Source organism: Saccharopolyspora sp. MMCC62, from assembly GCF_057736575.1.
In genome coordinates, this window is sequence record NZ_JBYKCM010000002.1 from 684894 (window position 1) to 735694 (window position 50801).

The 50801-nt window shown below is 72.4% G+C and carries 49 protein-coding genes (1 of these 49 only partly in view); 28 read left to right on the forward strand and 21 right to left on the reverse strand.

Features of this window, described 5'->3' with window-relative positions; translation table 11 throughout:
* The 4 genes from AC29IT_RS07350 to AC29IT_RS07365 all read left to right on the forward strand — a co-directional run.
* On the forward strand, positions 1 to 152 hold the 3' end of the coding sequence (locus AC29IT_RS07350; RefSeq protein WP_488218214.1) for a glycerophosphodiester phosphodiesterase family protein. Its footprint begins 667 nt before the window's first position; the window shows 152 of its 819 coding nt (coding positions 668-819); the start codon falls outside the window, past its left edge; the stop codon is at positions 150 to 152.
* Positions 153 to 223: 71 nt separating this feature from the next.
* On the forward strand, positions 224 to 1174 hold the full coding sequence (locus tag AC29IT_RS07355) for a DUF5926 family protein (protein WP_358445300.1): 951 nt from the start codon (positions 224 to 226) through the stop codon (positions 1172 to 1174).
* A gap of 116 nt (positions 1175 to 1290) precedes the next feature.
* Entirely contained in the window at positions 1291 to 1869 is a 579-nt protein-coding gene (locus AC29IT_RS07360; RefSeq protein ID WP_488218215.1) for a SigE family RNA polymerase sigma factor, read from the forward strand.
* Complete coding sequence (locus tag AC29IT_RS07365; RefSeq protein WP_358445305.1) at positions 1869 to 2387, forward strand: hypothetical protein; 519 nt, start codon at positions 1869 to 1871, stop codon at positions 2385 to 2387. The genes AC29IT_RS07360 and AC29IT_RS07365 overlap by 1 nt, the downstream gene beginning before the upstream one ends.
* 71 nt (positions 2388 to 2458) lie before the next feature.
* Here the strand turns inward: AC29IT_RS07365 and AC29IT_RS07370 are convergent, their stop codons facing one another.
* The 4 genes from AC29IT_RS07370 to AC29IT_RS07385 all read right to left on the reverse strand — a co-directional run bounded on the left by AC29IT_RS07370 (position 2459) and on the right by AC29IT_RS07385 (position 4976).
* Entirely contained in the window at positions 2459 to 3019 is a 561-nt protein-coding gene (locus tag AC29IT_RS07370) for a ferritin (protein ID WP_358445308.1), read from the reverse strand.
* A gap of 119 nt (positions 3020 to 3138) precedes the next feature.
* Positions 3139 to 3843 (reverse strand): hypothetical protein, encoded by a 705-nt coding sequence (locus AC29IT_RS07375; protein WP_488218216.1) that lies wholly within the window; start codon positions 3841 to 3843, stop codon positions 3139 to 3141.
* A gap of 56 nt (positions 3844 to 3899) precedes the next feature.
* Complete coding sequence (locus AC29IT_RS07380) at positions 3900 to 4094, reverse strand: DUF397 domain-containing protein (RefSeq protein WP_358445313.1); 195 nt, start codon at positions 4092 to 4094, stop codon at positions 3900 to 3902.
* A 21-nt stretch (positions 4095 to 4115) separates the two neighbouring features.
* On the reverse strand, positions 4116 to 4976 hold the full coding sequence (locus AC29IT_RS07385) for a helix-turn-helix domain-containing protein (protein WP_358445316.1): 861 nt from the start codon (positions 4974 to 4976) through the stop codon (positions 4116 to 4118).
* A gap of 215 nt (positions 4977 to 5191) precedes the next feature.
* Here AC29IT_RS07385 and AC29IT_RS07390 point away from each other — a divergent pair, with 215 nt between their 5' ends.
* Positions 5192 to 5422, forward strand: coding sequence for an HC3 family zinc finger protein (locus AC29IT_RS07390; protein ID WP_488218217.1), 231 nt, complete (start codon positions 5192 to 5194; stop codon positions 5420 to 5422).
* A gap of 7 nt (positions 5423 to 5429) precedes the next feature.
* Here AC29IT_RS07390 and AC29IT_RS07395 read toward each other — a convergent pair whose 3' ends face one another.
* The 3 genes from AC29IT_RS07395 to AC29IT_RS07405 form a co-directional block, all read right to left on the reverse strand.
* Positions 5430 to 6611, reverse strand: a complete 1182-nt coding sequence (locus AC29IT_RS07395) for an arginine deiminase (protein WP_358445322.1) — start codon at positions 6609 to 6611, stop codon at positions 5430 to 5432.
* Positions 6612 to 6798: 187 nt separating this feature from the next.
* Positions 6799 to 7608: a CPBP family intramembrane glutamic endopeptidase gene (locus AC29IT_RS07400; protein WP_488218218.1), complete on the reverse strand. Its 810-nt coding sequence runs from the start codon at positions 7606 to 7608 to the stop codon at positions 6799 to 6801.
* A gap of 52 nt (positions 7609 to 7660) precedes the next feature.
* Positions 7661 to 8440, reverse strand: coding sequence for a DUF2470 domain-containing protein (locus AC29IT_RS07405; RefSeq protein WP_488218219.1), 780 nt, complete (start codon positions 8438 to 8440; stop codon positions 7661 to 7663).
* Positions 8441 to 8855: 415 nt separating this feature from the next.
* On the opposite strand from AC29IT_RS07405, the gene AC29IT_RS07410 reads away from it, so the two are divergent.
* The 7 genes from AC29IT_RS07410 to AC29IT_RS07440 all read left to right on the forward strand — a co-directional run bounded on the left by AC29IT_RS07410 (position 8856) and on the right by AC29IT_RS07440 (position 19222).
* Positions 8856 to 9722, forward strand: a complete 867-nt coding sequence (locus tag AC29IT_RS07410; RefSeq protein WP_488218220.1) for a hypothetical protein — start codon at positions 8856 to 8858, stop codon at positions 9720 to 9722.
* Positions 9719 to 10924, forward strand: a complete 1206-nt coding sequence (locus tag AC29IT_RS07415) for a fumarylacetoacetate hydrolase family protein (protein WP_358445333.1) — start codon at positions 9719 to 9721, stop codon at positions 10922 to 10924. Before AC29IT_RS07410 ends, AC29IT_RS07415 begins: the two co-directional genes overlap by 4 nt.
* Positions 10925 to 10927: 3 nt before the next feature.
* The gene (locus AC29IT_RS07420) at positions 10928 to 11641 is read left to right on the forward strand and encodes a helix-turn-helix domain-containing protein (RefSeq protein ID WP_488218221.1); all 714 of its coding nucleotides are present in this window, start codon (positions 10928 to 10930) and stop codon (positions 11639 to 11641) included.
* A gap of 206 nt (positions 11642 to 11847) precedes the next feature.
* Positions 11848 to 13350 (forward strand): cytochrome ubiquinol oxidase subunit I, encoded by a 1503-nt coding sequence (locus AC29IT_RS07425; RefSeq protein WP_488218222.1) that lies wholly within the window; start codon positions 11848 to 11850, stop codon positions 13348 to 13350.
* 135 nt (positions 13351 to 13485) lie between these two features.
* On the forward strand, positions 13486 to 14493 hold the full coding sequence (gene cydB / locus AC29IT_RS07430) for a cytochrome d ubiquinol oxidase subunit II (protein ID WP_488218223.1): 1008 nt from the start codon (positions 13486 to 13488) through the stop codon (positions 14491 to 14493).
* Complete coding sequence (gene cydD, locus AC29IT_RS07435) at positions 14490 to 17987, forward strand: thiol reductant ABC exporter subunit CydD (RefSeq protein ID WP_488218224.1); 3498 nt, start codon at positions 14490 to 14492, stop codon at positions 17985 to 17987. The genes cydB and cydD overlap by 4 nt, the downstream gene beginning before the upstream one ends.
* 95 nt (positions 17988 to 18082) lie before the next feature.
* Complete coding sequence (locus tag AC29IT_RS07440; RefSeq protein WP_488218225.1) at positions 18083 to 19222, forward strand: GAF domain-containing sensor histidine kinase; 1140 nt, start codon at positions 18083 to 18085, stop codon at positions 19220 to 19222.
* Positions 19223 to 19497: 275 nt separating this feature from the next.
* Here the strand turns inward: AC29IT_RS07440 and AC29IT_RS07445 are convergent, their stop codons facing one another.
* Together AC29IT_RS07445 and AC29IT_RS07450 are read right to left on the reverse strand one after the other, a co-directional pair.
* Entirely contained in the window at positions 19498 to 20133 is a 636-nt protein-coding gene (locus AC29IT_RS07445) for a response regulator (protein ID WP_488218226.1), read from the reverse strand.
* 60 nt (positions 20134 to 20193) lie between these two features.
* Positions 20194 to 20721, reverse strand: coding sequence for a DoxX family protein (locus tag AC29IT_RS07450; RefSeq protein WP_488218227.1), 528 nt, complete (start codon positions 20719 to 20721; stop codon positions 20194 to 20196).
* Between the two features lie 225 nt (positions 20722 to 20946).
* Between AC29IT_RS07450 and AC29IT_RS07455 the strand changes: the two genes are divergently transcribed.
* On the forward strand, positions 20947 to 21420 hold the full coding sequence (locus AC29IT_RS07455) for an Hsp20/alpha crystallin family protein (protein WP_358443723.1): 474 nt from the start codon (positions 20947 to 20949) through the stop codon (positions 21418 to 21420).
* Positions 21421 to 21811: 391 nt separating this feature from the next.
* Here AC29IT_RS07455 and AC29IT_RS07460 read toward each other — a convergent pair whose 3' ends face one another.
* Positions 21812 to 22411, reverse strand: coding sequence for a macro domain-containing protein (locus AC29IT_RS07460; RefSeq protein ID WP_358443726.1), 600 nt, complete (start codon positions 22409 to 22411; stop codon positions 21812 to 21814).
* Between the two features lie 120 nt (positions 22412 to 22531).
* Between AC29IT_RS07460 and pheA the strand changes: the two genes are divergently transcribed.
* The gene (pheA, locus tag AC29IT_RS07465) at positions 22532 to 23455 is read left to right on the forward strand and encodes a prephenate dehydratase (RefSeq protein ID WP_488218228.1); all 924 of its coding nucleotides are present in this window, start codon (positions 22532 to 22534) and stop codon (positions 23453 to 23455) included.
* Positions 23452 to 24093 carry a histidine phosphatase family protein gene (locus AC29IT_RS07470; protein WP_488218229.1) on the forward strand — a complete coding sequence of 214 codons (642 nt, stop codon included), beginning with the start codon at positions 23452 to 23454 and terminating at the stop codon, positions 24091 to 24093. Before pheA ends, AC29IT_RS07470 begins: the two co-directional genes overlap by 4 nt.
* Before the next feature lie 2 nt (positions 24094 to 24095).
* On the opposite strand, the gene AC29IT_RS07475 is transcribed toward AC29IT_RS07470, so the two are convergent.
* Entirely contained in the window at positions 24096 to 24446 is a 351-nt protein-coding gene (locus AC29IT_RS07475) for a metallopeptidase family protein (protein WP_488218230.1), read from the reverse strand.
* Between the two features lie 4 nt (positions 24447 to 24450).
* Positions 24451 to 25452 (reverse strand): septum formation family protein, encoded by a 1002-nt coding sequence (locus AC29IT_RS07480; RefSeq protein WP_488218231.1) that lies wholly within the window; start codon positions 25450 to 25452, stop codon positions 24451 to 24453.
* Between the two features lie 204 nt (positions 25453 to 25656).
* Between AC29IT_RS07480 and AC29IT_RS07485 the strand changes: the two genes are divergently transcribed.
* The 3 genes from AC29IT_RS07485 to serS are packed head-to-tail and all read left to right on the forward strand — an operon-like array spanning position 25657 to position 28784.
* The gene (locus tag AC29IT_RS07485) at positions 25657 to 26295 is read left to right on the forward strand and encodes a hypothetical protein (protein WP_488218232.1); all 639 of its coding nucleotides are present in this window, start codon (positions 25657 to 25659) and stop codon (positions 26293 to 26295) included.
* 4 nt (positions 26296 to 26299) lie between these two features.
* Complete coding sequence (locus tag AC29IT_RS07490; RefSeq protein ID WP_488218233.1) at positions 26300 to 27466, forward strand: glutathionylspermidine synthase family protein; 1167 nt, start codon at positions 26300 to 26302, stop codon at positions 27464 to 27466.
* 52 nt (positions 27467 to 27518) lie between these two features.
* Positions 27519 to 28784, forward strand: coding sequence for a serine--tRNA ligase (serS, locus tag AC29IT_RS07495; RefSeq protein WP_358443745.1), 1266 nt, complete (start codon positions 27519 to 27521; stop codon positions 28782 to 28784).
* Here the strand turns inward: serS and AC29IT_RS07500 are convergent, their stop codons facing one another.
* Entirely contained in the window at positions 28785 to 29420 is a 636-nt protein-coding gene (locus AC29IT_RS07500) for an endonuclease (RefSeq protein ID WP_488218234.1), read from the reverse strand.
* A 106-nt stretch (positions 29421 to 29526) separates the two neighbouring features.
* On the opposite strand from AC29IT_RS07500, the gene AC29IT_RS07505 reads away from it, so the two are divergent.
* Positions 29527 to 30144 (forward strand): helix-turn-helix domain-containing protein, encoded by a 618-nt coding sequence (locus AC29IT_RS07505; protein ID WP_488218235.1) that lies wholly within the window; start codon positions 29527 to 29529, stop codon positions 30142 to 30144.
* A gap of 50 nt (positions 30145 to 30194) precedes the next feature.
* Here AC29IT_RS07505 and AC29IT_RS07510 read toward each other — a convergent pair whose 3' ends face one another.
* The gene (locus AC29IT_RS07510; protein WP_358443754.1) at positions 30195 to 31067 is read right to left on the reverse strand and encodes an LLM class flavin-dependent oxidoreductase; all 873 of its coding nucleotides are present in this window, start codon (positions 31065 to 31067) and stop codon (positions 30195 to 30197) included.
* Between the two features lie 176 nt (positions 31068 to 31243).
* Here AC29IT_RS07510 and AC29IT_RS07515 point away from each other — a divergent pair, with 176 nt between their 5' ends.
* Positions 31244 to 32053, forward strand: a complete 810-nt coding sequence (locus AC29IT_RS07515) for an HAD family hydrolase (RefSeq protein ID WP_488218236.1) — start codon at positions 31244 to 31246, stop codon at positions 32051 to 32053.
* Positions 32054 to 32148: 95 nt separating this feature from the next.
* Here AC29IT_RS07515 and AC29IT_RS07520 read toward each other — a convergent pair whose 3' ends face one another.
* The gene (locus tag AC29IT_RS07520; RefSeq protein ID WP_488218237.1) at positions 32149 to 33375 is read right to left on the reverse strand and encodes a glycosyltransferase 87 family protein; all 1227 of its coding nucleotides are present in this window, start codon (positions 33373 to 33375) and stop codon (positions 32149 to 32151) included.
* A gap of 266 nt (positions 33376 to 33641) precedes the next feature.
* Between AC29IT_RS07520 and glf the strand changes: the two genes are divergently transcribed.
* The 5 genes from glf (at position 33642) to AC29IT_RS07545 (ending at position 39690) form a co-directional block, all read left to right on the forward strand.
* Complete coding sequence (gene glf, locus AC29IT_RS07525) at positions 33642 to 34835, forward strand: UDP-galactopyranose mutase (protein ID WP_358443762.1); 1194 nt, start codon at positions 33642 to 33644, stop codon at positions 34833 to 34835.
* Between the two features lies 1 nt (position 34836).
* Positions 34837 to 36810, forward strand: coding sequence for a glycosyltransferase (locus tag AC29IT_RS07530; RefSeq protein WP_358443765.1), 1974 nt, complete (start codon positions 34837 to 34839; stop codon positions 36808 to 36810).
* Between the two features lie 120 nt (positions 36811 to 36930).
* A complete protein-coding gene (locus tag AC29IT_RS07535) occupies positions 36931 to 37449 on the forward strand; it encodes a phosphatase PAP2 family protein (RefSeq protein WP_358443797.1) in 519 nt (172 codons plus the stop codon).
* Between the two features lie 205 nt (positions 37450 to 37654).
* Positions 37655 to 38611 (forward strand): decaprenyl-phosphate phosphoribosyltransferase, encoded by a 957-nt coding sequence (locus AC29IT_RS07540; protein ID WP_488218261.1) that lies wholly within the window; start codon positions 37655 to 37657, stop codon positions 38609 to 38611.
* A 137-nt stretch (positions 38612 to 38748) separates the two neighbouring features.
* Positions 38749 to 39690 (forward strand): hypothetical protein, encoded by a 942-nt coding sequence (locus AC29IT_RS07545; protein ID WP_488218238.1) that lies wholly within the window; start codon positions 38749 to 38751, stop codon positions 39688 to 39690.
* 17 nt (positions 39691 to 39707) lie between these two features.
* On the opposite strand, the gene AC29IT_RS07550 is transcribed toward AC29IT_RS07545, so the two are convergent.
* From AC29IT_RS07550 to AC29IT_RS07570, 5 genes are all read right to left on the reverse strand, one after another.
* Complete coding sequence (locus tag AC29IT_RS07550; protein WP_358443770.1) at positions 39708 to 40985, reverse strand: NAD(P)/FAD-dependent oxidoreductase; 1278 nt, start codon at positions 40983 to 40985, stop codon at positions 39708 to 39710.
* Positions 40982 to 41383 (reverse strand): GtrA family protein, encoded by a 402-nt coding sequence (locus AC29IT_RS07555; protein WP_358443773.1) that lies wholly within the window; start codon positions 41381 to 41383, stop codon positions 40982 to 40984. Before AC29IT_RS07555 ends, AC29IT_RS07550 begins: the two co-directional genes overlap by 4 nt.
* A complete protein-coding gene (locus tag AC29IT_RS07560) occupies positions 41370 to 42347 on the reverse strand; it encodes a glycosyltransferase family 2 protein (RefSeq protein ID WP_358443775.1) in 978 nt (325 codons plus the stop codon). Before AC29IT_RS07560 ends, AC29IT_RS07555 begins: the two co-directional genes overlap by 14 nt.
* Positions 42348 to 42580: 233 nt before the next feature.
* Positions 42581 to 45907 carry an arabinosyltransferase domain-containing protein gene (locus tag AC29IT_RS07565; protein WP_488218239.1) on the reverse strand — a complete coding sequence of 1109 codons (3327 nt, stop codon included), beginning with the start codon at positions 45905 to 45907 and terminating at the stop codon, positions 42581 to 42583.
* Between the two features lie 97 nt (positions 45908 to 46004).
* Complete coding sequence (locus AC29IT_RS07570) at positions 46005 to 47099, reverse strand: helix-turn-helix domain-containing protein (protein ID WP_358443782.1); 1095 nt, start codon at positions 47097 to 47099, stop codon at positions 46005 to 46007.
* Between AC29IT_RS07570 and AC29IT_RS07575 the strand changes: the two genes are divergently transcribed.
* The 3 genes from AC29IT_RS07575 to AC29IT_RS07585 all read left to right on the forward strand — a co-directional run bounded on the left by AC29IT_RS07575 (position 47092) and on the right by AC29IT_RS07585 (position 49430).
* Complete coding sequence (locus AC29IT_RS07575; RefSeq protein WP_224958415.1) at positions 47092 to 47316, forward strand: HC3 family zinc finger protein; 225 nt, start codon at positions 47092 to 47094, stop codon at positions 47314 to 47316. The two genes, AC29IT_RS07570 and AC29IT_RS07575, sit on opposite strands and share 8 nt — an antisense overlap.
* Before the next feature lie 905 nt (positions 47317 to 48221).
* Positions 48222 to 48443, forward strand: coding sequence for a hypothetical protein (locus AC29IT_RS07580; RefSeq protein WP_358443785.1), 222 nt, complete (start codon positions 48222 to 48224; stop codon positions 48441 to 48443).
* A 120-nt stretch (positions 48444 to 48563) separates the two neighbouring features.
* Positions 48564 to 49430, forward strand: a complete 867-nt coding sequence (locus AC29IT_RS07585) for an alpha/beta fold hydrolase (RefSeq protein ID WP_488218240.1) — start codon at positions 48564 to 48566, stop codon at positions 49428 to 49430.
* Between the two features lie 88 nt (positions 49431 to 49518).
* On the opposite strand, the gene AC29IT_RS07590 is transcribed toward AC29IT_RS07585, so the two are convergent.
* Positions 49519 to 50490 (reverse strand): LGFP repeat-containing protein, encoded by a 972-nt coding sequence (locus AC29IT_RS07590; protein ID WP_488218241.1) that lies wholly within the window; start codon positions 50488 to 50490, stop codon positions 49519 to 49521.
* Positions 50491 to 50801 lie beyond the last annotated feature (311 nt).

Consider the following 50801-nt stretch of genomic DNA (forward strand, 5'->3'; position numbering starts at 1 on the left):
AGCTGGCGGGCCGGTGGGCGGATCGCGGCCGGGCCACCTACTGCTGGACGGTGGACGATCCGGCGGACGTGGAGCTGTGCCGCCGCGCGGGGGTGCGGTTCGTGGCGACGAACCGGCCGGGTGCGACCCGGCTTCGGTTGTCGGGCGGCTGACCCGGGACGCCGGTCGCGGCGGGGGCTCGATAGCGTCGGTGGGTCTTGTCACAGCTGCGAGGAGGCTTCGAGTGTCGAAGCGTACGGCCACCCCGTCCCAGCGAGCTGAGGGCGCCGTCGGCCCGAGGCAGCCGTGCCCGTGCGGGTCGGGGAAGCGCTACAAGGCGTGCCACGGCAAGGCGGGCGGCGCCACCGATGTGATCGTGACCAGGCCTTTCGAGGGTCTCGCGGCGGAGGGCGATCTGGTCGCGCTGCGCGAGTTCGTGCCTTCGGCGACGGCGAAGCTGCCGCTGCGCTCCGGCGAGGAGGTGACGGTCGCGTCGGTGCTGCCGATGGCGGCCGCCGCGGTCCGGCGCACGGACGGGCGGGCGTTCATCGGCCTCCAGGTGCAGACCCGTTCGGGTGATCTGAGCCGGGACGTGGCTCGCGCGATCGAGTGGGTCTTGCAGGCGGAGCCGGGTCAGTCGCTGCCGGTGGTGGGTCCGGAGCCTGCGCAGGCGGAGGTGCCGACGCGGCTGCAGGACCTGCTCGACCCGGCCGCGGAGCTGGACGTGCAGCTGCACGAGGACTTCTCGTGGTGGCTGCCGGAGGGCACCGAGGCGACCGGCGAGGTCGCGCTGTCCCTGGAGCGGGCGAACGCGGCGATCATGCCGACGGAGCGGTTGACCGCGGAGGGCGCCCGCTCGGCGTACTGGGTGGATCCGGGCGAGAAGGCGCACCTGCGCTGGGTGCGCCCGGAGCCGGAGGAGCAGCTGCTGGCCGCGCTGGCCCGCCTGTCCGCGCGCGGTGAGCTGGCGCTGGACGAGGACAGCCGGTTCGCGGGTTCGTTCCGCGCGCACGGCGTGCTGGTGCCGGTGTGGGACCTGGACCGGGACAAGCACCCGCGGGAGTGGAACGAGCCGGCCGCGGCGCTGGGCCGCCGGTTGGCGGAGGCCTTGGAGTCGCTGGCGGACACGCCGCTGGACGCGACCGAGCGCCGGTCCCGCGACGGCCTGCGCGGCCGCCAGGTCACCTTGCGCTGACGCGATCCGGCCGGGCGCGCGCTAGCCCGTTCGAGTGAAGACGGGCGGTTCCGGCAACCGCGCGCCCCGGCCTCGCGTGTCCTCTCCGCAGCGAAAGCCCGGGGAGGGGAGGCGGCGTGACCGCTCACATGCCTGCCGTGCGCGCCTCGTCGGAGGCGGCGGTGGGTTGGTCGCGCCCGGCAGCACTGCAAGGGGATATGGCGACGGAGGACGATTTCGCGGAGTTCGTGCGCGTCGCCCTGCCGGGGTTGATGCGCTACGGCCACGCGCTGACGGGAAACCCGCACGATGCGGCCGACCTGGTGCAGACGGTGCTGGAGAAGGTCGGCGCCCGCTGGGCGAAGATCCGGCAGCAGTGCGAGGAGCCGCGCGCGTACGTGCGCAAGGCGATGGCGAACGCGCACGTGAGCCGGTGGCGGCGGACTCGCCGGGAGACGTTGCTGGCGGAGTTCCCGGACGTGCCCGCGGTGGAGTCGCCGGACCGGTTGGAGAACGAGCCGCTGTGGCAGGCGCTGCGCGGGTTGCCGCCGCGGCAGCGCGCCGTGGTGGTGCTGCGCTACTACGAGGGCCTGTCGGAGGCGGAGATCGCCGAGACCCTCGGCGTCAGCGCGGGCACGGTGAAGAGTCAGGCGAGCAAGGCGCTGACCTCGTTGCGCCGCAGGCTGGGCCCGGTGTTCGAGGGCGGTGGGGTGTGATGGGCGACCTCGACGACGAGCTGCGCCGGATGTTCGCGGACGACCGGCTGGAGGTGCCGGTCCGCACCGGCGCCGAGTGGTCCCTGGTGGCGGGCGCGCGGCGGCGGCGCAAGCGGCAGACGACGATGGCCGCGGTGGGCGGCGTGCTGGCGATGACGGTGCTGGTCGGCGGTGGCGCGGTGCTGGTGGCGCGGCCCGATCCGGCGCAGCTGCCGCCCGCGGTCCCGCCGGTGGTGGGGTCGTCGGTGCCGTCGCCGGTGGAGACGCCGCTGCCGTTGCCGACGTCGCCGCCGGTGCCCGCGGATCCGGCGCCGGGCGGGGGCTGGGTGCCGCGCTGGTCGCCGCCCGAGCGGGGCGATCCGGCGGAGGACGCCGAGGAGGAGCGGTTGTCGATCCTGCGGGAGGCCACCTCCGAACCGGAGCCCACGTCGTCGGAGCCGTCCGAACCGTCGGAGCCGGACCCGACGTCGTCGGAGCCGACGGAGCCGTCGACCGAACCGTCGTCCGACCCGGGCTGACCGGAACGCGCGACGGCCCCGGGGCTCGGGTGAGCTCCGGGGCCGTCGGCCGCGTGGTGGGTGCGGTCAGCTCAGAGCGCTCCGCCCGCGGCGGGCGGCGCGGTGGGGTCGGAGCCCTCGTCGCCGACGCTTTCGCGGGCGAGGAAGTTCTCCACGTCGAACAGGTTGCCGCCGGAGCGGTCGACGACGGCCAGCAGCGTGGACATCTGCGAGACCTCTTCGACCTGTTCCTTGAGGAACCACTGGAGGAACTGCTCGCCGAGGTAGTCGTCCTCCTCGCGGGCGGCCTTGGCCAGCGTCACGATCTCCTGGGTGACCTCCCGCTCCTGCTCCAGGGCGAGGGCGACGAGTTCGCGGGTCTCGGTGAAGTCGTTGCGGACCTCTTCGATGGACGGGATGGCGACCTTGATGTCGTTGTCCATCAGGTACTGCACGATCATCATGGCGTGGTTGCGCTCTTCGATCGACTGGCGGTAGAAGTGCGCGGCCAGCCGGGGCAGGTCTTCGTTGTCGAACCACACCGCGACCGCGAGGTACTGCTGCGAGGCGGTGAGCTCGTTGCGCACCTGGTCCTGCAGCAGCTGGTGGAATCGGGATTCGCGGGGACGGATCTTCTTTGCGGTGGTGGGCATGGCATGAAGAATACGCTCCAATTGACACCTCGCAATTCGTCAGGTAACCCTTGGAAATGTTCGCCGAACCTTGGTTAAGTTCACTTTGCCTTATTTCGGCAAGGCAATCCTAAGTGGATTCAGCCGGGTCTGGGATAGGTGAACTCGGCGCTCTCGCGCGGGTCGGTGGCGCGCAGTCGGGAGATGATCTCCGCCGTGCCCGCGGCGCCGTCGTGGCTCGTCGAGTACTCGGCTGAACCGTCCGTGACCAGCACGTAGACCTGGCCGGCGCGTTCGTGCGGCTTGGCCCACCGCAGGCCGCAGTCCCACTGCCCGAGGATTCCGGGTTCGGCGTCGAGCGCCGCGGCCACTTCGCGCGCGGTGCGCCGCAGATCGGTCTCCCACGTGCGGTCGGCATGGCATCGCACGATTTCCGCGACGTACTGCCTGGTGCGGAACCGCAGTTCTCGCGGAGGTTCGACGTCCCCGAGGCAGTGCACCGTGAAATCGGTCCACACGATGTGGTCGTAGTCGTTGTTGAACCGGTCGTTCTCGATCCGCGCACTGGCGAATCCGCACCCTTCGACGCCGCAGTCGCAGCGCCACAGCAGCGTCGTCGGCGGTTGGTGCGGCGACTCGGGCGGCAGCAGCGGACTCGTCCTGCCCAGCAGGTCGTCCGGGTCCCGGCCGACGCCCTTCAGCCCCAGCGTCCGCCCGAACAGGTCCTCCCCGTCGACGAGGAACACCAACGCGGGTCCGCTCGCGATCCCCATCTCGGCCTGCTCCACCCGCAGCTCGAACTCGCTGTACGCCGGTTCCTCCAGATGCGCGATGCCGAATCCCATGCCTCCACTCTGGCAGCGGGGGACGGCGCGCACGCCGAATCGCTCGATCCGGTCGCTCACAGGGAGGCGAGGAACGCCGTCCACTGGGATCGGGTGAAGCCGAGCGTGCCGCCGGTGCGGTCCTTGGTGTCGCGCACCGCGACCGCCTGCTCGGCCACGGCGACCTCGACGCAGTGTGAGTTGTTGGCGCTACGGCTGGATTTCCGCCAGCAGAGCGCGTCTTGCGACGTTGTGGCTTCGATCCTGTCCATGGACCTCACTATAGGAGTGGGCTAAAGCTCGTCCGCAGTCTTCTTGATCAGCTTGAGCGACTCTTCCCTGTTCAGCGAGTGTTCCGCCGCAGAGGAAACGGCGATGCTGTACTCGCGCACCGCCAGTTGACTGGAGGTCAAGCGGGTCGAGGTCACGGTCTCTTGCCAGAGCATCGTCGGGAGTTGCCCGCTCGGGAAGTCCAGCAGCAGGAAGGACGAACCGCCGAGGGCGTCACCTCCGGTCGCCTCGAACGGAACGATCCACACTTCGATGTGGTCCTCGTGGTTCTCGATGAGATTCGCCAAGTGGTTCAGCTGGTTCCGCAAAGTGAGTCGACCGCCGATCTGCTGTCGTAGCGACGCTTCGGTCATGATCGTGCGCAGCCGCAGCGGATCGTCGCCGGTGAGTCGCCGTTGGCGCCTCATCCGGCACTCGACCCTGCGATCGGCTTCTGCCAGCCGGACGTTGGGCGTTCCGGACTCGATGATCGCGCGGGCGTAGTCCTCGGTCTGAAGAAGTCCGTTCACCAGGCCGTTGTCGTAGGTGCAGACGCTCTCCGCCCCGTGCTCCAGTCCGAACAGGCGGAGTAATTCGCTGCTGAACAGCGCGCTGTAGCTCGTCCACCAGCCGCGTCGACTGCCTTCGTCGCGGAGATCGCGCAGCTCGTCCTGCTCTTCGGCGGTGAACTCGTAGGCGCCGAGCAGTGCTTCCATCTTGTCGGGGGAGAGGTTCTTCTTGCCCTTCTCCACTTCGGAGAGGAACGCGGGCGTGATGCCGACCCGCTTCGCGCCGTCCGCGCCGGGCAGCCCTTCGGCTTCGCGCTTCTCCCGGACCCGGCGGCCCAGCTCCCAGTTGGCGACGGTCGGTGAGTTCGGTGCCATGCGGAACCACCTCGTAGTCGATCACTCGATCAGGTTCAGGTCGAACAGGTCGCTAGCTAATTCGCTCGCGGATCACTAGCTTCGTGTCAGACGGTGACGATAGACCACTCCGAGTCACCGTCGGCGGCGGCCTCGGCACCGGTACCTCCCCGACCCCGGAGCCGGGGCCGCCGCTCTTCCCGGGTGGGTTCCCGCAGCGATGAGAGGTGATCGGCGTGCTCGGTGGTGCTTCAGGACTCGTCGTCTACTGGCGGCCGATGGGCGGCGCTCGGCACGCGTTCAGCCCGGACCGGCCGCCGCGCGAAGGGGAGTGGCGCGGCGCGCTGTGCGGCGCCGCGGGCGAGCTCACCGAACCGTCCGATGTGGACTGGCTCGACCCGACCTGCCCCGACTGCGGCCACCGGGCCCGAGCCCTGCTCGACCTGCGCCGGAACTCGCGGCCCTAGCGGCGGTTCACAGCTCGCCGCGGGTGATGGGGCAGGACATGCAGCGGGGGCCGCCGCGGCCGGAGCCGAGTTCGGAGCCGCTGATCGGGAGGACTTCGACGCCGGCGTCCTCCAGGCGCGCGTTCGTCTCGGCGTTGCGCTCGTAGGCGACGACGACGCCGGGGGCCAGGGCGAGCGTGTTGTTGCCGTCCTCCCACTGCTCGCGCTCCGCGGTCACCGGGTCCAGGCCGGTGTCGATGACGCGCAGCCGGTCGATGCCCATCGCGTGCGCCGCCGACTCCAGGAACGGTTCCGGTCCGGACACGGACACGCCGTCCTCGTGCGGGCGCAAGGCGTACGCGGTCAGCGAGTCCTGGATCGCCGGGTACATCACCACCGCGTCGGCGGCGACCATCGTGCACACCGTGTCCAGGTGCATCGAGGCGCGCTGCTGGGTGATCGGCACCGCCAGCACGGTGTGCGCCAGGTCGTCGGCGAACATCGAGCGGGCGAACGATTCCGCGCCGGCCGGGGTGGTGCGCTCGCCGACGCCGATCGCGACCACACCCGGCGCCAGCAGCAGCACGTCCCCGCCCTCCACCGGTGCGGAGTGCGCGCCGTACGCGCGGCCGGAGCGGGAGAACCGCGGGTGGTAGGCGTAGATCAGGTCGGTGATCGCCGACTCGCGGCGCCGCGCGGGCATCGCCAGCGCCGCCACCGCCACCCGGTCTCCCACCCACACCGAGGAATCCCGGGTGAACAGCAGGTTCGGCAGCGGGGCCAGCGCGAAGTCGTGCGGCAGGTGCATCCGGCGCACCAGCGAATCGCCTTCCGCGGCGGGGAGTTCCTCGAAGGTCATGCCCGCGATCAGCGCGCCCGCCAGCGCCTTCTCGTCCACTGTGGACAGGTGGGAGCGGAGCACGTCGGCGATGTCGGTGCCGAGCTCCCGCTCGTCCACCGCGCTGTGCACCGCGGCGGCCCGCGCCCGCGGATCCGCGAGGGTCTCCACCAGCAGTTCGTGCAGCAGCACCACCTCGATGCCGCGGGAGCGCAGCACCTCGGCGAACGCGTCGTGCTCGGCCTGCGCGCGGTCCACCCACGGGATCGCGTCGAACAGCAGCTGATCGCTGTTGCGCGGGGTGAGCCGCTTGAGCTCGTCGCCGGGGCGGTGCAGCAGGACGGTGTGCAGCGGGCCTACCTCGCTGCGCACGTGCGGTTCCCTCGCGCGTGGGTTCACGCCGCCGAGCCTAGCCGTCACGTTCGAAAAGAACCCTGTTCCGCCGCCAAAAACATCGGACGTTGCGCGAAATCCACCCCGGAACGCCGGTTCGTTGCACGCCGCCCGCGAAACGGATCACGCGATCGGGAACGGCTCGGCCCGCGGGTCCCGCACCGGGTCAGGGCAGCCAGCCGACCTTCCCGCGCAGGGCCGCGTAGCCGACGAAGGCGACCACGTCGATCAGCGCGTGGCCGAGCACCAGCGGCCACAACCGGTTCGTCCGCTGCCACACCCGGCCGAACACCAGGCCCATCACCACGTTGCCGACGAACCCGCCGAAGCCCTGGTACAGGTGGTAGCTGCCGCGCAGCACCGCCGACGCCCACAGCGAGCGGTTCTCCGACCAGCCCAGCTGCCGCAGCCGGGTCAGCAGGTACGCCACCACCAGCGCCTCTTCGGCGAACGAGTTGCCGAACGCCGACAGCACCAGCACCGGCGCCCGCCACCACGCGTCGTCCAAAGTGGACGGCTGCACGGTGAGGCTCAGTCCCAGCGCGTGCGCCGTCAGGTACAACCCCAGCCCCGGCACCCCGATCAGCGCCGACAGACCCGCGCCGCCCAGCGCGTCCCGCCACGGCCGCGACCGGTCGAGGCCGATCCGCGCCAGCGCGATCCCGCCGCGCCACAGCAGGAAGATCCCCAGCGCGCCCCACGCGAACAACCGCAGCACGTTCAGCAGCTGCTGCGCCAGGTCCAGCAGCCCGGCCTCCGCCTGCGGCGCGTTGATCGCCACCGATTGATCCGCCAGCGACTGCGGCTGGGACAGCGCGTCCAGCAGCGACAGCAGGCTCTGCAGGCCGGACATGCCCAGCGTCACCGCGAACACCACGACCAGCTCCACGCCGATCGCGCGCCGCTGCGCCGGATCGGTGAGCCGGGCCGGTTCCTCGGGGCGGGCCGGGCTCAGCCACTCGCGCAAGGTGCTCACCCGCGGAACCGTACCCGCGCGGCGCGGCGGAACCCGCGCCGCCGCAACGGGATCAGGCCGAGCGCTGCCCCGCCAGGAACGGGCAGCCGACCAGCCGCCGCAGCTCCAGGCCCAGCGACTCCGCGGTCTCCACCGGTTCGGAGAACGCCAGCCGCACGTCGTGGTCCCCGTCCGCCGACTCCACCCGCAGCCGCAGCCCGAACCGGTCCAGGCCCAGCGGGCGGATGTGCCCGCCGCGCAGGTCGTCCGGCAGGTGCCGCGCGAGCATCCCCACCACGTCCCGGTGCGCGCTCTCCAGGTGCCGCAGCCAGCCGTCCTCCAACATGCAGAACGGATCGGGCCGGGCGGCGGTGAACTCGGCGGCGGGCACCGAGCAGGTGCCCTCCGCGTCGGCCAGCACCAGCGACGCCGGTTCCAGCTTGAGCACCGAAGCGCCGTGGCCCGCGTCCAGCAACCTGCTGTCCGGGCGCTGCTCGGCGACCGCCAGCACGTCCTCCCGGGCATCGGTTCCGGTCAGCACGCGCAGCTGGCCGGTCAGCCACAGCAGCCCGCGCACCGATTCGCGCAGCTGCACCGGCGTCGGGTCGGCCACCTCCAGCACCGCCGCGATCTCGGTGCGCGGCGCCTGCCACGCGGTCGCGACCAGCGGGTGGTCGTCGCCGAGCAGCACCGTGGCGGTGCCGTCCGGATGCACGTGGTGCAGCAGCGGTGCGATCCGGGCGGAACTCTCCCCGGAAGGCATCAACGCAGCCCTGCCACCTCGTCTAGCGATCGTCCGGGCCCGCTCCGCCGGGGTCGGCTTGGCCGGGCGACGTGTCGTCCTCTCGCGCACCGCTCACCTCCAACTTAGGTAAGCCTAACCCAGCAGGTCCGCAGGGGAAAGCCGCTGTCCGTCTTACCAGCTGATCGGCGCACCGCGGGGCTGTGCGCGGGAAGTTTCCACCACCGCCCGGGTGTTCTCCCGCGGTCCGGGACGGGTGGCGCCCGCGAAATCGGCGGGGGAGATCGGGTGCGCGGTTCCAGCGGACCGGTGTCGGGACGGTGGCGGGCCGGATCGATCCGCTCACCGGAACGGCCGCAGCGCCACCCCGATCGATACCCCCAAGATCACCCGAGTGGATCAACGAGCCCCGCGAAGGCCGCCACCAGCAGTGATGATCCGCCGGATGCAGGCGGGAAACCGCCGCCGTACGCCCGTACCTCGGCCACCTTTGTTCACCGAACGGCGCGGCATTAGCGTGTCTGCCGTGTCAAGCGCTGTTGAGCTTCGCGCGCCCGGTCCGCGCGGCATCCCGCCACTGTTCGCCCGACTGGTCGACGACGCAGCGCTGTTCCCACCGGGCAGCGCGCAAGTCGACCACGCGGTCAACGCCCACCTCGCCGCCCGGACCGGTGAGTACTCGGGCGTGCTGGGCCCGATGCTGTGCCAGGCCTCCCGGCTGGCCGAGCTCATCACCGAGCTCGCCAAGGCCAAGCCCGCCGAACCCGTCCCGCTGTCGCTGGTCTGCGACACCGGGCTCGGCGGCGTGCCCAAGGCGCTGTCCATCATCGAAGGCCGCCAGGAACTCCTGGCGCTGCGCATGGTCGAGATGCCCGCGCCCTCCGACGTCGACGACGTCTGGCTGGAACGCGTCTCCGAGTTCGTGCCCGAGGACGTCGTCCGCGTCGTCGAACCCCGCCGCAGCCCCGAAGGCTGGCTGGACGGGATCAAGCGCGTCGCCGAGCACGGGTGCTGGCCGAAGCTGCGCACCGGTGGCCCCACCTCCGAATCGGTGCCGCCCGTCGACGTCGTCGCCGACTTCCTCGCCACCGTCAGCACGTTGAGCGTGCCGTTCAAGACCACCGCGGGCATGCAGACCGCCGTCCGCGGCGCCGACCCGGAAACCGGGTTCATGCAGCACGGCTTCCTCAACCTGCTCGTCGCCACCGCCCGCTGCCTGTCCGGCAAGGACGTGCGCGACGCGCTTGAGAGCGCCGACGGCGAGGCCCTGGCCGCCGAGGCCGGTTCGCTGTCCGACGCCGCCGCGACCGCCGTGCGCGACGTGTTCGCCTCCTACGGCGCCTGCTCGCTGACCGACCCGGTGACCGACCTGGAAGGACTGGGGCTGTTGTGACCTGGATCGAGGACCCCGAGTTCGCCGCCGACCGGCCGTTCGGACCGCAGACGCTGCCCTACGGGGTGCTGGTCACCTCGACCGGACCGGTGGTGGCCGTGCGGGTCGGCAAGCACGCCTTGCCGCTGCGCGGCATCGCGGACTCGCTGGGCCCTCGGCTGGCGGACCTGGCCGGTGCGCGCTCGCTCGACCCGCTGCTGGCGGCCGGGCGGGCTCGCTGGCGGGAACTGCGGGAACGGCTCACCGAACTGGTCACCGCCCGCACCGCGCCCGCCGGGGCCGAACTGGTGCGCACCGACTGGCACACGATGGTGCTGCCGTTCACCGTCGCCGACTACGTCGACTTCTACTCCTCGCCGCACCACGCGCGGAACGTGAGCCGCATCCTGCGGCACGGCGCGAGCGAACTGCCGGAGAACTGGACGCACCTGCCCGTCGCCTACCACGGCCGCGCCGGGACCGTCCGCGTCTCCGGCACCGATGTGCCGCGGCCCAGCGGGCAGCGGCGCACCACCGGCGACCGCAACCCGGCGTTCGGGCCCACCCGCAGGCTCGACTTCGAGGCCGAGGTCGGCTTCGTCTGCGGCGGTGAGACCGCGTCCCGGGTGCCGACCGAGGACTTCGCCGAGCACTGCTTCGGCGTGGCGCTGGTCAACGACTGGTCCGCGCGGGACGTGCAGCTGTGGGAATCGCAGCCGCTCGGCCCGTTCCTGGCGAAGTCCTTCGCGACGTCCATCGCCGGCTGGATCACCCCGCTGGAGGCCTTCGAGCACGCGCGCATCCCGGTGGCCGAACCGGACCACGCGCTGCACGACTACCTCACCGAGACCGAGCCGTGGGGCCTGGACCTGTCGCTGGAGGTGCGGTGCAACGACATCGTGCTGTCCCGGCCGCGGTTCGCCGACATGGCCTGGTCCCCGGCGCAGCAGCTCGCGCACCTGACCGTGAACGGGGCGACCGTGCGGCCCGGCGACCTGTTCGCCTCCGGCACCGTCTCCGGGCCCACCAGGGAGGAGCGCGGCTGCCTGTTCGAACTCACCTGGGGCGGCTCCGAACCGATCACGCTGGACGACGGGGAGCAGCGCACCTTCCTCCAGGACGGTGATCGGGTCACACTCGGTGGCACCGCGCCCGGACCGGACGGTTCGGTGATCGGCCTCAGCGAGGTGACGGGCACGGTCCTGTCCGCGACCTGGAGGTGACCGGTGCCCCGAACCCCCGACCCGGCGAGACCACCTGATCCGGCCCCGCCGAGCGCGGCGCACCACCGCGCACCGGCGCGGGGGCCGGTCGCCAAGGAGACCTCGCTGACCCTGGAGCGCGGGCTCAACCTGCTGCAGGCCGTCGCCGAAGCCGACGGCGCCGCCCCCACCATCAGCGACCTCGCCGCGACCGTCGGCGTCAGCCGCGCCGCCGTGTACCGGCTGCTCGGCCCGTTGCAGGACCGCGGGCTGGTGCGCCGGGAGGGCACCCGGGTGCGGCTGGGGCTCGGCGTGCTGCGCGTCGCCGGGCGGGTGCTGCCGCAGCTGCGGTTCGCCGCGACGCCCGCGCTGCACGAGCTCGCCGAGCAGGCGGGCGCCACCGCGCACCTCACCATCGCCGACGGCGGCGAAGCGCAGGCCGTCGCCGTCGCCGAACCGTCCTGGACCACCCACCACGTCGCCTACCGGATCGGCACCCGGCACCCCGTGCAGCGCGGCGCCGCCGGCCGCGCGGTGGACCTGCCCGCCGACGGGCCGCCGTGGGTGATCAGCAGCGGCGAGTTGCAGTGCAACGGCTACGGCATCGCCGCCCCCGTGCTCGGCGTGCCCGCGCTGCGCGCCAGCGTCGGCGTGCTCTCCCTGGAACCGCTGCCCGCCGAGGAGATCGGCCCGCTCGTCGCCGGATCGGCCCGCGCGGTGGCCGACGCCCTCCGCTGAGCAGCGGGAACGGGCCGGTCCCGCTCCGGTGGGGGACGTTCGGCTCGACGGGGGTTCCGATCATGGGATCGGCTTGGTAGAAAAGATCACACCCCGCCCGCGGCGATCCGGGACGAACGTCCTGACCGGAACCGGGACCTCCGTCCTGGGCCGATGGGGACGGCGGCCCCTGCGCCCCGGGTGCCGAGCCCCGGCAGACTGGCCGCGTGGAACTCCTCGACATCGCCCGGTGGCAGTTCGGGATCACGACCGTCTACCACTTCCTGATGGTTCCGCTGACCATCGGACTCTCCCTGCTGGTCGCGGGAATGCAGACGGCGTGGTGGCGCACCGGGAACGAGCGCTACCTGAAGATGACCCGCTTCTGGGGCAAGTTGATGATGATCAACTTCGCGATGGGCGTGGTCACCGGCATCGTCCAGGAGTTCCAGTTCGGCATGGCGTGGAGCGAGTACTCCCGCTTCGTCGGCGACGTGTTCGGCGCGCCCCTCGCGATGGAGGGCATCGTCGCGTTCTTCGTCGAGTCGACCTTCCTCGGCCTGTGGATCTTCGGCTGGGACCGGCTGTCGAAGGGCGTGCACCTCGCCTGCGCCTGGGCGTTCTCGCTGGCCACCGTCGCCTCCGCCTACTTCATCCTCGCCGCGAACTCGTGGATGCAGCACCCGGTCGGCATCGAGGTCGTCGACGGGCGGCCGCGGCTGACCTCGATCTGGGCGGTGATGACCAACAACACCGTGCTCGCCGCGTTCCCGCACACCGTCTTCGGCTGCTTCGCCGTCGCCGGGTCGTTCCTCATCGGCATCGGCGCCTACAAGATCGTGCGGCACCACCGGGACTCGCCGCGCGACGACGAGGACCGGAAGCTCTGGCACACCTCGATGCGGCTCGGTGCCTGGGTCGGCGTGGTCGCCTTCGCCGGGCTCGCGATCTCCGGTGACGTGCAGGGCAAGCTCATGTTCGAGCAGCAGCCGATGAAGATGGCCTCGGCCGAAGCGCTCTGCCACACCGAGGAGCCCGCCAGCTTCTCGATCTTCGCCTACGGCGACGTGGGGCGGCAGAACTGCGAGGACGTCAAGAGCTTCACCGTGCCCTACATCCTCTCGTACCTGGCCAACGGCGACTTCACCAGCGAGGTCAAGGGCGTGCAGGCGCTGGTGCCCGAGTACCAGGCCGCCTACGGCGCGAACTACCCCGACGACCCGCGGCTCGGGCAGTTCGCCGGGCAGCCCATCGACTACGTGCCGAACCTGCCCGCCACCTACTGGGGCTTCCGGTTCATGATCGGGTTCGGCGGGGTCGCCGCGCTCGGCGCCGTCGCCGTCCTCTGGTTCACCCGCGGCGGCCGCTTCCCGAAGGGGCGCTGGTGGGGGCCGCTGGCCGTGGCGAGCATCGCCACCCCGTTCCTCGGCAACGCGTTCGGCTGGATCTTCACCGAGCTCGGCAGGCAGCCGTTCGTCGTCGCCCCCAACCCGAACCCCTCGGGCGTGGACGGGGTGTGGATGTACACCGCGTCGGCCGTGTCCTCCGGGGTGACGCCGGGGGAGATGCTGACCTCGCTGATCGGCCTCACCACCGTGTACGGCGTGCTGGCCTGCGTCGAGATCTTCCTCATCGTCCGCTTCGTCAAGGGCGGCGTGGCCGCGACGATGCCCCACGAACCCTCCGACGACGAATCCGACGACGGCGAGACGCTGTCGTTCGCCTACTGAGCCGAGGAGGGCGGTTTGGCCTTTCATCCGTGTCTTGTCAGCGGCGGAGCCGCTGAGCAGCGACCACCTCAGTCAATGGACCACTGAGGCCGCTACCCGACTCACCGAGCAATTCAGCCACCAATGGAGAACGTGATGGACCTGCCCACCTTCTGGTTCGCCCTGATCGCCGTGCTGTGGCTGGGCTACCTGTTCCTGGAGGGCTTCGACTTCGGCGTCGGGATGCTGCTGCCCGTCCTCGGCCGCGACGAGCGCGAACGCCGGGTGCTGATCAACACGATCGGGCCGGTGTGGGACGGCAACGAGGTGTGGCTGATCGTCGCGGGCGGGGCCACCTTCGCGGCCTTCCCCGGCTGGTACGCCTCGCTGTTCAGCACCGCCTACCTGCCGCTGCTGCTCCTGCTGCTGGTGCTCATCGGGCGCGGCGTCGCCTTCGAGTACCGCGGCAAGGTCGACACCGCGCGGTGGCGGCGCACCTGGGACACCGTGATCGTGCTCGCCTCCTGGATCGCGCCGATGATGATCGGGCTGGTGCTGTCGGCGAGCGTGTTCGGCCTGCCGCTGGACGCCAACGGTGATCGCGTCGGCGGGCCGCTGGTGCTGCTGACACTGCCGACCGTGGTGGGGGCGCTGGCGGTGTGGGGCTTCTCGTTCCTGCACGGCGCCGTGTTCCTGTCGCTCAAGACCGCCGGCGAGGTGCGGGAGCGGGCGCGCAAGTTCGCGCTGCGGCTCGGGCCGGTGCTGCTGCTGCCGGTGATCGCGCTGCTGCTCATCGCGCAGCTCACCCAGGGCGAGGCGTGGACGTGGGTGCCGCTGGGCATCGCGCTGGCCGCGGCGCTCGCCGCGCTCGCCCGGATGATCTCCTGGCGGGAGGGGCAGGCGTTCGCGCTGCAGGGCATCGCGCTCGCCGGGGTCGTCGTCACCCTGTTCGGGGCGCTGTGGCCGAACGTCATCCCCTCCACGCTCGACCCGGCGTTCTCGCTGTCCATCGCCGAGACCGCCTCCAGCCCCTACACGCTCACCGTGATCACCTGGGTGGCCGCATTCGGCACCCCGGCCGTGCTGATCTACCAGGGCTGGACGTACTGGGTGTTCCGCAAGCGCATCGGCGCCCACCACATCCCGCCGGTGCACGCGCCGTGAGCGGGCCGCTCGGCGCCCTGCCCCGGCTGTCCCGGTCGGCGCGGTGGGCGCTGCTCGCCGCCGGAGCCCTCGCCGCCGGTCACGCCGCCGCGCTGATCGTGCAGGCCTGGGCACTGGCGAGCGCGCTCGCCGAGGTCGTCACCGCCGGGGTGGGCGCGGCCGCCGTCACCGACCGGCTCGGCGTGCTTTCCGCGGCGATCGTGGCGCGTGCGGCGCTCGGCTGGGCCACCGAATCCGTCTCCGCCCGCGCCGCCGCCGGGGCCAAGGAGGAACTGCGGGAGCAGCTGCTCGACTCGGCGCTGCGCCGCGGACCCGAGTGGATCCGCGGCCGCGGGCCGGTGGAGCTGACCGCGCTCGCCACCAAGGGGCTCGACGCGCTCGACGCCTTCTTCACCAAGTACCTGCCCGCGCTGGTCACCGCCGCGGTGGTGCCGCTGCTCGCGGGCGCCTGGATCCTGTGGTCCGACCCGGTGTCGGCGGTCGTCGTGCTCGTCACCGTGCCGCTGATCCCGCTGTTCGCGTGGCTCGTCGGCCGCTACACCGAGCAGCGCACCGAACGCGCCGCCGACGACACCCGGCGGCTGTCCGCGCAGCTGCACGAACTGGTGCGGGCGCTGCCGGTGCTCGCGGCGTTCCGCCGGGCGGGCGCGCAGCGCGCCGTGGTCCGCCGGGTCGGCGACCGGCACCGGCGCAGCACCGTCGCCACGCTGCGCATCGCGTTCCTGTCCGCGCTGGTGCTGGAGCTGTGCTCCTCGCTGTCGGTGGCGCTGGTCGCCGTCGGCATCGGGCTGCGGCTGGTGTCCGGGGAGCTGGACCTGGCGACCGGGCTGATGGTGCTGGTGCTCGTGCCCGAGTGCTACCTGCCGCTGCGCGCCGCCGGGGCAGCGCACCACGCCAGCGAGGACGGCGTGGAAGCGGTGCGGCGCGCCGACGAGATCATCACCGGTGCTGCGCCCGCCGCCGCGGGCTCGACCGTCGAACTCGGCGCCGGCCCGCTGCGGGTGCGGGACCTCGCCGTCGCCCGCCGCGGCGGGCACGCGCCCGACGGGCTCTCCTTCACCGCGATGCCCGGCGAAGTGCTGCGGCTCGACGGGTTCGACGGGATCGGACCCAGCGGCAGCGGCAAGTCCACCACCTTCGGCGTGCTGCTCGGCTTCACCCGGCCGGAACGCGGCAGCCTCAGCTACGCGGGCACCGACCTGGGCGACCTCGATCCGGCCACCTGGCGCAGGCACCTCGCCTGGGTGCCGCAGCGGCCCGCGTTCACCGGCGGCACCGTCGCCGACGAGCTCGCGCTCGCGGTCGCCGACCAGCCCGCGGGCACCCTCGACGCGCTCGACGAGGCGCTCGCCGACGCCGCCGCCGCGCACCTGCGGGACCGGCCCGTCGACGGGCTCTCCACCGGGGAGCGGCAGCGGGTCGCCGTCGCCCGCGCCCTGCTGCGGCTGCGCGGCACCGCCCGGGTGCTGCTGCTGGACGAACCCACCGCGCACCTCGACCCCGCCACCGCGCACCAGGTGGAGCGGGCGATCGAGCGCGCCGCCGACCGCGGCGCCACCGTCGTGCTCGCCAGCCACCGGCCCGGCGCCGAGACCGCCGAACCCGAACCCGCGCCCGCCGCCGACGGACCCGCGGGCACCGTGCCCGGGCTGCCCGCCGCTCGCGGCGGCCTCCGCGAGCTGATCACCCCGCGCACCCTCGCCGGGGTCGGGCTGGCCGCGCTGTCGCTGCTGTCCGGGCTGGCGCTCGCCGCGACCTCCGCGTGGCTGATCGCCCGCGCCTCGCAGCAGCCGCCGATCCTCACCCTGTCCGTCGCCGTCGTCGGCGTGCGCACCTTCGCGCTGTCCAGGGCCGCCGTGCGCTACGCGGAACGGCTCGTCACGCACGACGCCGCGTTCCGCACCGCCGGAGCGCTGCGGGAACGGCTCTGGGACGCGCTGGTGCGGCTCGGCCCGGCCTGCACCGCCGGGCTGCGGCGCGGCGACGGCGTCGCGCGGCTGGTCGACGACGTCGACACCGTGCGCGACCTGGTGCCGCGGGTCGTGCTGCCGCCGCTGACCGCTGTGCTCGTCGCGCTCGCCGCCGTCGTGCTGCAGGCGCTGGTGCTGCCGTCCGCCGGCGCGCTGCTGGCGGTGTCGCTGCTGGTCGCGGGAGCCGGTGGGGTCGCGGCCGCGCTCGCCGCGGAACGCCGCGCCAGCACCGCCGTCGCCGACGGGCGCAGGCACGTCGCCGACCGGGTGCTCGCACTGCTCGACGGCGCCGCCGAACTGCTCGCCTTCGGCGCGCACGCCGCGCGTCGCGCCGAACTCGCCGCCGCCGACGCCCGGCTCGCCGCCCGCGCCCGCCGCGCCGCGTTCGGCGCCGGGGCCGCCACCGCCGTGGGCACCCTCGCCGTCGGTGTCGCCGTGCTCGGCGGGGCGTGGCTCGGCGCCGACGCCGTCGCCGCCGGGCGGCTCGCCCCGGAACTCGCCCCGCTGCTCGCGCTGGTGCCGCTCGCCGCCGCCGAAGCCGTCGCGCTGCTGCCGCCCGCCGCGCAGCAGTGGCGGAACCTGCGGGCCGCGCAGGGACGGCTCGCGCCGCTGCTGGCGGCGGGGGCCGCCGGGCCGGAGGGCCTCGCCGGATCCGGCCGGGTCGGCGGGTCCGGCGAGGTCGCCGAATCCGGTGGCGCCGTCGGATCCGGCCGGGTCGGCGCACCGGACGTGGCTCCCGGCTCCGGTGCCGTCCTCGAACGCCATGCCGCACCTGAACCCGGCGACGCACTCGTACCCGGCGACGCACCGGAACCCGGCGCTGTACTGGAACCCGGCGCTGTACCGGGTGCCGCACCCGCACCCGGCGGTGCACCCGTGGGCGCCGCCCGCACCACCGACGGCCGCATCGAGCTCCGCGGCGTCGACGTGCGCTGGCCCGGCGCCGCCGAACCCGCGCTGCGCGGCGTCGACCTCACCGTCCCGCCCGGCGCGCACGTCGCCGTCCTCGGCCCCTCCGGCAGCGGCAAGTCCACGCTGCTCGCCCTGCTGCTCGGCTTCCTGCCCGCCGAACGCGGGACCGCGCGGCTGCCGGAGCGCGCCGCCTGGTGCCCGCAGGAGCCGAACCTGGTGTCCACCACCGTCCGGGAGAACCTGCGGATGTCCGCGCCGCACGCCGACGACGCACGGCTCGGCGCGGCGCTGCGGCTCGCCGGGCTCCCCGGCTGGGCGGACCGGCTCGGCGAGCACGTCGGCTCCGGCGGCACCGCGCTCTCCGGCGGCGAAGCGCAGCGCCTCGCGCTGGCCCGCGCGCTGCTCGGCGACGGCCCGCTGCTGCTCGACGAACCCACCGCGCACCTCGACGTGCCCACTGCGACGGCGCTGCTGCACCGGCTGCGGACCGAGACCGGCCGCACCGTGCTGCACGTGACGCACCGGCCCGTCGAAGCCGACACCGCCGACCTCGTGCTGCGGGTGCACGACGGCACCCTCACCGCGCTGCGCACCCCGGCGACCGCCGGATGAGCGCGGACCCGCGCACCGCCGATCATCGGACAGGTCACACCGGCCACCTGCTGCGCAGGTCAGGAGCGGAACGGAGGGCTAGCCTCGTGGACGCCATGGACCCCGCACTCGCCCGGCGCATGCTGGCCGCCTCCACCGAGATCACCAAGGCCGCCCTGTCCGCCGAAGACCCGGACGTGGTGCTGCCGATGGTGGTGCGCCGGGCCGCCGCGCTCGCCGAAGCCGACCTCGGGCTCGTCATGGTCCGCGCCGACGACGGCAGGCTCACCGTCGAAGCCGCCTACCCCGCCGAACCCGCGTCCTCCGGCGATCCGGTCGGGGCCGTGCTCTCCGCCCGCTCCGCCGCCGCCCGCGTCGCCCGCAGCGGCGTGCCGATCGTCGTCGACGACCTGATCGACGACCCGCTGACCGCCCCTTACGTGCCGTCCTCGCTGCGGATCTACGGGCCGTTCGCCGTCGCCCCGTTCGGCACCCGCGAGCGCAGGCTCGGCGCGCTCGCCGTCTACCGGCGCCGCGGCGCCACCACGTTCACCCGCGTCGCGGTCGAAGTGCTCACCGGCTTCGCGGCGCAGGCCGGGCTCGCCCTGGTCCTCGCCGAAGGCTCCACCGCCCGCGAACGCATCGCCGTCTACCAGGAGCGGGAGCGCATCGCCCGCGACCTGCACGACGTCATCGTGCAGCGGCTCTACGCCGCCGGGATGCAGCTGGAAGTGCTGGACCGCAGGCTCGCCGGGCGCCTCGACCCGGCCGACTCCGAGCGCCTCACCGACACGATGGACCAGCTCGACCAGACCATCGCCGAAGTCCGCGCCACCGTGCGCACGCTGCGCTCCGCCGACCCGGAGACGCCCGCGCACGCCCCCGACCTGGCCGACTCGATCCGCTCCGAAGTGCAGATCGCCGGTGAACTGCTCGGCAGGCCGCCGAAGCTGGAGATGACCGGCGACCTCGGCGAAGTGCCCGTCGCGCTCGCCGACCACCTGCGGGCCGCGCTCCGCGAAGCCCTGTCCAACGTCGTCCGGCACTCCGGAGCGCGCGTCGTGCTGGTGCGGGTGCGCTGCTCGGACCGGGCCATGCGGCTGCAGGTCGTGGACGACGGGTGCGGGATACCGCGGGACGTCACCAAGCGCGGGCTGCGGCACCTGGAGGAGCGCGCGGCGGCCTCCGGCGGGCGCTGCGTCATCCACTCGTCGCCGGACAGCGGGACCACGATCACCTGGGAAGTCCCGCTCTGACCGGTAGTCCAGCCCGCAGCGAGCCGGCCCCGGCACCCCGAGCGGAACCCGACCCCAGCCCCACGCACCACCCCGACGAATCAACCGAGGTGAGTGGCCCACCAGCACCACGTGCTCGGTCGGGCGGCCCGCTCACCTGATCGCTCAACCGGGGTGAGTGGCCCACTGGCCCATCGGGCTCGGGCGGGTGGGGCGCTCACCTGATGGGTCGGTCGGGGTGGGTGGCCCGTTGGCCCATCGGGCTCGGGCGGGTGGGGCGCGCGTTGTGCGGGGCGTCAGCCCTGGCGGCGGGCCACCCAGGCCGCGGCCTGGGTGCGGCGTTCCATGCCGAGCTTCGCGAGGACCGCGGTGACGTAGTTCTTCACCGTCTTCTCCGCCAGGAACAGCCGCTCCGCGATCTGCCGGTTGGTGAGGCCCTCGCCGATCAGGTCCAGCACCCGCCGTTCCTGCTCGGTCAGCGCGTCCAGCTCGTCGGCGGGCTGTTCCGCGCCGCGCCGCATCCGTTCCAGCACCCGCGCGGTCGTCACCGGGTCCAGCAGCGAGCGGCCCGCGGCGACCTCGCGCACCGCGTTCACCAGGTCCCGTCCGCGCACCTGCTTGAGCAGGTAGCCGGCGGCGCCCGCGTTGATCGCCCCGATCAGCGCCTGCTCGTCGTCGAAGGCGGTGAGCACCAGGCACTGCGGCGGCGTCGGCAGCGCGCGCAGCTTGCGGCACAGGTCCAAGCCGTCCCCGTCGGGCAGCCGCATGTCGACGACCGCGACGTCGGGTTCGGCGGCCTGCGCGCGGACGACGGCCTCGCCGACCCCGCCCGCTTCGGCGACCACGTCCAGGTCCGACTCGGTGCTCAGCAGGTCTCGGAGGCCGCGGCGGACCACCTCGTGGTCGTCGACGAGCAGCACGCGTACCGGCACGTCTTCACGCTACGACCGCATCACCCGGTCGTGCAGGTAAGGGTCCCCTGACCCGCGGGGTCAGCGCCGGGCCTTGCGCTTCGCCTTGCGGGCCATCTTCTTCGCGGCCTTCGCGTTGACCTGGGTCTGCTCGGCCACCCGGGAGGCGCCGTGCTTGGCGCGGTAGGCGACCGACGGCTTGCCCTCGGTGTCCACGGCGGCGATGAGCAGGCCACCGATCAGGCCGATGTTCTTCAGGAAGTTGATCTGCTGGCCGGCGCGCTCCTGCGGGTCGTCGATCTCCCAGAAGGCGTGCGCGGCGAGCGTCGTCGGCACCGTGCTGCCCACGAGCAGCAGCGCGGCGAACCGCGGTGCCTTGCCGAGCGCCAGCAGCACTCCGGCGCCGAGCTTCACCGCGCCGTCCAGCCGGACCAGCGTCACCGCGTCGGTCGGCACCTGTTCCGGCAGCGAGTCCTCGACCTTGCCGACCGTCTTGTCCAGGAACGGCGCCGCGGCCTTGGCGTGGCCTCCGGTGTCCCGCAGGGCGTTGATGCCGCCGCTGATGAAGATCGCGGCGAGCAGCGGGCGGGCCAGGCGGCGGATCAGCATGGGTACCTCCTAGGTGGACGCGGCCTCGACGGTACCGCGCCGCGCGGGCGCCGCCCCGCCGTGGAATTGATCTTGCGGCCGGAGTCCGCGGAAAAAGGTTCGCTGCGCCGGGAACAATCCGCAAAGTTGAGCCGTTGGCACTCATGTAACCGCAGTGACCGGGTGTCCGGGTCGGCCCGAAGCCGAGCCGGTGGAGTCCCGGAGTCGACGAAGGAGTGATGAGTGATGGCTCTTGCCGTTCGTGGCTGGGACCAGTTCGCCGGCCTGGACCGGGAGTTCGACGCCCTGATCCGTGGCGCGTTCCACGGGCGCGGCGGCGCGGAGCAGCGGTACGCCCCGGCGGCCGACGTGCTGCGCGAGGGCTCCGACCTGGTGTTCCGGCTGGACCTGCCCGGGGTGGACGTCGAGGACGTGACCGTCGAGGTCGCCGACGGCGCCCTCAAGATCAGCGGCAGCCGCAGCGCCCGCACCGAGGCGCCGGCCGAGGACGCGGACGGGTCCGCGCCGCACCGGGTGCTCGTCCGCGAGCTGCGCGGTGGCGAGTTCAGCCGCGGCTTCCGGCTGCCGAAGGGCGTGACCGGTGAGCAGGTCGAGGCCGACTACGACCGCGGCGTGCTCGAAGTCCGGGTGCGCGGCGCTCTGGAGCAGGCGGCCCCCACCAAGATCGCGGTCCGGAACCGCGCCGCTGACGAGCAGTGATCGCCCCGTCCGCTCCGAGCTCTCGTCGGGGCGGGTGGCGGAACCTCAGCGGCTTCCTCGCTGCGGGATCGATTTCACCGGTGGCTCCGCCACAGGAGAAATCGCTGTCCTCGCGAGGGAGCCGCTGAGAACCCGCTGCGGTGCCGGTGTCTCAGGTGGTCGTTGGCTCAGCGGCTTCGCCGCTGACGGAAGGCCGACACGACCCGCCGGGCAGGTTCAGCGACGGGCAGTCAGCGGGATTCTCCTCGTGGAACCGTCGTCGGGTGGTCTCACCGCAGGCGACGACGCCGTCCGCGGCGGAATCCTGCTGAGTGCGCGCCGCGGTGCGAGTGCGCCCGGGCGGTCGCTGCTCGGGTGCGGCGGGCAGGGGTCGCGCTCGTGCCGGGGCGGTTCAGCTGTGGTCGGCGCGGGCGAAGGTCTCGTCCCAGGCCGCGGCGACCTGGTGCGCGCACCGCTGCGGGTCGACTCCGCCGACACCGGTGCCCAGGCCGGGCAGCGCGATCGTGCGGACCACGTCGCGCACCCGCATCCCGTTCTCCAGCATCCCGCCGGTCCACAGCCGCAGCACCGCCCGCGCGGCCAGGTAGGGGTGCACGGTGTCGATCGGCAGAACTTCACCCGGTTGGCGCATCGTCGGGGAGCTGACGAGCCAGGCGGGGGAGGGCGAACCGGTGGGCACCAGCAGTGCTTCGCCGACGGGCAGTTCACCGCCGTGGTAGGCGAGCACCGCGCTGCGCACGGACTCCTCCACGTTCGGGAAGGCCCGGGCGTACAGGGCGTCGACCCCGCCGCGCATCCAGCCGTACGAGTTCGCCGGGCTCACCACCGCGTCCACCCGCAGGTCCAGCACGGAACCCTGGTGGACGTCGAGGTTGTCGCGGTCGGCGGCGACGGCGCGCCACGCTGCCGTCAGCGGCTCGTCCAAGGCGCAGAGGACGAGCCGCAGCTCCGGCTCCGCTCGGTCCGATGAGCGCTCCGAGTCCGCGGTCACACCGACAGCATCGCAGGAACGGGCGACTGAATGTAATTGGGTAGGTCACACCTCCGGGGAAAGTTGATCACCGGTCCGGGTCCGAGTGGGACGTTCCGTCCGGCCCGTAGGCTGGTGCCCGTGCCGCACATCGCCTACCTGGGGCCGCCCGGAACCTTCACCGAACAGGCGACCAGGATCCTCACCGAAGGCTTCGACGCCGAGCTGCTGCCCTACGAGTCCGTGCCGCAGGCGCTCGCCGCGCTCCGCGCGGGCGACGTCCTCGCCGCCGGCGTCCCGGTGGAGAACTCGGTGGAGGGCTCGGTGCCCGCCACGCTGGACGCGCTGGCCGGCGGCGACCCGCTGATCGCGGTCAGCGAAGCGACGGTCACCGTCCAGTTCGACGTGCTCGTGCGCGCGGGGACCACCGCCGACCAGGTGCGCACCGTCGCCAGCCACCCGCACGCGATCGCCCAGGTCCGCGGCTGGCTCGCGGCGAACCTGCCGGGCGCCGACGTGCGGATGGCGTCGTCCACCGCGGCCGCCGTCGAGCAGGTCGCGGCGGGGGAGCTGGACGCGGCGGTCGCCTCGCCGCTGGCGATCGAGCTGTTCGACGGGCTGCAGCGCCTCGCCCGCGGGGTCGCCGACAACACCGACGCCGTCACCCGCTTCCTGCTGCTGCGCAGGCCCGGACCGCTGCCCGAACCGACCGGCGCGGACCGCACCTCGGTCGCCGCGGTGATCGCGCACGAGCCGGGGACGCTCACCGAGATGCTGCTGGAGCTGTCGCTGCGCGGCATCAACCTGAGCCGCATCGAGTCCCGCCCGATCAAGGACCGGATCGGCGAGTACCGGTTCTTCCTGGACCTCGACGGGCACGTCGCGGACGCCCGCGTCGGGGACGCGCTCAGCGGCCTGCACCGCCGGTGCAGCGAGGTGCGGTTCCTCGGCTCCTACCCGAAGGCCGACCACTCGCCGGCCAGCGTGCCCACCCCGGTGTCGGAGCAGGCGTTCCAGGCGTCCGCCCGCTGGCTGGCCCGGCTGCGCGAAGGAGGGACCGCATGACCCCGCTGCTGCGTCCGCCCGCCGACGGGCTCCGGCTGGTGCTGGTGCGCCACGGGCAGACCCCGTCGAACGTCGCGGGCCTGCTGGACACGCTGCCGCCCGGTCCCGGGCTCACCGAGCAGGGCAGGCGGCAGGCCGCGGACCTGGCGGACCGGCTCGGCACCGAGAAGGTGCTGTCGGTGCACGCCAGCCGCGCGCTGCGCGCCCAGGAGACCGCGCGGCCCACCGCGGACCGGCACGGGCTGGACGTGCGGATCCTCGACGGCACCCACGAGATCTTCGTCGGCGAGCTCGAAGGCCGCGGCGACCTCGAAGCCCGGGAGCTGTTCGACGAGGTCTACGACGGCTGGCACCACGGCGCGGACCGGTCGATGCCCGGCGGGGAGACCGGCACCCAGGCGCTCGCCCGCTTCTTCGCCTCCGCCCAGCCGGTCCTCGACGAGGTCACCACCGGCTCGGTGGTGCTGGTCAGCCACGGCGCGATGGTGCGCCTGGTGGCGTCCCGGCTGGCGCCCGAGGTGGGGCCGCGCCGCACCAGCGCCGCCTACCTGCCGAACACCGGGATCATCGTCCTGGAGGCTGATTCGGCGTCGCCGACGGGCTGGTGCTGCGCCCGGTGGGACGACCTGCCGGACTGACCTCAGCCCCAGCCGAGCGAGTGCAGGGTGTCCTCGTCGACGCCGAAGTGGTGCGCGATCTCGTGGACCACGGTGATCGCCACCTCGTCGACGACCTCGTCCTCCGAGTCGCACATCTCCAGCAGCGGTTCCCGGTAGATCGAGATCCGGTCCGGCAGCACACCGGCGTAGGTGCTGTCCCGTTCGGTGAGCGCGACCCCGAAGTACAGCCCGAGCAGCGACGGGTCTTCCTCGTTGTGGTCCTCGACGAGCACCACCACGTTGTTCATCGCGGCGGCGAACTGCTCGGGCACCAGGTCGAGCGCATCGGCGACGAGCTCCTCGAACCGGGCCCGGGTCATCTCCACCGGCACCGGTTCAGCGCTCCCCGGCGGCGGGGACGCCGGGCTGGATCGGGGCGGTGTTCTGCGGCGCCGGTTCCTCGCCGACCTGCACGTCGCCCTTGACGCTGCCGGTGATCGGGGCGAGGCCGCTGCCGTCCGGCAGCTGTGCGCTGACCTTGCAGTTGACCTGCCGCGACCCGGCGTTCCAGCTCTCCTCGGAGAGCGTGTCCCAGTAGGGGACGAGCTTCTTGTCCTGCACCGCGGTCGGGCTGCCCGCGTATTCGGCGGTGAGCTCGCCGCAGCGGGTGGCGAGGAACCCGTCCTGGTCGGCTTCGGCCGGGTAGTCGGCGGGGAACTGCTCGCCGAGGTCGACGGCGCCGGTGATCTCCACCGAGTGCGGCTGCGCGCAGTCCACCGGGTCCCACACCTCGGTGCCGTTGATGCCGAGGCAGCGGCCTGCCTCGTAGGTGTTGGACTGGTCCTGGTCGGCGACCTTGCCCTGGCTGGCGAACAGCTCCCCGGACGGTCCGGGCTGCTGCAGGCCGCAGTGCAGCATGCGGTCCCCGGAGCCCCAGCCCTTCTCGCTGGGCGTGAACGCGCCGACGGAGAACCGGCCGTCCGGGTCGAGCCTGCCGCGCAGGTACTGCTCCGAGACGGTGGTGCACCGCTCCTGCTTGAGCTGCTGCCACTGCTCGGCGGACGGGTAGGGCGCGGTGCCCGCGAAATCGGCCTTGAGATCAGCCTTGCCGGTGACCTCGAACAGGTGGCGTTCGCGGCACTTGACCGGCCGGATGTCCGCCGCGTCCGCTTCCGTCCAGTGCAGGCAGCTGCCCGCCGCGGCCTCGAATACCGGCGGGGTGGCGGGGGCGGCGCCTTCCCGGCCGGGTCCGCCGATGCCGGATCCGCCCTGGCCGGGTGTGTTCAGCAGCGCGCTGATCAGCAGCACGAGCGCCCCACCGATGGCGGCGGCGATCATCACCAGCCGGGTGTTGGGCTTCTTCCGGCGGTGCTTCTGGGGATCGCTGCGCTCGGCCATCGATCACATCATGCCTGGCGGCCCGGACCCGTGCCCAAACGCGCACGCATCGAGTTGAAACCGTTTCGTGTCCCGGTGCGTCCTACCGAGGCGTACCCGGCGCGGGTGCGCGATGGGTAGTGTTGCCGCTGGGAGTGGGCGATGACGGAAGATGGCAGACCATTGGCAGACCAGGACGGGCCGGACCGCAGAGACCAGCCGCCCATGGGCGGGGCTGACGATGTGACGCGGCCGAACGAGGTGCAGCAACCGGGTGAGCAGGGGACCCCCGGCCGGATGCGCTTCCAGGACGAGACGACGACGCCGCGGGAACCGACGCTCGCCGAGAAGCGGGCCCGGATCGCGGCGGAGAAGCGCCAGGAGGAGCAGGCGCAGGCCGCGCTCGCCGAGCAGGAGCGCAAGACGCAGACCAGGCGGCGCGTGATGGTCGGCGGCGGGGTCACCGTCGGCGTGGTCGCGCTGGTCGCCGCGTTCTACTCGGCATCGGCGTACAGCCAGGAGCAGACCGCGGTCCAGGAGTACTGCGCCACGGGTCAGGGCCAGACGACGGTCCAGGACCCGAACATGTGCGACGAGAACTACGTGCAGAGCCACGGCGGGTACCACAGCGGCGGCATGTTCTTCATGCCGATCTTCCTGCCCGGTGGCGCCCCCAGCGGGAACTACAACTCCTACCGGTACGGCTACACCTCGCCCGGCACCGCGGCCCCGCCGGTGGGCCAGCCCGTGTCGAGCCCCAACTTCACCAAGCCCGCCGACGCGAACATCAAGAACACCAAGGGGCAGACGGTGCAGCGCGGCGGTTTCGGAATCAGCAACAAGAGCGGCAGCAGCGGGAGCTGAACGAGTGCGGCGGAGGACAACCGGGCGCAGGCCGGACTGGCAGCGCAAGGTCGAGGAACTGGGTCTCGTGTTCGGCACCCCGGCGCGGGCGGCCGACGGCTCGCAGCGCCCGTACTGGGACGAGAGCGTGCACTACGAGTTCAGCTTGGACGAGGTGCTCTCCCTGGAGGCGGACGTCGAGCTGCTCCAGTCGATGTGCCTGGACGCGGTGGACCACGTGGTCACCACCGAGCGGTACCGGGACTTCGGCATCCCCGAGTGGGTGTGGCCGCACATCGCCGAGTCGTGGAAGCGGCACGATCCGCACCTCTACGGCCGGTTCGACCTGCGCTACGACGGCTCCGGCCCGGCGAAGCTGCTGGAGTACAACGCGGACACGCCGACCTCGCTGCTGGAGGCGGCGGTCGTGCAGTGGAACTGGCTGACCGAGTGCCACGAGGGCGACGACCAGTGGAACTCGATCCACGAGAAGCTGGTCGAGCGCTGGGGCGAGATCTCCGACCAGCTCGCCACCCGCGAGGTCCACTTCACCTGGTCCGGCTCCGACACCAGCGGCGAGGACAACATCACCTCCGCCTACCTGCAGGAGACCGCGGCCGAGGCGGGCATGGACACCGTCGGCCTGGTGATCGAGGAGATCGGCTGGGAACCGCTGCTGGAGCGCTTCGTCGACCTCGAAGAGGCGCCGATGAACTCCGTCGTCAAGATCTACCCCTGGGAGTGGATGGTCGACGACGACTTCGGCAAGCACGCGGTGCACACGCTGCCCGCCACCCAGTGGATCGAACCGCTGTGGAAGATGCTGCTGTCCAACAAGGCGCTGCTGGCGGTGCTGTGGGAGATGTACCCCGGGCACCCGAACCTGCTGCCGACGTTCCTCGACCAGCCCGGCATGCTCACCGAGTACGTGCGCAAGCCGCGGCTCGGCCGGGAGGGCAACAACATCACCGTGGTCGCGCCCGGCTGGGAGACCGAGACCGGCGGCTTCTACGGCGAAGAAGGTTACGTCTACCAGGCGTTCGACCCGCTGCCCGAGTTCGACGGGATGCGGCCGGCGCTGGGCGCCTGGGTCGTCGGCGACTCCGCCGCGGGCCTCGGCATCCGGGAGACCGCGGGCCTGATCACCGACGACGGCGCCGCGTTCGTCCCGCACCGCATCCCCGGTTCCTGACCCCGGTGCCCCGCGCGGAGGGCACCCCGGATACCGACTAGGCTGACCTGCTGTGATCGACCTCAAGACGCTTCGCGAAGATCCGGAGGCCGTGCGCGCCTCGCAGCGCGCCCGAGGTGAGGACGCGTCCCTCGTGGACGCGCTGCTCTCCGCCGACGAGCGTCGCCGGTCCGCGGTGTCCCGCGCCGACACGCTGCGCGCCGAGCAGAAGCAGCTCGGCAAGCAGGTCGGCAAGGCCAAGGGCGAGGAGCGGGACGAGCTGCTGGCCCGCGCCAAGGACCTCTCCAACCAGGTCAAGCAGGCCGAGGCCGAGCAGACCGAGGCCGACGCCGAGCTGCTCAGCACCCAGAAGAAGGTCTCGAACATCGTCGAGCCCGAGACCCCGCCCGGCGGCGAAGACGACTTCGTGGTGCTCAAGCACGTCGGCACCCCGCGCGAGTTCGACTTCGAGGTGCGGGACCACCTGGACCTCGGCCTGGGGCTGCGCGCGTTCGACATGGAGCGCGGCGCGAAGGTCGCGGGCGCCCGGTTCTACTTCCTCACCGGTATCGGTGCCCAGCTGGAGCTGGCGCTGCTGAACATGGCCGCCGCCCAGGCCACCGCCGCCGGGTTCACCCTGGTCGTGCCGCCGGTGCTGGTCCGGCCGGAGATCATGGAGGGGACCGGGTTCCTCGGCTCCCACTCCACCGAGGTGTACCGGCTCGAAGAGGACGACGCGTACCTGGTCGGCACCTCCGAGGTGCCGCTGGCCGGCTACCACTCGGGCGAGATCCTCGACCTCGCCTCCGGGCCGCTGCGCTACGCGGGCTGGTCCACCTGCTTCCGCCGCGAAGCGGGCTCCTACGGCAAGGACACCCGCGGCATCATCCGTGTGCACCAGTTCAACAAGCTGGAGATGTTCGTCTACTGCCGCGAGGAGGACTCCCGCGCCGAGCACGAACGGTTGCTCGCGTGGGAGGAGGAGATGCTCGCCAAGATCGAGGTGCCGTACCGGGTGATCGACACCGCGGCGGGCGACCTCGGGGCGAGCGCGGCCCGCAAGTTCGACTGCGAGGCGTGGGTCCCGTCCCAGCAGGCCTACCGCGAGCTGACCTCCACCTCGAACTGCACCACGTTCCAGGCGCGCAGGCTCAACACCCGCTACCGGGAGGCCGAGGGCCCGAACGCCATCGCCTCCACGCTCAACGGCACGCTCGCCACCACCCGGTGGATCGTGGCGATCCTGGAGAACCACCAGCAGCCGGACGGTTCCGTGCTGGTGCCGGAGGCGCTGCGGCCGTTCCTCGGCGGCCGGGAAGTGCTCGAACCGGTCGCCTGATCACGCCGACGCGGTGATCTCCCGGAGGAGCCCCTTCTCCAGCGTGATGCGCACCAGGGCGGCGGAGAAGCGGGCGCAGTCGTCCGCGGGCACCAGCTCCGCCAGCCGGTGCGCGTCCGCGGGCAGGCCCGCCTTCTCGGCGCCGGAGAGCGCCTTCTGGTCGAAGTGCGGGCGCAGCTCCGGCCACACCGCCTGCGCTTCGCGGCAGAAGATGTGCGCGCCGACCGGGCCCAGGCTCGGCACCTCGCGCAGCAGCCGCTGCACCTCGGCCGGATCGCCGTCCGCCGCGGCGCGCATCCGGCGCAGGTCGCCGCGGTAGCGGTCCAGGACCAGTTCGGCGCCCCGGCCGAGCGCGGTCGCCGTGCTCTCGTCGTAGCGGACGTAGTGGCCGCGGCCCAGCGCGTCCACCCGTTGCTGCCAGGTCGCGTCCCGCATCCGCTCGGTGGTGGGGAATTCGCCGAGCTCGCGGGCCGCGGACACCGCGATCTCGGCCTTGATCCGGGTGGACAGCAGCACCGACAGCACCAGCAGCCGGTACAGCGGGGACGGCTTGTCGGCGAGCGCGATGCCCGCCTGCTCGGCGTAGGTGGTGCCCGCTTCGCGCACCAGCGCGCGGGCGGTGGACCGTTCGGACATCTCGGCACCTCCTCGGGCCCGGCCTACCCGGGCGTGCTCGCGGCCACACCGGCACGCGGGGCCCGATGCCGGGATGCGCGGTGGACCAGCGCTTATGGTGGTGGGCGTGGCGGATCCATCAGCTGAACGACAGAACGCGCCCGGCGACGGCGCGGACGGCCGCGGACTGGCGGGCATCGGCGAGCGGGTCCGCCGGTTGCGCACCGAACGCGGGCTGTCCGGGACCGGACTGGCCGAGGCGGCGAAGCTCACCGAGGAACGGCTCACGGCCGTCGAGGACGAGCAGGTGACGCCGACGTTGCCGGAGCTCACGGCGGTCGCCGGCGCGCTGGACGTGGCGCTCGCCGAGCTGTTCACCGACGCCGTGCCCGGCCCGGCCGCGGTCGTGCTGCGCGGTGACGAGGTGCCCACCGTCGAATCCGGTGATCTCGCGGTGCAGGTGCTCACCCCCCGCTCGGTGCTGCCGGGGATGTACGCGGCGCGCTACCGGCTGGACCCGACGAGCGTCGGGGTGCGGCCGGTGCAGCACGAGGGGCACGACTGGTTGTACGTGCTCAGCGGCGAGCTGCGCATCGAGTTCGAGCACGACTCGGTGACGTTGCGGCCCGGGGACAGCGCGAGCTTCGGCGCGACCGTGGCACACCGGTTGGTGGTGCCCGGCGGCGAACCCGCCGAGTTCCTGGCCGTGGGCGCCACCCTGCTCACCACCGACCCGCCCGCGTAGGGGATCGGGGGCCCGTCCGGCCGCTGGTCGAACGGGCCCTCCACACCGGGTCAGAGCTCGGGGAGGACCTCGGAGGCGATCTCCTCGACGGTGGACTCGGTGCCCTCGTACGGGGAGTCGGTGCGCGGCCAGTGCGTCACGACGTCGGTGAAGCCGAGCTCGGCGGCGCGGCCCACGACCTCCTTGAAGTACTCCACGCTGCTCATCGAGTACGCCGGGGCCGCGTCCGCCTGCAGGTAGCGGTGGACGCGGGCCGGGGCCTTGCCCTCGGCGGCGAGCGCGTCGTCGAACTTCTTGGTCAGCTCGCCCACGCCGCGCCACCAGGACTCGACGTCGTCCCCGCCGTTGCCGGTGGTCACCCAGCCCTGCCCGTAGCGGGCCGCGAGCCGCATGGCGCGCGGCCCGTTCGCGGCGATGACGAACGGCAACCGCGGCAGCTGCACGCAGCCGGGGGCGCGGCGGGCCTCCACGGCGGTGTAGTGCTCGCCGTACCAGCTGGTGTTGTCCTGGGTGAGGATCTTGTCGAGCAGCTCGACGAACTCCTCGAACCGCTCGGTCCGGTCGGCCGGGGCGGGCGGCTGCCCGCCGAGCACCGTGGTGTCGAAACCGGGCCCGCCCGCGCCGATGCCGAGCGTGATCCGGCCATCGGAGATGTCGTCGAGCGCGGTGATCTCCCGGGCGAAGTGCACCGGGTGCCGGAAGTTCGGCGAGGCCACCAGCGTGCCCAACCGGATCGTGGAGGTCACGGTCGCGGCCGCGGTGAGGGTGGGCACCGCGTCGAACCAGGGTTTGTCGACCAGCGACCGCCAGCCCAGGTGATCGTAGGTCCAGGCGTGGGCGAAGCCGTACTCCTCGGCCATCCGCCACAGCGGCTCCGCAGCCCACCACCGATGTTCGGGCAGTATCACAATCCCAACGCGCACACCGCTGACCGTATCGGTACCACCCGGACGGGTTCGACCCTGTTCGAGCTCTTGACCAGGTTTCGTGCCTGCCGCACGTCGGAGTGGTCCGCGGCCGATCCTGAAAGATCCACACTGTCAGGTGAAGCCCGATTAATCAGCCACGGCCGGGGCGCCGTCTCGCCAGCATGTCCCGCGTGAACAAACCCGCGCTAGTCGCATCCGATGTGGACGGAACGCTGCTGGACCCGTCGGTCCAGGTCAGCGAGCGGACGGCGCGCACCGTGCGCGCCGTCGTGGACGACACCCCGTTCGTGCTGGTCACCGGACGACCACCACGATGGGTGCCGCAGATAGTGGACGGTCTCGGCGTGGCCGGGATCGCGGTGTGCTCGAACGGCGCGGTGGTCTACGACGCCGAGGCCGACCGGGTGGTGCACCGCACCGAGATGGAACCGGAGCAGCTGCGCGACGCGGCCCGCGATCTGCGCGAGGCGCTGCCGGGCTGCACGTTCGCGGTGGAGCGCTCCACCGGCCGGGCCCGGGACGACGTGGCCGAGCAGTTCCTCGCCGAAGCCGGGTTCCACCGGGTCTGGCCGAACCGGGACATCCGGGTGGTGGGACGCGCCGAGCTGTTCGACCGGCCCGCGGCGAAGTTGATGGTGCTGCACGAGGACAGCCGCACCGACCTGGTGCCCGCGGTGGAAGAGGTGCTGGGGCCGCGGCTGTGCCTGACCTGCTCGATGGGCGGCGGCCCGGTGGAGCTGTCCGCGCCGGGCGTGGACAAGGCCAGCGGGCTCGCGTTCGTCGCCGACGCGTACGGCGTCCCGCCGGACGCGGTGATCGGCTTCGGCGACATGCCCAACGACATCCCGATGCTGGACTGGGTGGGGCACGCCGTGGCGATGAGCAACGCGCACCCGGGGGTGCTGGAGATCGCCGACGAGATCACCACCTGCAACGGGCAGGACGGGGTCGCGCAGGTGCTGGAGCGCTGGTGGCCGTGACCCGCTGACCCGGTGCCGCCCGCGGGCGGCGTGAAGATCCGATGAACATCCGACGGCGCCGTGTTCGAACTGGGGAGGCGGACACGGCGTCCTGGCTAGACCCCGGTGCCGACGCGTTCGGCGACCGGTTCCACCGCGGGCCGCGGCCGGTGCAGCAGCTGAGCGGCGGCGCAGGCGATGAGGAACCCGATGCCCAGCAGCGCGTAGGAATTGCCCACGACCTGCTGCGAGAACGTCCACTGGAGTTCCCGGTCCCCGGTGTTGGGCAGGTACCAGTGCGGCGCGACGAGCACCGTCAGCGCGCACAGCCCCGCGTACATCCCGATCCCGTACCAGCGGTGCCGCCAGGCCATCGCGAACACCAGCACCAGCGCCGGACCGGCCCACACCCAGTGGTGCGACCAGGAGATCGGCGAGACCAGCAGCACCAGCACCGCGTTGACGACCAGCGCCAGCGGCACGTTCCGGGTGCGCAGCGCGTACCGCATCCCGAGCACGGCGAGCACCAGCAGCACCAGCGATCCGGCGATCCACAGCGCGTCCAGCGCCGACCCGGTGATGTCCTGCTTGGCCAGCAGGCTGCGCAGCGTCTGGTTCCCGGCGTACACCGCGCCGATGTCCTCGCCGGTGGAGAACATCTTGTCCAGCCACCAGTCCGCGGAGTCGTCCGGCGCGGCCAGCAGCCCCAGCAGGACCGTCCCGGCGAAGGTCACGGCCGTCACCGACATGGCCCGGAAGTCCTTGCGCAGCAGGAACAGCAGCAGGAAGCCGAGCGGGGTGAGCTTGATGGCGGCGGCGATGCCGACCAGCAGCCCGCGCGGCCACCGGGTGCGCGGCAGCAGGCAGTCGGCGGCCACCAGTCCCATCAGCAGCAGGTTGACCTGCCCGTAGTTCACCGTGTCCCGGGTCGGTTCGATGATCGTCATGAACGGAAGGGCGACCGCGGTGGCCACCGCGACGGAGCCGGCGTTCGGCGCCAGGTACGGCGAGGAACGCGCCAGCGAATACGCGGTCAGCAGGATCGACAGGTGCGAGATCACCGAGACCACGACGACGGCGGCATCTCCGGACAACCACCACAGCGGGGTGAAGGCGATCGCCGCGAATGGCGGGTAGATGAACGGGAGGGTCGTGCTGTCCGGGGATTCGGGAGTCAGATCGCCGTAGATCTCGTAACCGTTCAGCCACGCTCGGGCACCGAGCCGGTAAATCTCGGTGTCCATGTAGCCGCGGGTGTCGATCCAGTGCACGAACCAGATCGCCAGCGCTTCCAGGACGATCGCGGCCACCAGCAGGTATCGGCCGTCTCGGACCTTGGACACGCCTGAGATCACCTTCCAGGTCCGGGAGCGGGCCGCGGCGATGCTACCGAATCCGACTCGCCGGTCTTGTCGCCCCGGAGAGCGACGCCGAGCCCGACGGCGACTCCGGAGGGTGCTGGGAGGTCACTGTTCGTGGTACGCAATCGGTCCTGATCGGACTTGGTGTCACCCGTAGGACCTGCAAAAACACGTGTCGTAGTCGATTCGGGACGGGAACCTCAACGCGGTTCCCGGGCGCCGTCGGCTGGCCGCTACCCTCGACGGCTGTGAGCTTCGCAGGCTATGACCTGATCGTTGTTGGCTCCGGATTCTTCGGACTGACGATCGCAGAGCGCGCCGCCACCCAGCTGGACAAGCGGGTGCTGGTGCTGGACCGACGTGACCACATCGGCGGAAACGCCTATTCGGAACCGGAACCGGAAACCGGTATCGAGGTGCACCGCTATGGGGCGCACCTGTTCCACACCTCGAACAAGCGGGTGTGGGAGTACGTGAACCGGTTCACGGATTTCACCGATTACCAGCACCGGGTGTTCACCCGGCATGAGGGACAGATTTACTCGTTCCCGATGAACTTGGGCCTGCTGTGCCAGTTCTTCGGTCGCGCGTTCTCCCCGGACGAGGCCAAGGCGCTGGTCGCGGAACAGGCGGCGGAGATCGAGACCGCCGACGCCCAGAACCTGGAGGAGAAGGCGATCTCCCTGATCGGCCGTCCGCTGTACGACGCGTTCGTGCGCGGCTACACGGCCAAGCAGTGGCAGACCGACCCGAAGCAGCTGCCCGCCGCGAACATCACCCGGCTGCCGGTCCGCTACAACTTCAACAACCGCTACTTCAACGACACCTACGAGGGTCTCCCGGTCGACGGCTACACCGCCTGGCTGGAGAAGATGGCGGAGCACCCGAACATCGAGGTCAAGCTCAGCACGGACTACTTCGACGTCCGCGCCGAGCTGCCCGCCGACGTGCCCGTGGTGTACACCGGCCCGCTGGACCGCTACTTCGACTACTCGGAGGGCGAGCTGGGCTGGCGCACCCTCGACTTCGAGTCCGAGGTCGTGCCGACCGGCGACTACCAGGGCACCCCGGTGATGAACTACGCCGACGAGAACGTGCCGTACACCCGGATCCACGAGTTCCGGCACTTCCACCCCGAGCGGGAGGACCGGCACCCGAAGGACAAGACGGTCATCGTCCGGGAGTACTCGCGGTTCGCCGAGCACGGCGACGAGCCGTACTACCCGATCAACACCGGCGACGACCGGACGAAGCTCGAGGCGTACCGCGAGAAGGCGAAGGCCGAGGCCAAGGAGCGCAAGGTGCTCTTCGGCGGCCGGCTGGGCACCTACAAGTACCTCGATATGCACATGGCGATCGGCTCGGCGCTGAGCATGTTCGACAACAAGCTCACCCCCTATTTCACCGAGGGCCGTTCGCTGGACGGCTCGCTGGAGGACTGACGTGACCGACCGGACCCCCGACGAGTCCGCGGCCGCCACCAAGCGCGCCGGGACCACGGCCGAGAGCAAGACCGGCGAAGCGGCCACCACCCGCTCGAAGAGCCGCAAGGTGGCCCCCGAGCAGGTGCTGCAACGCGTGGTGTTCCCGCGCGGCGAGGACCCGCTGGACGTGCGCGCGCTCTACATCGACGAGCCGCAGACCGGCACCACCACGGTGGTGTCCCGGCGCTCGATCAAGGTGCCCGCGCACTCCAAGATCTCGCTGGCGTCCTACTTCAACGCCTTCCCCGCCAGCTACTGGAAGCGGTGGACGAAGGTCGACGAGGTGGTGCTGCGGCTCAAGGTCAAGGGGGCCGGTCGGCTCGACGTCTACCGCTCGAAGGCCAACGGCGACAGCGTGCACCTGGAAGGTGCCCCGGTCGCCAGTCCGAAGGCCTGGACGTGGCTGGAGTTCCGGGTCTCGCTGAAGCCGTTCGAGGACGGCGGCTGGATCTGGTTCGACCTGTTCACCAACGACAGCGCGCTGGAAGTCGACGAGGCGGCCTGGACCACCGACGTCGCGCTGCCGCGGCAGCGGGTCGTCGTGGGCACCACCACGATCCGCCCGGCCGACTGCGTCGTCGCGCTGCAGACCCTCGGGGAGGACCCCGAGGTCATGGCCGTGGTGGAGAAGGTCGTCGTCGCCGACCAGGGCGGCCAGAAGATCCGCGACACCGAGGGCTTCGAGCTGGCCGCCGAGCGGCTCGGCGACAAGCTGCAGGTGATCGAGCAGGCCAACATCGGCGGCTCCGGCGGCTTCACCCGCGTCATGTACGAGGGCGTGCACAACTCGGACGCCGAGCAGGTCCTGCTCATGGACGACGACATCGCGCTGGAACCGGACGGCGTGCTGCGCGCCAACGCGTTCGCCCGCGCCGCCAGCCACCCGGTGATCGTCGGCGGCCACATGCTGAACCTGCAGGCCCGCTCGCGGCTGCACAGCATGGGCGAGGTCGTCGACGTCGGCGTCGGCATCTGGCGCCCCGCGCCGGGCGCGGTCACCGACTACGACTTCGCGAAGACCCCGCTGCGCAAGAGCAAGAAGCTGCACAAGCGGATCGACGCGAACTACAACGGCTGGTGGATGTGCCTGTTCCCGCGTGAGGTCATCGAGAACTCCGGGCTGCCGCTGCCGCTGTTCATCAAGTTCGACGACTCGGAGTACTCGCTGCGCGCGGGTGCGCACGGCTACCCGACGGTGACGCTGCCGGGCGCGGCGGTGTGGCACATGCCGTGGACGGACAAGAACGACGCCACGGACTGGACCGCCTACTTCCACACCCGCAACCGGCTGGTGATGGCCGCGCTGCACAGCCCGGAAGAGGTCCGGCAGATCCTGGTCAAGCAGGGCTTGAAGCTGACCCTGCGGCACCTGCTGTCGATGGAGTACTCCACGGTGGCGGTGCAGCAGAAGGCCATCGAGGACTTCCTCGCCGGCCCGGGCGACCTGTTCGACTCGCTGCGCACGGCGCGTCCCGACGTGCTGGAACTGCGCAAGAACTACGACGACGCGAAGACGCTGCCCTCGGCTCGCGAGTTCCCGCCGCCCTCGGCGGACCCGATCATGGCGGAGGGCCTGCTGAAGCCGCCGGTGAACCCGGCGGTCATCGCGGCGCGCGCGTCGAAGGCGCTGCTGCACAACCTGAAGGAACCGGACCAGGCGGCGGGCGAGCGGCCGCAGCTGAACATCCCGGCCGACAGCGCCCGCTGGTTCCTGCTCGGCGCGCTGGACAGCGCGACCGTGTCCAACGCCGACGGCAGCGGGGTGTCGTTCCGGCGCCGCGACCCGGAGGAGTTCCGCAGGCTCGGGCTCCGCGCCCTGGCGAACTACCGCAAGCTGGCCCGCGAATGGCCGCGGCTGCGCGAGGTCTACCGCTCGGCGCTGCCCGAGCTGACCAGCCCGGAGTCCTGGAAACAGGTCTTCGACCAGAAGTGATCGACCCCGTGACCTGTGTGCCCCGACCCCGGAGACGAAGTGGCTGCTGAACCGACTACGACGACTCCCGGCGCGTCCAGCGCCGCGGAGCGGGAGTTCATCCCCGGCACCGAGGAACCGATGCCGGAAGTCACCACCGAGACGCTCGCCCTGCGCAAGGTGCAGGGCGCGCTGGCCAAGCCGCCGGTGGTCAAGGCGGCCCGCGCGATGTCGCTGTTCGGCGAGCACGCGGCAGGCTGGCTGGCGATCGGCGCCGTCGGCGCGCTGGTGGACCGCAAGCGGCGCGGCGAATGGGTCGCGGCCGCGGCGGGGGTCGCCTTCGCGCACGGGGCGTCCATCGGGGTGAAGCGGGTCGTGCGGCGCAGCCGCCCCGGTGACCCGCAGGTGCAGGTGCTGGTCGGGACGCCGAGCAAGCTCAGCTTCCCGTCCTCGCACGCCACCTCGACGACGACGGCCGCCGTGCTCTACGGCGGTCTGCTGGGCAAGCGGCTGACCCCGGCGCTGGTGCCGCCGATGATGGTCAGCCGGATGGTCCTGGGGGTTCATTACCCGAGCGACGTGCTCGCCGGTTCAGCGCTCGGCGGTGCCGTGGCGCTGGTCGTCCGGCGGTTGACGAGACGGCGGAGGAACCGTGGCTGACAAGAACGAGACCGGCGCGACCGTCAGCGAACCCGAAGGCGGGATCGACGAGGCCGCGGCGAAGACCGAGGTGGACGGCGGGACGGAGAACTCCGCCGCCGGCGGCGCGAAGGCTCCGGTCGAGACCGACGCCGAGCAGGTGCGCGAGGTCGAGGCCGACGCCGAGGGGTCCATCGGCTCCGAGGCGGGCGGCAGCGCGGCCGCGCTGGAGGAACCCGAGGCGAAGGCCGGCGACGAGAAGGACAAGTCCTCCGACGCCTACCACGCCAAGGTCACCGCCAAGGCGGGCACGCCCGCCGGCCTGATCAGCGGCCTGATCAAGGAACTGCGCCCCAAGCAGTGGGTCAAGAACGTCTTGGTGCTGGCCGCCCCGTTCACCGCGGGCGCGCTGCTCAACACCGAGGTCGTGCTCGACGCCGCCCTGGCGTTCGTGGTGTTCTCGATGGCCGCTTCGGGCATCTACTTCATCAACGACGCCATCGACGTCGAGTCGGACCGCCAGCACCCGACCAAGCGGAACCGGCCGATCGCGGCGGGCCTCATCCCGGTGCCGATCGCCTGGGTGGTGGCGGTGCTGCTGCTCGGCGGCTCGCTGGCCATCTCCGGTGTGGTGAGCTTCGGGCTGCTCACGGTGATGGCCGTGTACATCGCGGTGCAGCTGGGCTACTGCTTCGGCCTGAAGCACCAGCCGGTGATCGACCTGTGCATCGTGGCCTCCGGCTTCCTGCTGCGCGCGGTCGCCGGTGGTGCCGCGGCCGGGCTGGAGATCACCCAGTGGTTCTACATCGTGGTGGCGTTCGGCTCGCTGTTCATGGTGGCGGGCAAGCGCTACGCCGAGGTGAAGCTGGCGGCCGAGACCGGCGCGAAGATCCGCAAGTCGCTGAAGGCGTACTCGCCCTCGTACCTGCGGTTCGTGTGGGCCATCGCGGCCGCGATCACGATCATGACGTACTGCCTGTGGGCGTACGACATCCGCGAGATCGAGCAGTCCCGCTGGGGCATCATCTCGATCATCCCGATGGTGATCGCGATCCTGCGGTACGCGGTGGACGTGGACAAGGGCGTCGCGGGCGAGCCGGAGGAGGTGGCGCTGAAGGACAAGGTGCTGCTGGTCCTCGGCGCCATGCTCGCGGGCTGCCTGTTCCTCGCGTACTACCTGTAGGACGATCCACCGAAAGCGCCCGGCCGGACCCCGGCCGGGCGCTTCCGCATTCCCGGGGCCGAGCTCTCCTGAGGGCATTCCCGGCACCGCCCGCCGTGCGCCACACGGGCCGGGCGCGCGGACGTTCGATGGGTCGCGTGCTCCGAACGAACCTGAACCTCCTCCCCGGTGCCCGGCGATGCCTGGGCGCCGTCGCGGCGGGCGTGGCGCTGCTGGCCACGCCGGGTATCGCCACCGCCGCCGATCTCCCCGCCGGATCGACGGCCGCGCACGTCGTGGTCGACGACGCCACCGGCCGGGTCGCCTCGCAGCAGAACGAGCACCAGGTGTTCCGCTCGGCGTCCGTGGTCAAGCTGCTGATCGCGCTGGACTACTTCGACCGGCTGGGACCGTCCGGCGAGATGTCCGCTGAGGACCGCGCGATGCTCGAACCGATGCTGCGCTCCAGCAACGACGACGCGGCCAGCGCCTTCTGGGTGCGCGGCGGTGGCGCCGAGATCATCGAGCGGTCGGTGGCCGAGCTCGGCTTGGCGGACACCGTCCCGCCGCCCGCGGACGACGCCGGGGTGTGGGGCTACACCGGCGTCAGCGCCGCCGACGTCGCCACCACCTACCGCTACCTGCTGCACGAGGCGAGCCCGCGGGCTCGCGACTTCGTCCTGGGCAACCTGGAGAAGCACACCCGCTGCGCCGCGGACGGCTTCGACCAGTCCTTCGGACTGCCCAGCGCGACCGACGAGGACGTCGCGGTCAAGCAGGGCTGGGCCGGTTTCGGCGAGGGGCCCGAGGACGGGCAGGAGTGCGCCGCCTCCGACGACCCCGCCCTGACCCGCTCGCTGCTGGCGTCCCCGGACGTCGCGCGGGCGAAGGTGGCGGCTCCGGCGGAGGCCGCACCGGAGGCCGCACCGGGGGCGCGCGCCGCCGCCGGCGACCTCGACCTGACCCGGAAGGCCATGCACACCACCGGAATCGTCGACGGCGAGATCGTCGTGCTGCTCACCCTCCAGCCCGAGCAGACCGACTGGCGGACGGCGACCGAGGCCGTCACCGCGAAGACCACCGAGCTGCTGGAACGCTGACCCCGGCCGGGTGTCGCTCAGGCGGCCCCCGCCGGCCGGTCCAGGCCGAGGTCGCGGATGGTGTCGTGGGCCATCTGGATCGCGTAGCTCTGGCCGCGGTCCTGCGGGTAGATCTGGGACATCGTGGCGAGCGTGACACCGGGCATCGAAGTGGTGTGCTCGGGGATCAGGTCCCGGTACTCGGGGGTGACCACGGGCTGCGCGAACCCGGCCTTGGAGAAGTGCCAGTCCCGGATCCACGACTCGTCGAACTCCGGGTTCAGCTTCCGCAGCCACGGGACGTAGTGCGCCAGCAGCTCCGAGGGCTCGGTGGTGAACCGCCAGTCGTCCCGCGGCACGTAGTTGCCGACGTAGACGACGTGCCGCCCGCCGTACTCGGCGCGGTCGACCATGTTGGTGTGCTCGACGACGGCGAGGAACGGGAACTCGGTGTCGTTGATGTTGAGCCAGTAGTACGGGATGACGCTGCGGTCGCACTCCAGCACGAAGCAGGTGGCGCCCAGGTACTGGTTGCGCCACAGCACGTCGTCGGACTCGATGTCGGCGGCCTGCGCGAACACCGGCTGCGGGACGGTGACGACGAGCCGGTCGAACTCGTAGGCGGTGCCGTCGGCGGTCTTCACCTCCACCGAGTTCGGCTGCCGGATGGAGACCACGGGCTTGCCGAACTCGACGCGCCCGCCGCGCTCGGTCACCGCGTCCAGCAGCGCCCGGTACACCTTCTGGAACCCGCCGTGCACGTAGCCGAGCCCGAAGGTGCGGTAGTGGATCCGCGCCCACAGCCAGGCCATCGACACCTGCTCGGCGCGGTCGCCGAACTTGCCGGTCAGCAGCGGTTCCCAGATGGTCTCGGTGACCCGCGGCCCGGCCCAGCGGCGCATCCAGTCGAGGGCGCGCACCGAACCGAACCGGGAGCCGTCGCGGACCGCTTTGAGCGCGGCGGAACTGGCGCCGAACCGCAGCCGGTCGAGCAGCGAGAACTTCGGGAACCGCAGCATCTCCAGCGGCGTGCCGAACGGGTGCAGCTCGCCGTCCAGGTAGACGCCGGTGGTGGGGGAGTGGAACCGCAGGTCGTCGGCCAGGCCGAGCTCGGTGATCAGGTCGATCATCGCCCGGTCGGTCTTGAAGCTGTGGTGGTAGAAGCGCTCCAGCGGGGTGCCGCCGACCTCGATGGACGCCGCGAGCCCGCCGAGCTCGGCGGAGGCCTCCAGCACGGTGACGTCGTGGCCCGCCTTCACCGCGTCGAACGCGGCGGTCAGACCGGTGGCACCGGCGCCCACGACACCCAGCTTCATCCGAAACTCCATCTCTTGTTGATCAGGTACTGCAACACGACGACCAGCGGGATCGCGGCCGCCTTCACCAGGTTCGGCGTCACCCCGAACAACCCGGAACCCAGCTGCAGCAGCAGGAACGTCACCGCCATCCCGGCCAGCCCGACGCCGTAGAACCGGGCGAAGCGGACCAGCAGCCGGTCCCGGGTGCGGAAGTTCAGCCACGCGTTGAGCACGAAGTTGTTCGCGATGCCGATGCTGGTGCTGATCGCGTTCGCGAGCTGCTCGTGCAGCCCGCAGGTGTTGAACAGCAGCAGGAACACGAGGTAGTCGAGGGTGACGCCGCTGACGCCGATGATCCCGTACAGCACCAGGGCGCGGCTCGGCCTGGGCAGCCGGCGCTGCTCAACCCTCGTCACGCCGGATCACCTTGCGCACGATGTAGAGCGGGCGCTGGCGCACCTCGTCGTAGATCCGCCCGATGTAGCTGCCGATCACGCCGAGCGACAGCATCTGCACGCCGCCGAGGAACAGCATCACCACCATGATCATCGTCCAGCCGGAGACGGTGATCTGCGGGAAGAACAGCCGTAACGCCACCGCGTAGAGGATGCCCAGCGCGGCCAGCCCGAGGCTCAGGAACCCGATGCGGGTGATCAGCTTCAGCGGCGCGGTGGAGAACCCGGTGACCCCGTCGGCGGCGAGCCGCACCATCTTGCGCAGCGGGTACTTCGTCTCGCCCGCGGCCCGCTCGTCCCGGTCGAACAGCACCTCTTCCTGCTGGAAGCCCATCGAGGCGACCATGCCGCGGATGAACCGGCTGCGCTCCCGGTAGCCGCGCAGCTCCTCGGCCGCGCGCCGGTCCAGCAGCCGGAAGTCACCGGTGTCCACCGGGATGTCCACTTCGGCGAGGCTGTGCAGCAGCCGGTAGTAGGAGTGCGCGGTGAGCCGCTTGAACCGGGTGTCGCGCCGGGTCCGCCGCCGCGCGGACACGATCTCGGCGCCGCCGCGCCACGCGTCGATCATCTCGATGCTCACCGCGGGCGGGTCCTGCAGGTCGGTGTCCATCACGACCACCGCGTCGCCTTCGGCGTGGTCCAGCCCGGCGGTGATCGCGATCTGGTGGCCGAAGTTGCGGGCGAAGTCCAGCACCCGCACCCGCGGGTCGGCCTCGGCCAGCTCCCGCAGCACGGCCAGCGAACCGTCGCGGGAACCGTCGTTGACGTACACGAACTCGTAGTCCAGGTCGGGTCGGGTCCCGGTGGCGGCGACCAGCTCGCGGTGGAACCGGCGCAGGCCGTCCTGCTCGTCGTACACCGGCAGCACGTAGGAGATGAGCGAACCCGTGGCCGCCTCCTCGGTCCGCCGGTCTGGCGAGGGCACCGGCACTGCTCGGCTGATCGTCTCGGCCACCTGACTCCCCCTCATCACCGTCCCCGCGTTCGCGTGGACGCCGCGCGCGGCGGATCGGTTGCCCGTCGGTCGGGCGATCCGGCGCGGTTCGTCCGGGCGGGGAACGGCTCGGGGTGCCCGGCTCGACCAGTTTTCCGCATCGGGCCACCGCGGTGCACCGGCAACGCGTGATCGTTACCCACCGGTCCGGTGACGTCCGCGCGTCAGGGGTGCAGGTTTCCCTCCTCGAAGGGGTAGGCGCCGTCGCCGTCCGCACCGCCCTGCAGCACCCGGTGGGTGCGCTGGTCGTAGGCGTCGCGGTCCAGGTCGTAGCGCACCGACAGCACGTGCCCCCAGATGAACCCGGGATCGCCGCGCAGCCTGCTCGGCGTCTCCAGCCGCCGGGACTGGCCGAGCACTCCGGTGAACACGCCGCCGTAGGACGGGTCGAACGCCATCGAGCCCTCCCCGGCGGGCGGGGTGATGAGCAAGCCGGGGCTGTCCGCGGTGCCGTGCGAGACCCGCGGGTAGTCGACGTAGCAGGGGAACAGGAAGCTGATCGGCCAGTCCACCAGCGCCGGGATGCCGCCGTCGAGCACGTCGCGCAGCGGCACCACGTCGCGCACCGCGGGCCCGCTGAACGCGAGCCAGCCCTGCTCGTCGGTGGTGGTGTCCACGGCGTGCAGCCGGACCCGGTCGGCGCGCGCGGGCAGGTCGGCGGCGGTGACGGTGATCAGCCGCCAGGAGCCGAAGTCGCGCCAGTCGGCGGGCCGGCCCATCCGCGGGTCGTCGTAGGGCAGCTGCCGCGGCGGGGTGTCGCGCAGCGCGCGGGTGCCGAGCTCGCGGACCTGGTCGCCGGTGCGGCCGCCGAACTGCAACTCCAGCTCGTTGCCCTGCTCGGGCCGCCCGGCGACCCACACCGACAGCTCCTGGCCGCTGCGCAGCGCGGGCAGGTCGAACCAGCCGGTGGTGACCTCGCCGGTGGTGGCGGGCCCGTCGCGGAGGCTGTCCCACATCAGCGGGCCTGCGTCGGTGGGTTCCGCTTCGGCACCGGTGGGGCGCAGCGCGAGCTCGCCGGGTTCGCGGCGCAGCAGCGGTTCCTGCGGCGGGCGGCCGGGACGTTCGCGGTTCGCGGCGAACGCGGTGGCCGGGGGCTCGGCGTCCCCGGCGGCGGAGGTCTCGGAGGTCGCGGTGCCGGAGCTCTCGGTGCCGGTTTCCCCGGTGCCGGTTTCCCCGGTCGAGCCCGGTGCGGCCCCGGTGTCGTCGAGCGGCCCGTCGGCGATCCGCAGCACGCCGTCCTCGGCCAGCGGCAGCGTCTCCACCTCGTTCTCGATGCCGCAGCTGCGCGCCCGCACGCTGTCCCAGCTGGAGCGGCCCACCGAGAACGCGCCCGCCTGCGCCGGGGCCTGCGCGAACGAGCCGAGCAGCACCACCACCATCACCAGCGCCGACAGGGTGAACAGCGCCGAGGCGGGCAGCGTCCACGCCCCCGCGAGCGCCCGCATCCGCACCAGCCCGAACCCGAGCAGGCCGACCACCACGGCCAGCAGCAGCCACGGCAGCGGACCGTCCAGCGGCAGGCCCAGCGGCCGCACCGCGGTGTCCGACCACGCCACCCCGAAGTCCGAGTACTGCCACCACGAGTTCGGCCCGGTGAACGCGAGCGCCGCCAGCACCGCGCCGCCGACCGCACCGGCGACGCCGAGCTGCCGGGATTCCCGCTTCGCCCCCGGCAACGCTCCGACCCTGGCCAGCAGCACCACGGTCACCGCCAGCAGCGCCGGTGCCACCCCGGCGAGCGCGCCGAAGTGGTGCGTCCACTTCGACGGCGTCAGCCACAGCGCCGCGAACACCGCGACGACCGCCCCCACCAGCAGCGGCAGCTCCGGCATCCCCACCGCCCGGTGCAGCCGCCGCAGCACCGCCGCGGAGGCCAGCAGCACGGCCGCGATCGCCAGCAGCACCGCCAGCCGCTTGCTCGCCGTCCCCCAGGTGCTGGTGCCCAGCAGCTGCTCGTACCGGTCGATCTCCTGGTACCAGCCGAGGCTCGGCCCGAACTTCTGGTGGATCTCGGTGGCGCGGCGGAACCCGGTCCAGCTGGTGCCCGCGAACATCGCCACCACCCCGACCGCGCCGAGGCAGCACAGCAGCGCGGCGCGCGTCGGCACGGTCATCCAGCGCGGCAGTTCCCCCGGTGCCACGAGCACCCGCCGGATCCGCGGCGCGAACGCCAGGACGATCAGCAGCGCCGCCACCCCGGTGGGCGTGACGGCGACGGTGAGCCCGGTCAGCAGCGCCGCCCCGCCCAGCGGGCCGAACGGTGCCCGCGCCCCGGGCGCGGTGGCGCGCAGCAGCAGCGCGACGATCGCGGCGGTGCCGAGCGCGACGAAGGCCTCCGGCCGGATACCGAGGTCGAACGGCAGCCAGCAGGCGAGGAAGAACACCGCGGCCAGCAGGTGCACTCCGGCTCGCCGGACGCCGCGGCACAGCGGGGCGACGATGCCGTGCGCCAGCACCAGCCAGGTCACCATCCCGGCGACGACGCTCGGCACCCGCAGCCACGCGGGCGCGAGGCTGTACTCGGACACCCAGCGCATCAGGTGCTGCACCAGGGTGAACGGGGCTTCGGAGGCGTTGAACCAGCGGTAGAAGTTGCCGATGTCCCCGGTCGCCGCGTGGTTCCGGACGGTCAGCATCGCGAAGCCGTCGTCGTCGCTGATCGGGCCGATGACCAGCCAGGACGCCAGCACCGCCGCCACGATGGCATCAACGAGCAATAATGCTGCCGAGCGGTAGCGGATGCGGGCGAGCGCCGCGCGCCGGATCGCGGCCCAGGTCGGCGGGGTGTGCGCGACGAGCAGCAGCAGCGCGGCCGCGGCCAGCAGCAGCGCCGCCCCGATCAGCGACAGCTTCAGCGAGCTCGGCGCGGTCTCGAACCAGGTGTAGGCGCGGGCGGTGACGGACAGCTCGGCCGCCTGCTCCGGGGCGAGTCCGGTGCGGAACGCGAAGACCTCCGGCGCGGGCACGTCGGGCAGCACGATCGCGGGCAGCCCGCCGACCGCGACCTCGGTCCGGTGCGCGTCGGCGCGGACGGTGAGGTCGCAGTCCGCGGGCAGCGGCGGCAGCGGGACGGCGCGTTCGCCGAGCACCAGGTCCGGGACGCCGTCCTCGGTGCGCAGCACCAGCCCGTCGCGCTCGCTGCCGGGCGGCGTGGTGGCCAGCAGCAGCACCGGCTCCGGCCGGTCCAGCGCGGCCCGCAGCACGGGGCACGGCACGGTCGCGGTGAACTCGGCGGGGCGGTACGGGGCGAACAGCGCGGTGGTGGACACCGCGGGCTCGTCGGCGGCGGGCCAGCTCACTTCGGTGCGGTCGGCCCACACCGGCGCGAACGGCAGGGCGAGCGCGCAGCAGAGCCCGGCGACGCCGACCAGCAGCGCCACCACGTGCGCGGTCCACCTGGCGCGCCGCGCCGCGGGAGCGGTCAGCTCGTCGAGGGGGCGTCGCGCTTCCCCTGGTGCACGGTCCGAGCGGATCGGGCTGCTGGGCTCCACGACACCGTCCTCAAGAAGATCTTCCCCGTCGCCGCGGGATCATTCTTGCGCACGCGTCGTGGACGGCTCCGGTTGCCGTCGTCGCCCGGTCCTCGGGTCAGCGGATTTCGTCGAGCAGCGTCGCGGTGTCCCCGGGGCTCAGCGACGCCGCCCTGAGCCGGGCGAACGCGGTGTCGTACCACTCGGTCTGCGCCGGTCCGTCCAGGTAGTCGGCGTTGCTGAGGTGCTCCAGGTAGACCAGCCGGCCCGGTGCGGGCTGCTCGTAGTGCAGCAGCTGGAACGAGGTGCCCATGGCCGCGTGCGCGCCGGCGCCGAACGGCAGCACCTGCACGGTGATGTTCGGCCGCTCGGTGAGGTCGCGCAGGTGCGCGAGCTGCTTGTGCATCACGGCGCAGCCGCCGACCGGGCGGCGCAGCACGGTCTCGTTGAGCACCACGGCCACCACCGGCGGCTCCTCCCTGGCGAGCAGCGCCTGCCGGTCGGTGTTGACGGTGACGAGCCGTTCGAGCTCGTCCGGGTCGCGCCGCGGATCGACGGCGAGTGCGACCGCTTTGGCGTACTCGGGAGTGCGGAACAGCGCGGGAACGAGTTCGGACTCGTACGCGCAGAGGGTGGCGGCGATGCTTTCCATCGCGACGAATCGCTGTGCCCAGTCCGGAACGCGAATGTGATTCCGTTTTCGGGCTTGGCGGGCGAGCTGCAGAACGGTTTCCGCGTGCTCTCCGGGAACGCCGTAGCAGTCGATGAGCAGCCGCACATCTCCGGGTCCGATGGTGGCCTTGCCCGTCTCGATCTTGCTGATTTTCGGTTTGGTGCATTCCAGCGCGTTCGCCGCCTGCTCCTGGGTCTTTCCACAGCTCTCGCGCATGTCCCGCAGCAGCCTGCCGAGCTGGAGGCGGGCCACGGGAGGGCCGGTGATGCTCATCGGTGGCCTTTCGATCGAAACAGGGGATCGAGTCCAGTTGTTCCAGTGCGCGGACCCGTTCGCAATCAAGATCATCCGAATGGGTAGTTCCTCCGGGAATGAACTCTCTTTATCGTTCAGGTAGACCGGTTCCGGCTGCGCGCCGAACGTTCGGCCAGAACGGCGGCGAGAACGGTGCGGCGGCCCGGAATGTCCCGGATTTCGGCGAGCGGGCAGGCCGTGAAAGCGGTGCCCGCGGCGGAGGACGAGGAGGTTCGCGGTGTTCATCAGGTTGGCCGGTCCGGTCGCGTACTGGCGCCCGGCGAAGGGCGAGCGGCACGCGTTGTCCGCCGAGCAGCGGCCGTATCCCGGGCAGGTGCGGGATGCGCTGTGCGGGCTGCGGTTCACGATCAACGAGCCCAGCGATTGCGACTGGTTCGCGGAGTCCTGCGCGGACTGCCTCGCCAGGGCGAAGGCGCTGCGCGACGCGAGGGAGCAGGGATGAGCGCCGAGCAGCTCGGGGCCGTGGTCGCCGGATCGATGCTGCTGGCCGGGGTGCTGGCGCTGGTGCTCCCGCTGCGCGGGGGCCGGGGTGAGCACGGCGGCGCGGGGCCGGGCACGGTCACCGTCGACCGGCTGCGGCGGAACTCCCGCGGTGCGCCGGTGGCCGAGCGGGTCCCCGCTGGTGCGCTGCGGGACTCCGCCGGAGCGCTGCGGGATTCCACCGGAGCGTCGCGGGTTTCCGCCGGAGCCTCGCGGGTTTCCGGTGGTGCTCCGCGGTCGCGGCGGAACGGCGGCCTTCGGGAGCGGCAGGCCGTGGCGGTCACTCCTGCCGTCGCTGCCGGCCCATCCGCGCCGTCCGGTCCGTCCGCGTCGTCGGGTCCGTCCGCGTCGTCGGGCCCGTCCACGCCGTCCGCGCCCTCGTCGAGCGGGCGGGTGACGGACCGGCGCGCGCTGGACCGCGCGGCCCGGATCGCGGGGAGCGGTGCGGTGCCGCCCCGACCCGTGCTCGGTGCGGACGCGCCGCCGCTGCTCGCGGCCCGCCGGCGGCCCCGGTTCGCCGCGGACCGGGTGGCAGCGGCGGGGTCGCCTGCACCGGCGTCCGCCATATCGGGAGCGGGCACATCGGGGTCGGCCATACCGGGGCCGGGCACGCCGACCTCGGCGGCGGAGCCGTCCGCGCCGGAACCCGCCCAACCCAAGCCCGGTCCGCCCAAGCCCGGCCCACCGAAACCGGGTCCGCCCAAGCCCGGCCCCCCGAAGCCCGGCCCCCGGTCGGCCCCCGCGATCCCCGTTCCGGCCTCGCCCGCATCGAGCCCGCCCGCATCAGCCCTGCCCGCATCAGCCCTGCCCGCACCCGCCCTGCCCGCATCAGCCCGGTCCGAGTCGGCCCGGCCCACCCAGGTGGCCGTGCTCGCCGCCCCGGGCGAGGACGTGCCGGACGAGGAGATCACGTGGCCGGAGCAGGACCCGCAGGAGCGCGCGGGCAGGCACCGGCTGCACACCGACGACTGGTTCTGCTACCGGCTGGAGACCGCGCTCGCGCTGCGCGCGCACCGGGAACGCCGCCCGGTCGCCCCGCTCGCGCCGCCGTCGCGCGTCGATATTCGCTTGCCCGGTGCCCTACTCTGAACTCGTGATCAGCTGACGAAGTCGCCCGCTCGCCACGTCGAGCCGCCCCGGACCGCGACCGCGGAGTCCGGGCATCCCACCACGTTCCGGCGCGACCGCGCGCCGTGGAGATGAGGCCTCATGTCAGCGAATCCCACCATCGTGCTGGTCCACGGCGCCGCGAGCACCGCGGGCGTCTGGGCCCCGCTGCAGCGCGAGCTGGCGCTGCGCGGCGTGCGCAGCCTCGCGCCGGACCTGCCCGGGCACGGCCTGAACGCGCACCACCCGCCGAGCTACTACCAGTCCCCGCAGGACCTGGCGGCGTTCGCCACCGCCCCGTCCGCGCTGGCCGGGATCGGGATCGACGACTACGTCGAGCACCTGGCGGGCCTGCTGCGCCGCGTCGCCGAGCACGGACCGGTGCTGCTGGCGGGCACCAGCGCGGGTGGCATCCCGATCACCGCGGTCGCGGAGCGGTACCCGGAGCTGGTGGACCGGCTGGTGTACCTGTCCGCGTGGTGCGCGGTGCGGTCGGAGTCGGTGGCGGATTCGGCGAGCTGGCCGGAGCACACCGGGAACCTGCTGGACGGGGTGGGGTGGCCGGTCCTGGGCGATCCGGCGCAGCTGGGCGTGCTGCGGTTCAACCTGCGCGACGCCGATCCGGCCCGGTTCCGCGCGGCGAAAGCCGCGATGCTCGCGGAGGGCACCGACGACGAGTTCCGCGCCCTGGTGGACGTGCTGGAGCCGGACGCGAACGTGCGCATCGCCGGGGAACGGGTGCCTGCGACGGCGGAGCGCTGGGGCCGGGTGCCGCGCACGTTCGTGCGGTTCACCGCGGACCGCTGCACCCCGCTGCCGGAGCAGGACCGCATGATCGCGGACGCGGACGCGCTGGCGCCCGGGAACCCGTTCGACGTGCGGACGCTCGACTGCGGGCACGTCGCGTACTTCTGCCGCCCGGTGGAGTTCGCCGATCTGCTGACCGGGTCGGCCGCCGACCTCGGGTAATCCGCAGTGGACGAACGAACCGGTGAACGGCCCCTCCGCCGGGAAAGCGGGTGGGTGGGCCGTTCACCGGCGGTGCTCCGTCAGCGGATCACCAGGGCGCGTCGCTGATCGCGCCGGTGGCCGGGTCGCGCAGGATGTAGCCACCCTGGAAGTCGACCTGGACGCCGCCCTCGACCTCGTGCGGGTCCGACGTGGGGTAACCGAGGTAACCGGAGTAGCGGTCCAGGTCGTACCAGTGCCGCAGCACGTCGCCCCGCAGCCAGTGCGCCCCGGATTCCGGGGACCAGTAGAGGGCCCCGGTCTCCTGGAGGCCGGAGAACTCGTTGAAGCGGCCGACGCCGTCGTCGGCGACCTGTTCGTCGGTCGTCGGGTAGCCGAGCTCGCCGGTCTCCCAGCCCTGCGCGGCCCACGCTTCGCGGATCGCGCCCTGCACCGAGTGCGCGTCCGTCTCCTCCGACCAGTACACCGAGGCGCCGTCCCCGTTCGGGCCGACGAAGTGGTTGTAGCTGCCGGATCCGTCGGCGGTGGCGGTGGTCGTCTTCGTCGGGTAGCCGAGATAGCCGACCTCCCAGCCCTTCGACTCCCAGAAGTCCCGGATCGGGCCCCACACGCCCTGCGCCCCGGTCGCGTCGGTCCAGTAGATCGAGGCGGGGCCGGTCGCGTCGCTGCCCGCGAACTGGTTGTAGCGGCCGACCCCGTCCGGCGCGACGCGCTCGTCGGCCTCGGCGGCGCCGAGCACGGCGTAACCGCCGATGTCGGCGTACCGGGCGGCGATGTCGCCGTGGATCTCGGTGACCCCGGTGGCTTCGGTGTGGAACAGCCAGCCGTACTGGTACTGCTGGTAGGTGGTGTCGCCGTCGGACTGCTGCGAGTCGACGGGGTCACCGAGCAGCTGCCGCAGGCCGGCGTCGTTCCAGTACCGCTCTTCGATCGGTGTGAAGGCCTGCTGCTGGACCTGCCCGGCGGGTTCCGGTGCGGCGGCCGCGGTGGCGGCGGGCCCGGCGAGGGCGAGCGGCACGGCGGCCGCGGCGAGCATGATTCCCCAGTTCCTGGTGTTCAAGGCACGTCCCCTTCTCGCTTGCACAGCAAGGAATTTCGTACGACTTGAGCACGCGGGCCGGGGGCGGCCGGTTGCCCCGGACTTCGACGTTCACCGGTTCGGCCGCATCGGCCGGGTCCACTGGGGAGCAGGTGAGGTCGCGAACTCCGCGCCATCCGCGCGAAAACGGGCCCGGAACGGAGCGGGACGGAGCGGACGGGGCGGGAGCGCGAACGGGAAGAGGCGCGGCGGGGCCGCGCCCCCCCCCCGCCCCGGGCGCCCCACGATAAACCCCGTGGCTGTGGGCAGCGCCCGGGGGGGGTGGCCCCGCC

Bases quoted from the DNA above. Each gene is read 5' to 3' on its own strand.
- AC29IT_RS07365 (WP_358445305.1), top strand. From the start codon at position 1,869: ATGGGCGACCTCGACGACGAGCTGCGCCGGATGTTCGCGGACGACCGG.
- AC29IT_RS07370 (WP_358445308.1), bottom strand. From the start codon at position 3,019: ATGCCCACCACCGCAAAGAAGATCCGTCCCCGCGAATCCCGATTCCAC.
- AC29IT_RS07375 (WP_488218216.1), bottom strand. From the start codon at position 3,843: ATGGGATTCGGCATCGCGCATCTGGAGGAACCGGCGTACAGCGAGTTC.
- AC29IT_RS07380 (WP_358445313.1), bottom strand. From the start codon at position 4,094: ATGGACAGGATCGAAGCCACAACGTCGCAAGACGCGCTCTGCTGGCGG.
- AC29IT_RS07385 (WP_358445316.1), bottom strand. From the start codon at position 4,976: ATGGCACCGAACTCACCGACCGTCGCCAACTGGGAGCTGGGCCGCCGG.
- cydB (WP_488218223.1), top strand. From the start codon at position 13,486: ATGGACCTGCCCACCTTCTGGTTCGCCCTGATCGCCGTGCTGTGGCTG.
- AC29IT_RS07440 (WP_488218225.1), top strand. From the start codon at position 18,083: ATGGACCCCGCACTCGCCCGGCGCATGCTGGCCGCCTCCACCGAGATC.
- AC29IT_RS07450 (WP_488218227.1), bottom strand. From the start codon at position 20,721: ATGCTGATCCGCCGCCTGGCCCGCCCGCTGCTCGCCGCGATCTTCATC.
- AC29IT_RS07455 (WP_358443723.1), top strand. From the start codon at position 20,947: ATGGCTCTTGCCGTTCGTGGCTGGGACCAGTTCGCCGGCCTGGACCGG.
- AC29IT_RS07470 (WP_488218229.1), top strand. From the start codon at position 23,452: ATGACCCCGCTGCTGCGTCCGCCCGCCGACGGGCTCCGGCTGGTGCTG.
- AC29IT_RS07480 (WP_488218231.1), bottom strand. From the start codon at position 25,452: ATGGCCGAGCGCAGCGATCCCCAGAAGCACCGCCGGAAGAAGCCCAAC.
- AC29IT_RS07485 (WP_488218232.1), top strand. From the start codon at position 25,657: ATGGGCGGGGCTGACGATGTGACGCGGCCGAACGAGGTGCAGCAACCG.
- AC29IT_RS07500 (WP_488218234.1), bottom strand. From the start codon at position 29,420: ATGTCCGAACGGTCCACCGCCCGCGCGCTGGTGCGCGAAGCGGGCACC.
- AC29IT_RS07535 (WP_358443797.1), top strand. From the start codon at position 36,931: ATGCCGGAAGTCACCACCGAGACGCTCGCCCTGCGCAAGGTGCAGGGC.
- AC29IT_RS07550 (WP_358443770.1), bottom strand. From the start codon at position 40,985: ATGAAGCTGGGTGTCGTGGGCGCCGGTGCCACCGGTCTGACCGCCGCG.
- AC29IT_RS07570 (WP_358443782.1), bottom strand. From the start codon at position 47,099: ATGAACACCGCGAACCTCCTCGTCCTCCGCCGCGGGCACCGCTTTCAC.
- AC29IT_RS07585 (WP_488218240.1), top strand. From the start codon at position 48,564: ATGTCAGCGAATCCCACCATCGTGCTGGTCCACGGCGCCGCGAGCACC.